The sequence below is a fragment of the Pseudoalteromonas sp. SR44-5 genome (assembly GCF_014163675.1).
In the GTDB taxonomy this organism is placed as follows: domain Bacteria; phylum Pseudomonadota; class Gammaproteobacteria; order Enterobacterales; family Alteromonadaceae; genus Pseudoalteromonas; species Pseudoalteromonas rhizosphaerae.
The window spans coordinates 1-57,671 of the sequence record NZ_JACJDT010000019.1 but is presented as its reverse complement, the minus strand read 5'-3'; the positions used below and the strand labels follow the sequence as shown (position 1 = coordinate 57,671).

The 57,671-nt window shown below is 39.3% G+C and carries 44 protein-coding genes (1 of these 44 running past the window's edge); 25 read left to right on the top strand and 19 right to left on the bottom strand.

The window, feature by feature from the left end; all coding sequences use genetic code 11:
- The 6 genes from H5154_RS12115 to H5154_RS12090 form a co-directional block, all read left to right on the top strand.
- Positions 1-603: the 3' portion of a CatA-like O-acetyltransferase gene (locus H5154_RS12115; RefSeq protein WP_182718435.1), read on the top strand. It extends 33 nt beyond the left edge of the window; the window shows 603 of its 636 coding nt (coding positions 34-636); the start codon falls outside the window, past its left edge; the stop codon is at positions 601-603.
- 174 nt (positions 604-777) lie between these two features.
- Positions 778-3,672, top strand: coding sequence for a ligand-binding sensor domain-containing diguanylate cyclase (locus H5154_RS12110; RefSeq protein ID WP_182718434.1), 2,895 nt, complete (start codon positions 778-780; stop codon positions 3,670-3,672).
- Between the two features lie 318 nt (positions 3,673-3,990).
- Positions 3,991-5,928 (top strand): hypothetical protein, encoded by a 1,938-nt coding sequence (locus H5154_RS12105; protein ID WP_149982837.1) that lies wholly within the window; start codon positions 3,991-3,993, stop codon positions 5,926-5,928.
- A gap of 436 nt (positions 5,929-6,364) precedes the next feature.
- Positions 6,365-7,597: a M23 family metallopeptidase gene (locus H5154_RS12100; protein ID WP_182718433.1), complete on the top strand. Its 1,233-nt coding sequence runs from the start codon at positions 6,365-6,367 to the stop codon at positions 7,595-7,597.
- A gap of 141 nt (positions 7,598-7,738) precedes the next feature.
- Complete coding sequence (locus H5154_RS12095) at positions 7,739-8,563, top strand: M90 family metallopeptidase (protein WP_182718432.1); 825 nt, start codon at positions 7,739-7,741, stop codon at positions 8,561-8,563.
- Positions 8,564-8,669: 106 nt separating this feature from the next.
- Positions 8,670-11,852: an amidohydrolase family protein gene (locus H5154_RS12090; RefSeq protein WP_182718431.1), complete on the top strand. Its 3,183-nt coding sequence runs from the start codon at positions 8,670-8,672 to the stop codon at positions 11,850-11,852.
- Positions 11,853-11,898: 46 nt separating this feature from the next.
- Here H5154_RS12090 and H5154_RS12085 read toward each other — a convergent pair whose 3' ends face one another.
- On the bottom strand, positions 11,899-12,480 hold the full coding sequence (locus H5154_RS12085) for a TetR/AcrR family transcriptional regulator (protein ID WP_182718430.1): 582 nt from the start codon (positions 12,478-12,480) through the stop codon (positions 11,899-11,901).
- Between the two features lie 99 nt (positions 12,481-12,579).
- Here H5154_RS12085 and H5154_RS12080 point away from each other — a divergent pair, with 99 nt between their 5' ends.
- Entirely contained in the window at positions 12,580-13,053 is a 474-nt protein-coding gene (locus H5154_RS12080; RefSeq protein ID WP_182718429.1) for an HPP family protein, read from the top strand.
- 33 nt (positions 13,054-13,086) lie between these two features.
- On the opposite strand, the gene H5154_RS12075 is transcribed toward H5154_RS12080, so the two are convergent.
- Complete coding sequence (locus H5154_RS12075) at positions 13,087-13,452, bottom strand: hypothetical protein (RefSeq protein ID WP_182718428.1); 366 nt, start codon at positions 13,450-13,452, stop codon at positions 13,087-13,089.
- Between the two features lie 150 nt (positions 13,453-13,602).
- Between H5154_RS12075 and H5154_RS12070 the strand changes: the two genes are divergently transcribed.
- A complete protein-coding gene (locus H5154_RS12070) occupies positions 13,603-14,355 on the top strand; it encodes a Nif3-like dinuclear metal center hexameric protein (RefSeq protein ID WP_182718427.1) in 753 nt (250 codons plus the stop codon).
- A gap of 34 nt (positions 14,356-14,389) precedes the next feature.
- Here the strand turns inward: H5154_RS12070 and H5154_RS12065 are convergent, their stop codons facing one another.
- Both H5154_RS12065 and H5154_RS12060 read right to left on the bottom strand, forming a co-directional pair.
- Positions 14,390-15,154 carry an ElyC/SanA/YdcF family protein gene (locus H5154_RS12065; protein WP_182718426.1) on the bottom strand — a complete coding sequence of 255 codons (765 nt, stop codon included), beginning with the start codon at positions 15,152-15,154 and terminating at the stop codon, positions 14,390-14,392.
- Between the two features lie 52 nt (positions 15,155-15,206).
- A complete protein-coding gene (locus H5154_RS12060) occupies positions 15,207-16,094 on the bottom strand; it encodes a LysR family transcriptional regulator (protein WP_182718425.1) in 888 nt (295 codons plus the stop codon).
- A gap of 288 nt (positions 16,095-16,382) precedes the next feature.
- On the opposite strand from H5154_RS12060, the gene metE reads away from it, so the two are divergent.
- The gene (gene metE / locus H5154_RS12055) at positions 16,383-18,656 is read left to right on the top strand and encodes a 5-methyltetrahydropteroyltriglutamate--homocysteine S-methyltransferase (RefSeq protein ID WP_182718424.1); all 2,274 of its coding nucleotides are present in this window, start codon (positions 16,383-16,385) and stop codon (positions 18,654-18,656) included.
- Between the two features lie 39 nt (positions 18,657-18,695).
- On the opposite strand, the gene H5154_RS12050 is transcribed toward metE, so the two are convergent.
- Positions 18,696-18,842, bottom strand: a complete 147-nt coding sequence (locus H5154_RS12050; RefSeq protein WP_145241011.1) for a DUF2897 family protein — start codon at positions 18,840-18,842, stop codon at positions 18,696-18,698.
- 54 nt (positions 18,843-18,896) lie between these two features.
- Positions 18,897-19,439, bottom strand: coding sequence for an acyloxyacyl hydrolase (locus H5154_RS12045; protein WP_182718423.1), 543 nt, complete (start codon positions 19,437-19,439; stop codon positions 18,897-18,899).
- Positions 19,440-19,677: 238 nt separating this feature from the next.
- On the opposite strand from H5154_RS12045, the gene H5154_RS12040 reads away from it, so the two are divergent.
- Together H5154_RS12040 and H5154_RS12035 are read left to right on the top strand one after the other, a co-directional pair.
- Entirely contained in the window at positions 19,678-20,274 is a 597-nt protein-coding gene (locus tag H5154_RS12040) for a phospholipid-binding protein MlaC (protein ID WP_182718422.1), read from the top strand.
- Between the two features lie 260 nt (positions 20,275-20,534).
- Positions 20,535-21,872: an ankyrin repeat domain-containing protein gene (locus H5154_RS12035; protein WP_182718421.1), complete on the top strand. Its 1,338-nt coding sequence runs from the start codon at positions 20,535-20,537 to the stop codon at positions 21,870-21,872.
- Positions 21,873-22,003: 131 nt separating this feature from the next.
- Here H5154_RS12035 and H5154_RS12030 read toward each other — a convergent pair whose 3' ends face one another.
- Genes H5154_RS12030 through H5154_RS12010 form a run of 5 tightly spaced genes read right to left on the bottom strand, consistent with a single transcriptional unit; the run spans position 22,004 to position 25,548 of the window.
- A complete protein-coding gene (locus H5154_RS12030; protein ID WP_145241003.1) occupies positions 22,004-22,468 on the bottom strand; it encodes a DUF2069 domain-containing protein in 465 nt (154 codons plus the stop codon).
- Positions 22,465-23,019, bottom strand: a complete 555-nt coding sequence (wrbA, locus tag H5154_RS12025) for an NAD(P)H:quinone oxidoreductase (RefSeq protein WP_145241001.1) — start codon at positions 23,017-23,019, stop codon at positions 22,465-22,467. The genes H5154_RS12030 and wrbA overlap by 4 nt, the downstream gene beginning before the upstream one ends.
- Positions 23,019-23,366, bottom strand: a complete 348-nt coding sequence (arsC, locus tag H5154_RS12020) for an arsenate reductase (glutaredoxin) (protein ID WP_182718420.1) — start codon at positions 23,364-23,366, stop codon at positions 23,019-23,021. The genes wrbA and arsC overlap by 1 nt, the downstream gene beginning before the upstream one ends.
- A gap of 54 nt (positions 23,367-23,420) precedes the next feature.
- A complete protein-coding gene (locus tag H5154_RS12015; protein ID WP_182718419.1) occupies positions 23,421-24,881 on the bottom strand; it encodes a M48 family metalloprotease in 1,461 nt (486 codons plus the stop codon).
- A gap of 1 nt (position 24,882) precedes the next feature.
- Complete coding sequence (locus tag H5154_RS12010; RefSeq protein ID WP_149982822.1) at positions 24,883-25,548, bottom strand: hypothetical protein; 666 nt, start codon at positions 25,546-25,548, stop codon at positions 24,883-24,885.
- A 133-nt stretch (positions 25,549-25,681) separates the two neighbouring features.
- Between H5154_RS12010 and H5154_RS12005 the strand changes: the two genes are divergently transcribed.
- From H5154_RS12005 to H5154_RS11995, 3 genes are all read left to right on the top strand, one after another.
- Positions 25,682-25,900, top strand: a complete 219-nt coding sequence (locus H5154_RS12005) for a sulfurtransferase TusA family protein (RefSeq protein WP_149982821.1) — start codon at positions 25,682-25,684, stop codon at positions 25,898-25,900.
- Positions 25,893-26,966, top strand: coding sequence for an AI-2E family transporter (locus H5154_RS12000; protein ID WP_182718418.1), 1,074 nt, complete (start codon positions 25,893-25,895; stop codon positions 26,964-26,966). Before H5154_RS12005 ends, H5154_RS12000 begins: the two co-directional genes overlap by 8 nt.
- A 189-nt stretch (positions 26,967-27,155) precedes the next feature.
- Positions 27,156-29,405, top strand: coding sequence for an aminotransferase class V-fold PLP-dependent enzyme (locus H5154_RS11995; RefSeq protein ID WP_182718417.1), 2,250 nt, complete (start codon positions 27,156-27,158; stop codon positions 29,403-29,405).
- Positions 29,406-29,486: 81 nt separating this feature from the next.
- On the opposite strand, the gene H5154_RS11990 is transcribed toward H5154_RS11995, so the two are convergent.
- Positions 29,487-30,515 carry a LacI family DNA-binding transcriptional regulator gene (locus tag H5154_RS11990; RefSeq protein ID WP_182718416.1) on the bottom strand — a complete coding sequence of 343 codons (1,029 nt, stop codon included), beginning with the start codon at positions 30,513-30,515 and terminating at the stop codon, positions 29,487-29,489.
- A gap of 349 nt (positions 30,516-30,864) precedes the next feature.
- On the opposite strand from H5154_RS11990, the gene pgi reads away from it, so the two are divergent.
- The 5 genes from pgi to H5154_RS11965 all read left to right on the top strand — a co-directional run bounded on the left by pgi (position 30,865) and on the right by H5154_RS11965 (position 40,250).
- Positions 30,865-32,511 (top strand): glucose-6-phosphate isomerase, encoded by a 1,647-nt coding sequence (gene pgi / locus H5154_RS11985; protein ID WP_182718415.1) that lies wholly within the window; start codon positions 30,865-30,867, stop codon positions 32,509-32,511.
- 302 nt (positions 32,512-32,813) lie between these two features.
- Positions 32,814-34,286 carry a glucose-6-phosphate dehydrogenase gene (gene zwf, locus H5154_RS11980; protein ID WP_145240983.1) on the top strand — a complete coding sequence of 491 codons (1,473 nt, stop codon included), beginning with the start codon at positions 32,814-32,816 and terminating at the stop codon, positions 34,284-34,286.
- 2 nt (positions 34,287-34,288) lie between these two features.
- Complete coding sequence (gene pgl / locus H5154_RS11975; RefSeq protein WP_149982816.1) at positions 34,289-34,999, top strand: 6-phosphogluconolactonase; 711 nt, start codon at positions 34,289-34,291, stop codon at positions 34,997-34,999.
- 1,015 nt (positions 35,000-36,014) lie between these two features.
- Positions 36,015-38,636 (top strand): TonB-dependent receptor, encoded by a 2,622-nt coding sequence (locus tag H5154_RS11970; protein ID WP_182718414.1) that lies wholly within the window; start codon positions 36,015-36,017, stop codon positions 38,634-38,636.
- 57 nt (positions 38,637-38,693) lie between these two features.
- On the top strand, positions 38,694-40,250 hold the full coding sequence (locus H5154_RS11965) for a tryptophan halogenase family protein (RefSeq protein WP_182718413.1): 1,557 nt from the start codon (positions 38,694-38,696) through the stop codon (positions 40,248-40,250).
- Between the two features lie 2 nt (positions 40,251-40,252).
- On the opposite strand, the gene H5154_RS11960 is transcribed toward H5154_RS11965, so the two are convergent.
- Positions 40,253-40,933: a DUF6445 family protein gene (locus H5154_RS11960; RefSeq protein WP_182718412.1), complete on the bottom strand. Its 681-nt coding sequence runs from the start codon at positions 40,931-40,933 to the stop codon at positions 40,253-40,255.
- A 362-nt stretch (positions 40,934-41,295) separates the two neighbouring features.
- Here H5154_RS11960 and H5154_RS11955 point away from each other — a divergent pair, with 362 nt between their 5' ends.
- Positions 41,296-42,000: a SapC family protein gene (locus H5154_RS11955; protein ID WP_145240973.1), complete on the top strand. Its 705-nt coding sequence runs from the start codon at positions 41,296-41,298 to the stop codon at positions 41,998-42,000.
- A 123-nt stretch (positions 42,001-42,123) separates the two neighbouring features.
- A complete protein-coding gene (locus H5154_RS11950) occupies positions 42,124-43,158 on the top strand; it encodes an isoaspartyl peptidase/L-asparaginase family protein (RefSeq protein WP_182718411.1) in 1,035 nt (344 codons plus the stop codon).
- 32 nt (positions 43,159-43,190) lie between these two features.
- Here the strand turns inward: H5154_RS11950 and H5154_RS11945 are convergent, their stop codons facing one another.
- From H5154_RS11945 to dinG, 6 genes are read right to left on the bottom strand one after another with little or no spacing between them, the layout of a single operon-like run.
- Positions 43,191-43,358, bottom strand: coding sequence for a DUF2496 domain-containing protein (locus H5154_RS11945; protein WP_182718410.1), 168 nt, complete (start codon positions 43,356-43,358; stop codon positions 43,191-43,193).
- Complete coding sequence (locus H5154_RS11940; protein WP_182718409.1) at positions 43,351-43,623, bottom strand: late competence development ComFB family protein; 273 nt, start codon at positions 43,621-43,623, stop codon at positions 43,351-43,353. Before H5154_RS11940 ends, H5154_RS11945 begins: the two co-directional genes overlap by 8 nt.
- A gap of 38 nt (positions 43,624-43,661) precedes the next feature.
- Positions 43,662-44,564, bottom strand: a complete 903-nt coding sequence (locus H5154_RS11935; RefSeq protein WP_182718408.1) for a histone deacetylase — start codon at positions 44,562-44,564, stop codon at positions 43,662-43,664.
- Between the two features lie 2 nt (positions 44,565-44,566).
- Entirely contained in the window at positions 44,567-45,187 is a 621-nt protein-coding gene (locus H5154_RS11930) for a primosomal replication protein (protein WP_182718407.1), read from the bottom strand.
- 1 nt (position 45,188) lies between these two features.
- The gene (locus tag H5154_RS11925) at positions 45,189-45,965 is read right to left on the bottom strand and encodes a TSUP family transporter (RefSeq protein ID WP_182718406.1); all 777 of its coding nucleotides are present in this window, start codon (positions 45,963-45,965) and stop codon (positions 45,189-45,191) included.
- Positions 45,965-48,040, bottom strand: coding sequence for an ATP-dependent DNA helicase DinG (gene dinG / locus H5154_RS11920; protein ID WP_182718405.1), 2,076 nt, complete (start codon positions 48,038-48,040; stop codon positions 45,965-45,967). Before dinG ends, H5154_RS11925 begins: the two co-directional genes overlap by 1 nt.
- Positions 48,041-48,100: 60 nt before the next feature.
- On the opposite strand from dinG, the gene H5154_RS11915 reads away from it, so the two are divergent.
- From H5154_RS11915 to H5154_RS11900, 4 genes are all read left to right on the top strand, one after another.
- Entirely contained in the window at positions 48,101-50,491 is a 2,391-nt protein-coding gene (locus tag H5154_RS11915; RefSeq protein WP_182718404.1) for a DNA polymerase II, read from the top strand.
- Between the two features lie 275 nt (positions 50,492-50,766).
- Positions 50,767-53,640, top strand: a complete 2,874-nt coding sequence (locus tag H5154_RS11910; protein ID WP_182718403.1) for a TonB-dependent receptor domain-containing protein — start codon at positions 50,767-50,769, stop codon at positions 53,638-53,640.
- Positions 53,641-54,139: 499 nt separating this feature from the next.
- The gene (locus H5154_RS11905; RefSeq protein ID WP_182718402.1) at positions 54,140-56,887 is read left to right on the top strand and encodes a TonB-dependent siderophore receptor; all 2,748 of its coding nucleotides are present in this window, start codon (positions 54,140-54,142) and stop codon (positions 56,885-56,887) included.
- Positions 56,888-57,192: 305 nt separating this feature from the next.
- A partial coding sequence (locus H5154_RS11900) for a winged helix-turn-helix domain-containing protein (RefSeq protein WP_182718401.1) occupies positions 57,193-57,671 on the top strand: 479 nt, incomplete at its 3' end.

Sequence of the window (57,671 nt, the reverse complement as noted above, 5' to 3'; positions counted from 1 at the left end):
CAACAACATTTCTCACTGTTTAAAGAGTTTACGCAACCTTATTTTAATGTATGTGTACAATTAGATATGGGGGCGCTGTATCGGTATTGTAAATCACAGCAATGCTCTTTTTTTCATGCCTATATCTATGCGACATTGCAGGCAAGCAATGCTTATCAACCAATGTTACTGAGGATCATTGACGGTGTACCTTGGCAACTAGCTGCTCAACGTGCCAGTGTTGTAGAGCTTGCTGATGATGATACCTTTAGGTTTAGCTATTTTTCACAACAAGCTACGTTTAACGACTTTCAAGTGCATGCAAATAAAGTTAGCTTAGCTGCAAAGCAACAGCCATTATTCTCAACTGCTTTTGCGCAAACCGAAGGTCAGACTGATTTGATCCATATTTCGGTTTTACCGTGGTTGAACTTTACAAGCTTCTCTCACGCACATACACAAGGTAATCATTTCGGCATTCCTAAATTAGTGTTTGGACAGTTTGATGCGCAAAAGGGGACATTGCCTATCTCAATAGATGTGCACCATGCATTGATGGATGGTTTACATGTAGCGAAGTTTATTGACCAGCTGCAGCAAAGCATAGACGCTCTGTGTGCTTAGCGTAGTCGTAAACGAATTGTGTTATTTAGTTAATGAAAATAAAACTCAGACTATGTTAGTATAATTCCTATACAAAAAATATAATGATAATTAACTACTAGTAAATCATTATCTATTTAATTTGCGTTAATGCTAAGTTGTTAGCTCGCCATAATTACGAAGGCGTTTAGTATAATGATTCGTTTAGGTCTTTGCTTTTTCTTTTTTGTTGTTTTTAGCAGCTTTGCTGCTGAGCAAACCCGTTTACCTCTTAATGACTACTTTGCCGAAACTTGGAATACCCGTTCTGGTTTGCCTCACAATAGTATCAATAGTGTGGTGCAAACAAATGATGGCTATATATGGATTGCCACATGGGAAGGATTAGCCCGATTTAATGGCCGTGAGTTTAAACTATTTACACGCACGGAAATAACTGGTTTACCAGATTCTGGTTTACGTAGTTTAGCCCCACAAGCTGATGGCGGTTTATATATCGTGGGTGCCCGAGGTGGGATCAGTCATTTATATCAAGGGCAATGGCACGCTAAGCCTAATGCCACTGCGATGGTAAATCATGTATTAAAAACACCTTCCGATGAAACTTGGTTAGCTCTTGAGGGCCAAGGTGTTGTATATCGAGAGTTTGATAGTGCGCCGGACACGGCGATTTTAGAAAACTTCAGTGCTTATCGCCTAATAGAAGACAAAGCCGGTATGATTTGGGCTGCAACCAGCAAAGGCTTGTATCAAATTAATAATAAAACAGCGCGATTAATTACTCCCGATTCAGGTTTACCACAAAGTCCAATATACACCTTGTATTTGACCCGCCAAGGTGAACTCATTGTAGGCAGTGAACAAGGCGCATGGAAGCAGGTGAACAACCGTTTTGTCAGTATTCATGCTCAGCTTAAAGATGAGGCTATCTCAAGTATTTTACAAGATGATCATGATGATCTTTGGTTTGGTACGATCAATAAAGGGGTGTTTCGATTAAGCCCGTTAGGACTTGAACAACTTGATGCTGACGCTGGTTTACCAGCCAATCGGATTTTATCGCTATTACAAGATCGTGAAAATAGTATTTGGGTTGGCACAAATGGCGGTTTGTACCGATTGCGTGAAGCTGCTTTTTCAACTTGGACCACAAAACGCGGTTTAACAGGGGACTATGTTCGCACCGTGCTGTCCCATTCAGATGGTAGCTTATGGGTAGGCGGCAGCCTAGGTTTAAACCGTATTGAAGATAATAAAGTAAACACATTCCCTGCTGCTTATGGGAATGATTCGTTATCGGTTTTAAGTTTAGCTGAGGATGCGCAAGGACATATTTGGCTAGGGACTTATACCTCAGGTTTGATGAGGATTATCAATGGTAAAGCTTATCCTGTTCTAGATCGTAAAAATGGCTTAGCCAGCAATGAGGTCAGGGCGTTATTATTTGATAGTGCAGGGCGCTTATGGGTAGGAACCGCAGCAGGATTGACACGAATAGATGTGGATGGATCACTGAAGCAGTTTTCAAGTGTAGATGGTTTACCTGGTGATTTTATTATAGCCCTTAGCGAAGACAATTATGGCAATGTATGGATTGGAACCGGCGTTGGGGTCGCATTTTTTAGCCCAAGTTTAGAAAAGTTTACGGCTAAAGTATTTCCAGCCCATTTTGATGCTGCATATGCTTTTGGTTTTTATGCTGAGTCTGAATATATCTGGATGGCGACAGACCGTGGTCTTGTCCGGTGTCATATCCCAACCGGAGAGATGAGTATTCTTGGGCGTGAACAAGGCTTGCCAGTTGATAAGTTGTTTCAAGTTGTGGCACAGGGAGATTCGTTTTGGTTATCTAGTAATCGCGGTGTGATCCAAGTTAATCAACAGCAAGTCAAACAGCGACTCGCCCAGTTAGCACAAAATAATGCGTTGCCAATCCAGTATCAGCTATATGATGAAGGAGACGGCATGCTTAGCGCCCAGGCTAATGGCGGGTCTAATCCTGCTGCGGTGTTGCATAAAGATGGCAGTATTTGGATTGCTACAGCGCAAGGGGCAAGTACTATCGTCCCTGAACGATTAAAGCAAGCTACTAAGAAGACATTACCGACAATTATTGAGGCCATGTATGTAGATGGCAAAATGACCCCCTTAGTGCAGCAAGATGAGGAAATCATTTTACCGCTGGGTGTTTCGCGGCTCTCTTTTCATTATGCGGGCTTAAGTTTTATTATGCCCCATCGATTGAATTATCAGACCCAATTGGCTGGCTATAACAATGTGTGGGTTAACCGTAATCAACTCAGTATTACAGAATATACTAACTTACCACCGGGCAAGTACACGTTCAAAGTACGTTCTGGCTACCCTAATGGGCAATGGCAAGATAATGATAAAACCTTAACGTTTGTGATCCAGTCATATTTCTGGCAAAAAACTACTTTTAAGATCATGGTTTTTATCGGTTTATTAGCATTGGTCTACGGGCTTTATAGATACCGACTTTATCATTATAAAAAAATAGAAATCGAGCTGATCAAGCGGGTTGAGCAACAAACTAATGATCTACAACAACAAACAGATGCCTTTGCTCATCAAGCAACCCATGATCAACTAACTGATTTGCCAAATCGTCGTGCCTTTGATTGTTGGCTCGCGGATAATTTTGCTGACTTTAAGCAACATGATTCACCTCTGGCTATTGCGATTATGGATATTGACCATTTTAAGCGAATTAATGACGGGTGGTCACATATTGTTGGCGACCGAGTAATTTGCGTAGTTGCTCATATACTAGGAGAGCTCAATGAGAGTGATGATAGTCAAGTTGCTCGCTGGGGAGGTGAAGAATTTACATTACTATTCCCTCATAAAACCGCGCAACAAGCCGCTCAATTATGTGAAGAATTACGTGTGCAAATTGCAAACTACGATTTTTCAAACATCGCTAGCGGGTTATCGGTAACGGTTAGTTTTGGAGTCGCAGATTCATTGGCAGTTAATGACTATGACAGGTTACTGGCGCAAGCTGACCAAGCGCTTTATCAAGCAAAAAGTAATGGCCGAAATCGAGTCGAAATAAATAAAATATAAAGATTAAAATGTGAAGTGAAAAGGTTATTAAAAAATTTTTTGACTGTTATCCTTCGTAGTTAAATTACTTACTATGAATACTTTAACTTTACTTATTGCTAATGTTATTTTCTATATTAAATGGACAGTCGATTTTATACATTAATTGCTATAAAAACAAACAATCCAGTTGGTTGTGGGGGATAAATAGACAATTCATCTTATGTTCAGATACTTAAGCCCCTGATTTGGGATTGTATTGTTGCGTTATAAGCAAGTACTTCGGTATACTTCACATGAGCCTAATCTGGGTAAAAATAATAAATACATGGAGTTTAAATGTTAAGAAAATCTGCTATTGCACTTGCTATTTCATCTAGTTTTTTCCTTTCTGGTTGCCTAGAAGTTGAAGATAATAATGACGATATCGTAGCTGCTATTGAAAATAATACTGATGCTCAAGCTGAGCTAAAAAGTGTAACTTTAACTGGATCAGTTAAACACTTATTAACAGGTGAGTCTGTTAATAATGCCCAAGTATCAATTAAAATTGGTAATGACTGGAGCGAGCCTGTCGCTGTTTCAAACGGTTTATTTGAATTAAATGAGCTCCCAAAAAACTCTGACTTTGTTCTGCTTGTCTCCAGTGCTGATGGTTCTTTTCAGGAGCGTGCTTTTTACGGTAAAACGAATTACGGTATAGCTCAATTGGGAAGTTTAGAAGTTTCAAGTGCTGAAACTGTGCAGTTTGAAGTACTGCTTAATGGTGAAAATACACCTGTAGCAGGGCTTGAATTTAGTTACAGTATTTCCACTGCATTTAATATGTACAATGAATTTTCGAATCGTAATGAACATTTTATTCGTTCTACCTATAATGCAGATACTGGTATGTACTCTATTGCTAAAGTAGCCGGTTTTACTGATCTGCTATCAATGGACCTTGATGTTGACAATGATGCTGTTGATGATTTTAGTTATAACAATCAGTCAGACAGTATTAGCCAAATTAATATAAGCGAGTTAACCAACGGAAATACTTTGTATGTTTCTAAAACAGCTGAAAACGCAAAGTTTGAAGTCCGTGTTTCAGTAATTAATGAACTTGGTAATACATTTGATAATTTGAACTTTGTTTCATTAAAAAATCTTACTAAAGGAACGCCAGCAACTTTCGATGCTGATAGTAAAGAGTATATTTTTGAATATAATGGTAGTTCAAAGATGAAGCTACTTTTACCTAGTTTCGTAGATAGTTCAGGTAATCGCTATGATACAGGTGAAGTAAATCTTTATGCTACAAATGGTGGGGTGTCAGTTACTAACTCAAGCTTTAATAATTTAAATCGTTTTTATGAACTAGACGATGGTGTTTTATCACTAGTAATAAAGCCAAGAGTATCGTCGTTTTCCTCTAGGCCGCGAGTTGTTAGTGCCATAGCAGATGAAACATCTCAAAACTTCTATATGTTTATGGAAGCGCCTATTGAGTTAGTTGATAGTGCTGCGTCATTAATTAAGAAACGTCAAATAACGGTTGTTAAAGGTACTGATGATGAAAACGATTTTATTGCACAAGGCGTAACGCAAATTTCGTTTAATGACGTTTCTGTTCCTTTTACCTCATCGCTTAAATATAACGATACATTTGTTACTCTGTCACCAGCCGCTCCTCTTGTCGGCGGCCATTATGAGTATAACATTGAAAAAGTCAGTGTGAAGTCTACAGGTGAAGTCGTGAATATCTCAGCCGCAAGCTCATTTCGTATTGCAGATCAATCTCCTTTTGATATCAATCAATTGCGTTGGGATAATAATAACGGATTAACTGACGGCAAAACTATAGTACTTAAGAATACAGCTAATGAAGATGTTGGTTTTAAGCGTAAATCAAACAATGGTAGTCTTTACTTACCAGCATCAATAGCAACCTTAAGTCATTTTAAAGTTAATTTGCTAGGCTATACAGCCAATGGAAAAGTAAATCCTGCACTAATTGAGAGCACAATTGTATCTGATGGCAACATAAATATTAGCGAGATTAATACAGTTTCAGTTGCTGTTAATGAAACTATTTTAATTGATGACTACTCTGTTGATTTCTACACAAGCCTTCCTGATCGTCAGTGGTATAAGTTATCAAATAATACTTATCAAATAGAAAATCTTGATGACAATCAATTAAGCAGTAAAAATAATGTTACTTTTGGTTATGAGTATGCTGTAAAAGGCAGTTCTGAAATTGTTACAGGCAAAATTACCTTACCTGTGCTTTAAAGGTTAGCTGTTTCTACGGGGGGGAGTTTTGTACTCTCTCCCTTTTTTATCTTCCTTAAAAGGGGGGTCTCACTGAGTTAATAATGTATTCGACAGATATATTTCCTGTTATTAGATATTGACTATTCTGGGGTCAGATAAACTCGTAAGTGTCATTAACAAAGAGTGCTATACGATGGACTTGTGTATTGATAATTAAGATGATCCCAAATTCAATTTTGAGGTTATATATTTAAATCGCCTAGAAGCTTGGTTTGTTGACAATATGGGTGTATGTTTTTTTGGTAGATAAACACGCTACAGGCCATTGCTTTTCGAGTATATAATATATACTAATACATATATTAAAACATTTTATTAACATTTAGTTGAATTTGATGCTATACCTTTTGTTCCCACTTTGGGACCTTTTTGATGTGAACAGAAGGAACAAAAGATGAAAAGTAAGATGATATATGTAGCTTTAGCAGGTGTTTTAGGTGTGTCGCCAGCGTTGTTTGCACAAGGCCATAAGCATAATGATTTTAACTTTACTGCACAGTCCATTGAGTCACTTAAGTTAACCTCCTTGGTGGCTGTGGACGATACTCAGTTTGTGTTCAATAATGACTTGTTGCGTGAAGATTGGGATAATTTCTTTGCTCTGCATGCGCCTGTACTGGAAGATAAAAAAGAGCGTGTTTTGCACTGGGCAGGTTATACAAGTATCAACCCTAAAGTTATCTTAGCGTTGATTGAGCTGCAAAGTGGCTTACTTTCTGATCCTGACGCAGATATTAATAATGCTTTTGCAGGTTTATCTGACGAACACGGTTTTGATGCCCAGCTAGAAGATGTGGTAATGATGTTAAGTCAACGTTTTTATGCATATAAACAGTGGCAAGATAGCCAAGCCACCCCGGAAACATCAAAGTATGCGGGCGAGGAAATCACCAATAGAGTCAATACCAACAGCAGTACTGCAGCGACAGTAGCATTGGTCAGTGTTCTTAAAAAACAAGTATTAAGCAAAGATAATGTTAATTACGCTAAGAGCGATCTGACCGGCTTTTTAGCGACGTTTGAGCGTCTATTCCCTGATAGTCGCGCTCAGTTACAAAGATCCTCTAAAAGTGCACTACAAAGTAGCAATCAGCAGTTTGCTGCGGCTAGTTTTTCAATGAACTTACCATGGTCATCAGGTTATTATTGGTACAGCGGTGGGGCTCACTCTAATACTGGCTCTGGTTATCCATATTCATCGCTTGATTTTAATAATGGCTCTGGTGGTTGGGGCACAAATACACCATATGTTCAAGCGGCGCATGGCGGTACTATCACACGTTTTTCGTCATGTAATATCCGCGTAACGCATTCGAGTGGATATTCAACCAACTATTATCATATGTCTAATCTGCAGTATAGTAGCGGTGATTTTGTGCAGCCAGGTGCATGGCTCGGTCGTTATGCGAACAATTATAACCAAGCACTATGTGAAGGGGGACAATCATCAGGTCCTCACGTGCATTTTACTTTGTTGTATAACGGCCAGCAGGTGTCATTACATAATCAATATATTAGTGGTCATCGTATTGATGTCGGCAATAGCAACTACGATGATAATTGTAATCGTTTCTACTTTGAGCGTAATGGTTACCGTACTTGTGCATGGGACCGTTTATATCGTTAATATAATTGATTTTACGTAATAATATAGTTGACCGCCTTTAACATAGTTATGGGCGGTTTTTTAGCTGTTGCTAGGCTAGATGATTGAATTTTATCCTCACAGGACATATTAATAAGCTACACCTGTTGATAGGACCTCGTAATGGTAAATGGATTATTAATATTTGCGCTGATTGCGTTTGTAGTTGTTTATTGGCGTTGGCCGGTTATTCAAAACCGCTTGTGGCAAAAAAAGTATCAAGATTATCGTTTAGATGAAAAGCAAAAAACATTATTGTTACGGTATATGCCTATCTATCAAAAAATGACGGATGCTGATCGGGAAAAATTAGAGCGTCATATTGTCTGGTTTCTAAATGAAAAACGCTTTATTGGTTGTGATGGTTTAATTCTAAACGAGAGTATGAAGTTAATAATTGCTGCGGATGCATGTGTGTTGGTGCTTAATAAACCATGGCCACTTTATCTAAATGTGAAAGAAATTTTGCTGTACCCAAGTGCCTATTACGCGCCGCAGACATCTCGTGATAGTGCCGGATTAGTAAGCTATCATAATACTGTTCGTCAAGGCGAGTCATGGCCTGGAGGGACTTTAGTTCTAAGCTGGCACGATGTGCTTGAAGGGAATCGCTTACCCAGTGACGGACATAATTTAGTGTTTCATGAATTTGCTCACCAACTTGATCAAGAAACAGGTAAAACCACAGGCACGCCTATATTAGCTAAAGAGGCAGATTATAAACAGTGGGGGCGTGTTTTTAGCCGCGCTTATAATCAGTTAAAAACTCATGTTGCGTATAATATGCCGCATGTTATTCATAGTTATGGTGCAACTAATGAAGCCGAATTTTTTGCCGTGATCACCGAAACTTTTCTCGAAAAGCCCAGTGAGCTGCGCCATTATGATCCTGAAATATACAGTTTATTGGTCGGCTATTATCAGTTTGATCCAATAAAATGGCATTAACCGCCAAATAACGACGCTTTATCAGATATCGCTGGTAACTTGCTGCCGTTTTTGTTGCAATCATGTTTATAAGATGAAAACCGCAATAAAAATAAGCGAGAAGGCGATGAAACAAATGCTTCATACAGCAATGGCTGTAGCTGTGTCACTGGCGCTATATGGTCAGGCTCAGGCACAAGATAATGATGACAAAAAATGGCAAGTGGATGCGCCACAAGGTCAATTTGTTGATGCTAATATTAGTGTCTCTCAAGGCACTTGGATGAATATCGATGTCAGTCCTGATGGCAAAACCATTGCGTTTGATTTGCTGGGCGATATTTACACTATGCCGATGGCTGGTGGCATTGCCACTCAACTGACCTCTGATATCGCATGGCAAATGCAACCGCGTTTTAGTCCTGATGGTAAACATATTGCGTTTACCTCAGATCAAGGTGGCGGTGATAATATCTGGTTGATGGATTTAAACGGTGAGAATCAAACCGCGGTAACCGATGAAACGTTTCGCTTATTGAACAGCCCCGCATGGAGTCCCGACGGCGACTATATTGTTGCTCGTAAGCATTTTACAGCGAGCCGTTCATTAGGCGCAGGTGAAGTATGGCTTTATCATAAAGCGGGTGGCAAAGGTGTACAACTCACTAAACGTGAGAATGATCAAAAAGATTTAGGTGAGCCGATGTTTTCACCTGATGGCCGATATGTTTATTTTTCACATGATGCAACGCCGGGTAAAACCTTTCATTATTCAAAAGATTCGGTTGCTGGCATTTATAAAATCAAGCGTTACGATCGCGAAACGGGTGAGATAGAAACGATTATTGATGGTATGGGCGGCGCGATTAGACCAACCCCGTCGCCAGACGGTAAGAAGCTTGCGTATATTAAACGAGATGATTTTCAAACTAGCCTCTACCTATATGACTTAACCAGCGGTAAGCATACTAAGCTATATGACAAGCTTGAACGTGATATGCAAGAGACTTGGGCTATTCATGGCGTGTATCCAACTATTGCATGGACACCAGATAATAACCAACTGATATTTTGGGCTGGCGGTACTATTCATAAACTTGATGTGCAAGATGGCGATGTAGAAACCGTACCATTTGAAGTTAAAACCAGTAAGAAAATTCAACAAGCAGTGCGTTTTACACAAAATATTGATAGCGATGAATTTGCTGTAAAAATGTTGCGTAATGTACAGATTTCGCCGGATGGTGAAACAGCAATTTTTGAAGCGCTAGGACATATTTATAAACGCGATTTAGAGTCAGGAAAAATAAAGCGTTTAACTGAACAAAATGACCACTTTGAGTTGTTCCCGCAGTTTTCCCGTGATGGTAAAAAAATAGTCTATGTAACCTGGGATGATAACGAACAGGGGGCTGTTCGAGTTGTCTCTGCGCGTAGTGGTCGCGGTGATGATATTACCACAGAGCCAGGTAAATATGTTGAGCCAACATTTAGTCCTGATGGCAAAACGGTAGTGTACCGTAAAGCCTCAGGAGGCAGCATTTTAAACCCTGATTGGTCACTGCATCCGGGTATTTATGCAGTGAGTAGCAAAGGCGGGAAAGCTGAGTTAATTTCTAAAAGTGGTTATCAGCCGCAGTTTGCATCAGCTAATGATCGAGTTTTTGTGATGAGCCCATGGCCTAAGCCAACGCTAAGTGTGGTTGAACTTGATTCGAAAAAAATCACTAAGCTTTATGAGTCAGAGCATGCTACTGAGTTTAGAGTATCGCCTGATGGCAAGTACCTCGCTTTTGCTGAACGTTTTAAAGTGTTTGTTACGCCATTAGTGCAAAGTGGTAAAACCATTAATATTGGTCCTAAAGACAGCCAATTTCCGATTGAGCAGTTATCTGTTCGTGCCGGTGAGAATATCAGCTGGAGCGCCAGCAGCGATAAACTGTATTGGACGCTAGGCCCAGAGCTTTATCATGCAAGTTTGGCAGGTTTATTTGATATCAATAAAGCGGATGATGCTGACTTTAAAGTAAAAAGTGGCGATAACATTGGCTTTAGTAGCAAAATGGCTGAACCAAAAGGCATGATAGCTTTAACGGGCGCACGTATTATTACCATGAAAGGCGAGCAAGTCATTGAAAATGGTATACTATTAACCGATGGTAAACATATTAAAGCCGTTGGTACAGCTGTTGATATTAACATTCCAAAAGGCGCACAGGTAATTGATGTATCTGGCAAAACAATTATGCCAGGAATTGTTGATGCGCATGCGCATGGTTCACAAGGCAGCGATGAGATCATTCCTGAGCAAAATTGGAAAAACTTAGCGGGCCTATCGTTAGGCGTCACGACAATTCACGATCCATCAAACGATACAACAGAGATTTTTACAGCCAGCGAAATGCAAAAAGCGGGGACTATTGTAGGCCCACGTATTTTCTCAACCGGTACTATTTTATATGGTGCCAATATGCCAGGTTATACATCACACATTGATTCGTTAGATGATGCTAAATTTCACTTAGAGCGATTAAAGAAAGTTGGCGCGTTTAGTGTTAAATCATACAACCAACCACGACGTGAACAACGCCAACAAGTAATTGAAGCTGGCCGAGAGCTTGAAATGATGGTGGTGCCAGAAGGTGGTTCATTATTACAGCATAATTTAACGATGGTGGTTGATGGTCATACGGGCATTGAGCACTCAATTCCCGTGGCGAATATTTATGATGATATCAAGCAGCTTTGGTCACAAAGTGATGTAGGCTACACGCCAACACTTGGTGTGGCATATGGCGGCATCTGGGGAGAAAACTATTGGTATGATAAGACTGATGTGTGGAATCACCCGCGCTTAAGTAAATTTGTGCCAAAAAACCAATTATTACCACGTTCAATGCGCCGTGTTAAAGCACCCGATCACCACTATAATCACTTTAACAATGCACGGGTAGCAAAAGAGCTACAAGATTTAGGTGTTTTAGTGAATCTAGGTGCACATGGTCAGCGCGAAGGCCTTGCAGCGCACTGGGAGATTTGGATGTTTGCTCAAGGTGGTATGAGTCCACTGGAAGCTATTCGTGCGGCGACGCTTGATCCGGCCAAGTACATCGGCCTTGATCAGAATATCGGCTCATTGGAAGTCGGTAAACTTGCTGACTTAATGGTGATTGATGGTAATCCACTGACTAATATTCGTGATACAGATAAAGTTGATTATACGATGATCAACGGTCGGTTATTTGATGCCGCGACTATGAATGAAGTTGGCAAAAAAGCACGCGACAAATTGTACTTTGAAGATAAGTAATTATTAGTGTTATAACCAATCAAAAGCGGCTGAACAGCCGCTTTTTTTATATGCTACTTGCTATAAGTTGGCGTAATAATACTGGGTCTTGCATTAGTGTATTACTGGAGTGCGTCACTCTAGCTTGACAGATCATACCTTCTTTTAAGGTCATTAATAATTGTGCTAACTGTATGGTTTTTTCTAACTGACCTTTAAGTTGTTCTGTGTGTGAGAGTTTATCGAACAATAACTGTAAAACTGATTCTTTGTGTGCTTTGCAAAGCATCGCGATAGGGTGCTCGCTGTGTGGAAACTCCGCTGCGGTATTAATAAAAAAACAGCCATTAAAAGGTCCAAGCTCAGAGACTTTATTGTCTATCCAAGCGGAGAGTGCGCTAAAAAGTGCATAAGCCACTTCGAAGGGGGTATTGCAGTTTTCTAATTGTTCATACAACCACTGATTAAAGCGCTGATCTCTGAGCTCTAAACACGCACAGATCAACTCATCTTTACTGACAAAATGATTATAAAGCGTTTTTTTTGCAACACCTGCTTCTTTAAGTATTTCATTAATGCCTACCGCATGGATCCCTCTTTGATAGAACGCACTGAGTGCGGTATTAATTATCTGGGTACGTTTATCCATGGTTGCTCCTAGTCAAAAAGTAAGCTTGACATAAGTAGACCGACTTGTCTATCATCTAAGTGTAGACAAGTCGGTCTACCTCTGAAGGAAGTAATATTAATGAATGATGTATTTTACAAAGCCGTTATCGCGGGTATCTTTTCTGCACTGACACTTTCGGTATTAGCATATTTAGAAAGTTTAGGGAATTATGGTGTATGGCTTATGGCACCATTTGGCGCAACTGCGGTACTGGTGTTTGGTGTACCAAACAGCCCTTTAGCAAAAGCAAAAAATGTTATTGTAGGGCATTTCATCACTGCCGTGATAGGTTTGGCTTTTATTAGTTTTATAGGCGTGGATCCGATCAGTATTGCTATTGCGACTGGATTAGCTGTGACCGTAATGATGTTGACTAACACCATACATCCTGCAGCAGGGGCCAACCCTATTTTGATTATGGTCAGTGGTCAAAGTTGGGACTTTTTGATTATGCCAGTTCTTGTTGGTACCGTGTTTATTGTTATCTGTGGGTATATATCAGGGTGGTTGAATACAAAACTCAACGTTGTTGGCCATAAAAAAACCGCTTAAAAGCGGTTTTTTTATGCTACGAGTCTAAAGTTATTACACAACACCGCGAGGTAAGCGGCAATCGTGATCTTTTTTAGCTAGGTACACAATCCAAAACTCTTCGGCAGTGTAACCTTCCTCATTAGCTGTTGTTATAGTAAATGGTGGTTTTTTAACAGCTGCTTTAGCTGGCACTGCTGATTTAGTTTTAGTTTTCTTAGCAGGTGCTGCAGGTTGTGCAGACGTATCGCCTGAAGTTAGCTGCTCTGTTAATTCAGCAACTTCTGCAAGGCGCAAGTTTTTGCCGCCGTCGATGCTGTACCAACCAGGTTTGCTGGTAATTTCAGGTTTCTTACCATTGGCTGCTTGATATGCTGCTTCAAAGGCATTTAATACTTCTGTTTTGTCTAGTTTGCTCATCAGAGGCCCTATACGTTGTAAACACAGATTGAGAATATTTATTTATACCTATTTTTGACTTACTTTTCAATTTTTTGCGATTTTCCTTCCATTTTAGCCCTATAAACGCCAAAATTTGCACAAAATTTAACGCTAATCTGGAATAAAAAAATGCAGCGCAGAGAATTTAACCAATTACTAAATACCATTTTAAGACCTGATTCTATTCAAGACTTTTGCCCAAATGGGCTACAAGTCGAAGGACGTGAACAGATAAAAAAAATTGTTACAGGTGTCACTGCCAGTCAAGCATTAATCGATGCTGCAATTGCGCATGGCGCAGACACAATATTAGTTCATCATGGTTATTTCTGGAAAGGTGAAGCGCAACCTATTACCGGTATGAAAAAGCGTCGCATAGCTGCGTTACTTAATCATGATATCAATTTATTTGCCTATCATTTACCTCTTGATGTGCATCCATCAATCGGTAATAACGCGCAATTAGCACAGCTACTTGATTTAGAAATACTCGATGGTTTGGAGCCTGTAGCAAATAGTGTCGCAGTCAAAGGGCGTTTAAAAATCCCAATGAGTGGTGAGCAATTTGCACAAAAAATATTAACAGTGCTTGCTCGTGAACCTTTAGTGAGTCTAGTACGTGATGAGCTAATTGAGACCATCGCTTGGTGTACTGGAGGTGGTCAAGGTTATATTGATTTGGCTGCTAGCCAGGGGATTGATGCCTATTTAACAGGCGAGGCTTCAGAGCAGACCATTCACAGTTCGCGTGAGCAAAAGATCGATTTTTTTGCCGCAGGCCATCACGCCACCGAACGCTATGGCATAAAAGCGCTCGGTGAGTTATTGGCTGAGCAACATGGTTTTGATGTAACCTTCATTGATATAGACAACCCAGTTTGAGTTGCCAGCTAATTCACTTTAAGTGAGTTAGACCTTAAAGCGCTTCTGGATCAATCCAGCGGCGCACACTTATCAAAAACATGCCTATTCTTTCATGCCAATCACGGGTCACCGCTAATAGCACATCAGCACTTGGAATATACTGTTTATGGGTAGGCCATTCGCTAAAGTCATGAAAGTCAGTGGCGGCTGGAATAACATCAACGCCTTGGCTATTAAATAGATCTTTTGCTCGTGCCATGTGACTTGCCGAAGTTACCAGTGCAACTTTAAAATCAACTAGAGCAGGTGCTAAAAGCCGTGCTTCATCGGCGGTATCCATAGCCGTAGGATTTTGTTTAATACGCTGCGCATCAATACCTAAACTTATCGCGGTTTGTTGCATCAAACTACTGTTGGTCACTTTATTGTAACCGCCACCTGAAACAATAAGTTGAGCTTGTGGGTACACATATGCTAAGCGCATACCTTCGATTAGGCGGCTTTTAGCACAATTACCAAGTTGGCTATTGGCGTTAAGTTTTGGGTTAGGATTTATATCACAACCAAGTACCACTATTTTATCGAGTATCGGCTGTTTATTTGTATCAAAAACATACTTTAACTGTGAATTTGGAGCAATTATTTTTTGACCAATAAAAGGGGTACTGATCAGCAATAAACTGGTAATTGCGATTAAACCAATAAATATGCTGACTTTCTTGGTACGCAGTGCGATTAATAAGCAAACAAAGCACAGTAGAGCAAACAGAGGCAATGGCATTAGCATTGCACCGAGGATTTTTTTCAGTTCAAACATCACAGTAGCACACATAAAGGGGTTTTCTGTATGCTACTGGGTTAAACCTATTTTATCGACCGTTATTTAACTTACAGGTATTTAAAAAGTGGCGATACACTGGGTTATCTTTCATATTCTTTTTCATGGCTAAATACATTGGACGGGTTAATCCCAGCGCGCCTAATGGAATCGACTTAATGAGTCCTTGGCTTTCATATGGTGTTACTAACCAATCCGGTAATGCTGCAACCCCCATTCCGGCACTGACAAGCTGAAAAATGAGCAAGCCCTGATCTACGGTTTTCAAGGTGCCATCAAAACGTGCATTTTGAATAAAATGTTTGAAGATATCCTGACGCTCTCGTGGAATAGGGTATGAAATAATCGTCTCGTTTTTCAAATCAAGCGCCGTTACATAGGCTTTTTTCGCTAGTTCATGATCTGGGGCAACAATTAATTTAAGCTTAAAATCAAATAAATGTGCGTATTCAAGTTTATCTGGTTCACGAATGTCTGAAGTGAGTACTAAATCTAATTCATCACTGAGCAGCTCAGGAATAGCGTCATAACTAAAGCCGCGCTCATAATCAACTTTGATATCAGGCCAAAAGTTATTGAATTCTTTAATTGTTGGTAATAACCAATGAAAACAAGCATGGCATTCAACACTGAGTCGTAATTGTGAAATTGGTTGATTAAGACTTTCTTTTAAACGGCATTTGGTTGCTTCAACACGCGGGAGTACTTCGCTGGCAAGTTCAAGTAATAGCATACCTTGTGGGGTAAAGCGCACCGGTTGAGTTTTACGTTCAAATAGTTGGCAATCAAGCTTGTTTTCTAAATCTTTGATTTGATGAGATAAAGCGGATTGAGTCAAAAATAATTCGCGCGCAGTATTTACCAAAGAACCGGTTTCTTTCAAGGTTGCGATGGTCTTTAAGTGTTTTACATCAATCATCTTTAATAATTCTCATGGTAAAGGTGAGTTTAACTCAGATTACATCCATAATACGCCTTAAATTAAGATGCTTCAACGTCTAGATGGCTATAAATCACGTTTTTTTACGTGAAATTTACAAATCTACTATAGCACCATATTTGACAGCGATGTCATTGTGTTTTTTGAGTTTGCAAAAAATCATTTCCATGAATTTACCTCAAGTTGAAACTGAGGAAGCATCAATTGTTTGATGTCAGGTATAGGTTTATGGTTTAGCTATCTAAACAGCTGGAAGGGAATTTCAACATGGCACAATTACATAACTTAGGTTTTCCTCGCATAGGTAGAAAGCGTGAACTAAAATTTGCAGTAGAATCATACTGGGCTGGTAAAATCAGCCAAGAGCAGTTGCTTGATCAAGGTAAGACGATCCGGGCAGAAAATTGGGCTCTTCAAGCAGATGCTGGGATTGATTTATTACCGGTAGGTGACTTTGCTTGGTATGACCATGTGTTATCTACCTCTTTATTGATTGGCGCAGTGCCCAAGCGTCATCAAAAAGCGGATGGTAGCATTGATCTTGATACATTATTTCGTATTGGGCGTGGTCGTGCACCAAGCGGTTGTTCATGTGCAGCAAGCGAAATGACAAAGTGGTTTAATACTAATTATCATTACATAGTTCCAGAGCTAACTCATGATCAGCAGTTTCAACTAACTTGCACTGAGTTATTCGAGCAAGTTACTCAAGCACAAGCATTGGGGCACAATGCAAAAGTAGTATTGGTCGGCCCAGTCACTTATCTTTACTTAGCAAAATGTGCAGGTGAGGAGTTTGATAAACTTAGCTTACTTGAAAAACTATTAGCTGTTTATCAACACGTGTTCGCTAAATTAGCGCAGCAAGGGATTGAATGGGTACAGGTTGATGAGCCTATATTAGGTTTAGAGCTGACTGAAGATTATCAAGAGGCATTAAAAACAAGCTTTCGTGCACTTGCAGGTCAAGGCGTGAAGTTGTTACTTGCTAGTTATTTTGACTCAGTCACTGCCTACTTTGATGATATTGCAGGTTACCCTGTTGATGGCGTACATTTTGATTGTGTTGCAACAAATGTTGATGTTGCAAAACTAGATATATTATTAAGTACAGATCAAGTTTTATCATTAGGCGTAGTAAATGGCCGTAATATTTGGCGTACTGATTTAGAGGCTGTATTTAATAGCATAAAAGACATTGCGCTAAAGCGCGGTGATAATCTATGGCTTGCCCCATCTTGTTCTTTACTGCATACACCGGTTGATTTAGAGCAAGAAGAAAAGCTCGATGATGAACTTTGTTCATGGCTTGCATTTGCAAAACAAAAAGGCCAAGAGCTGTCATTATTAAAAGCCGCGCTTGAAAGCAATGATATCAGTGAGCTCGTTGCTTATTCAGCACCTATTAAAGCACGCTTAACCTCTACTCGTGTAAATAATACAGCTGTACAACAGCGTGTAACTGCACTCACCGCAAAAGACGGTAAGCGTAATCATGCATTTGCTCAACGTATTGAAAAACAACATGCAGCACTTAATTTACCGCTACTGCCGACCACCACGATAGGATCATTTCCACAAACTCAAGTAATTCGTCAAGCACGCCGTGATTATAAAGCCGGTGAATTATCTGCGGATGATTATCAAAGGCAAATTAAAGCAGAAATTCGCTACGCTGTTGAAGAGCAAGAGGCGCTTGATTTAGATGTGTTAGTGCACGGCGAAGCGGAGCGTAATGACATGGTTGAATACTTTGCTGAACTATTAGAAGGCTTTGCTTTTACCCAGTTTGGTTGGGTGCAAAGCTACGGCTCGCGATGCGTGAAACCACCTGTAATTTGGGGGGATATATCACGTGAAAAAGCGATGACGGTTCAGTGGACAAAATACGCACAGTCGCTGACGAGTAAGAAAATGAAAGGCATGCTAACAGGTCCTGTAACTATTCTGTTTTGGTCATTCATTCGTGATGATTTAGACAAACCCACCATCGCTAATCAAATTGCACTTGCGTTACGTGATGAAGTGGTCGATTTACAAAATGCCGGTATTGATATTATTCAAATTGATGAACCTGCATTTCGTGAAGGTATGCCGCTTAAATGTAGCCAATGGCAAGCATATTTAGAATGGGCAGCGTATGCATTTAGGGTCTCAGCAAGCGGTGTGAAAGATGAAACACAAATTCATACTCACATGTGTTACGCCGAATTTAACGGTATTATTGCCGCGATTGCAGATATGGATGCCGATGTGATCACCATTGAAACCTCACGTTCTAACATGGAACTACTTGAAGCATTTGAGAATTTTGATTATCCAAATGATATTGGTCCAGGTGTATATGATATTCACACTCCGAATGTACCGGATATTGCATGGATGAAAACGTTGATCCATAAAGCCGCACGAAAAATACCGGTTGCGCGTTTATGGGTAAACCCGGACTGTGGTTTGAAAACCCGTGGTTGGCAAGAAACGCGACAAGCTCTTGATAATATGGTTAAAGCAACCAAAGAGCTGCGTGAGGAGCTGCAGTAAAGAACATCTCCTACGATGTAAAGCCCTAACAAAACTTAGTTAGGGCTTTTTTTGTTGCTCTGATTTGAGTTCATCTTCATCGGTTGGTTTTTTAAAATCCATTTTTGCTGAGTGTTTGATCAGCAAAATATTACCGATAATGATTGCCAACACTAAGATGATGATGAGTATATGCCAAATTTGCATGGTGATCTCTAACGAGTCATTTATAAGTACTTAGTGTAGCAAAGATTTCTAGGGTTAAAAACGTCTAGAAAACGACAGCGAAATAAAATCAAGACCTGGGTTTGGTCTTTTAAACCCTGCATTTGAATAGTGTAAATAACGCACCGCAGCTTTGGTTTTTCCAAAATCAGCAACAAAGCCTAGTCGGTCTTCAAACTGGTAGTGGGTACTCACATTTTTGCCGGCGAAGTGAGTGTCATTGACTAATGAAACCCCTATGCCGGCTTCGAAATACAAAGGAATACCGCGCACTGAGCTGATCAGATGTTGAAATACCGGGGATATTGCAAGGACAACATTTGTCTGATGGCTATTATCTGCGCCGTATTCCCAAATATTAATACTTGATTCTAAGTAAATATGGGTATTTTCAATTAATGATTGTAGTGCCGGAGCATGGTATTGGTATGCCAGTTTTAAACCTTTAACATCACCTTCCCCCTGAATGTAATCAATGGCATAGCCATGAGGGGAAAGTGTATAGGGCGCGCCATAAGATAGTCTGCTGAACATGGAAATAGATAATAAAATCAATACAGTTAATGTTTTAAATAACATGGTAAAGCTCTTTAGATGAAAACGTTATTTACAAAATAAGGGCGTGGGGGAGGCTAATTCAAGTGGCATAAATTCACAGACTCTGTGTGTTATTACATGAGCTTAGCTAACAATATGAAATAAAAAGATTAAATCAATTGATGCCGTGTTGGCACTAATAAGGTGCTATTTTGAGGCTTTTTAATCTCTTATGAACAGCGTAAATTACGCTACAAGATTTACTTAGGACTTATCAACAATGACTTCACTTGGTCGTTATTTATTATTAATCGCGCTAGTTTTTAGTGCTTCCTTGTTTGCGCAAACACAACAGTCACCTAATCAGTTATTAACTCAGGTAGGCGATCAGCTGTTTAGTGAAATTGGCAAAATAAACAGCCAAGGCACAGCGAGCAAAAGTGACATGGCACACATTGTTGATCAGTATTTAATGCCTAATATAGATGTTAAATTTGTTTCCTATAAATTATTAGGTAAGCACATTAAAGGTATCGATCGCCAACAAGCGACTGCATTTATAAGTGCAGTGGAGCATTACTTAACCACTACCTATGCTAGTGCATTAATGAAATATACCGGGCAAGAAATAAAATTCGAAGAAAGTAACGATGCTGCAGAGAGCGAGTTTGCCACGGTTAAGACGCAAATTATTGCAGATAATGCGCCAACGATTGACTTACACTTTAAGCTTCGCCAAGGCAAAGATGGTAGCTGGAAAGTATATGATATTGTCGCTGAAGGTATTTCGTTACTCAGTGCAAAGCAAAAAGAAGTTATTCAACGAATTTCAGAAGTTGGCCTTGACCAAGTGACAGCTGAGCTTAACAGTAAGTAATCATTTCCAAGTAAGTCTCCAACCTAAAGCACCGTGCAGTGTTAACTGCATGGTGCTTTGTTATTTTCTTTTAAAATCACACGGTTTGGCTATAGCGTGTGGTTTTGGGTATGCTAGAATAAGCGCTTACATACCCACTGGTATCACTAATTTACTGGGGTACTTAAAATTATATTAAGCGCAGTGTCAGTTTGTAGTTGTTAAACTCTTTTACTGACCTTTGTACCGAGCAAGATAGACACTGGAGTTGTGTTTTTTTAATGGAAAATGTACTTATTTGGCCTAAAGAATACCCGTTATTAGTCAAAGGACTTATTGAGCAAAACGGTGCATTTATTTTAGACGCTTTAGAAGCATGGCCGGCTTGTCGCTCGACTGAAGAAGACAATGGCGTGTGTACCACTGTGCTACCGCCTATCTATTATTTAACCTGGTTAACTCCCCTTGAGCCATTTGAAGAGTGTTTTTTCCAACATATCTGTGAATATGATGAAGCCGCTCAACAGTATATTTCGGCAGCTAAAGATTACTATTTTGATAACGAGTATAGCCCAGAGAGTTTAGTGCTATTACTTTGCCAACGCCTTGAAAAATATGCAGCTGTAGCGTCACAAACAACGATAGAAACACCCGTTACGTTATTATCTCAGTTATTCTCAAAACGCTATTTTACAATCATCGAGTATGCGCTCAATGCGGGCAGTAAAATGAGTGCCGAAGATGCCTTGGCACTGTGGAAAGAAGTTGATTTTCGTGAACGTTTTAGCACCTTTATACCTGACTCAATCGATGACGTTAATGCGTTAAGTGAATTAGCGGCGAAAAAAGTTGCTGGCGGAAAGGATTATTTCACCTTATTAACCCAAGTATCACCAGATGTTGACTCAGTGGTGCTATTAGAACAAGCACTGTTGGCGCATTTGCGTTTTGACACAGCTAAACAAACGATGGCGATGCGTTTTATAGAGCAAGGTGCAACAGGCACGTTGGCGGATGAAAATGGTAAAACGGCCTTTATGTGGGCAGTTGAAAAAGGGTTTGTTAATTTAGTACAAACCTTATTAGATAAACAAGATAAAAAACAACGTGATGCCCTTGGTAACAGTGCTTTACATTATGCGGTACTAGCAAAAAATGAACCTTTGATGGTGCTATTATTGAAGTCTGGCTATGACTTTCGTGTTCGTAACTGTGATGGCTTAAGTTGTTATCGTTTAGCAGTGAGTGTTAAAGCCAGTCAGTTAGTGAAATGCTTAGAGCGTGATTTTGGTATTAAAGAATTATCGCCGGATGGACAATTTTCGCGGATCAAAAAAGTCCACGCCTTACATGCCATCGTGACTTTATTGTTGCCGCTACAGTTGTTTTTCTTTTTTGATGATTCGATTGCAATTAAAAGTGAACTGACGCTTTGCTTAACCATGTTGGCAATTGTCTGCTTCTTTTTTGCAATTAGTTTGAAGCGCTGCGCTTTATACCCTCATATTAAACACCCATGGGGGTTATTTGTACTGCGTTGTTGCTCATTGATCAGTTTAGTTGGGCAGCTAGGCTTAGCAAGTATTGTTGCATTGGCAACGTTAAGTGAAGTTGTTTAAGCTTCTTGCATGTACCGTAGACAAAAACGCGCTAATTAAGCGCGTTTTTTAGTTGTTATACCAATCGTGTTAAGTTACTGACCATTTAGCTCGCTAGAATGGTTAAATATTTAAGTCGTTTGGTATTAACTTTAGTCTTTTTTATTAAATTCATGAGCCGCTTTTTCTGTTGCTAACTCATCTTTTAGTTTTTGAATTTTTAGCCCCAGCTCTTGACCTCGGTGACGTGCATAATAAGTACAACCAATAAACATCATACTGGCGAACAGCAGCTCTAAAACGACCCATATTAGTTGTTCTTGTGCGACCCACAGTAGGGTAAAACCGTGAATAAAATAGAACATAACAATAAAGTTTGCCCACGCATACGTATAAGGTTTATCTTGAATGATGCCTTTTAGCGGCAGTAAAAGCGGCAGAATATACACAACAAAAATAAATCCATTGCTATGACCTTCTCTAGGCTCTAATAAAAACAACCAAAGTGGCATCAGCAGTAACAAGCCAATATAGCCAATTATTGCAATACGTTGAAAACGGATAGTGATAGCCTTTTTCGGTGTGAGTTGTGGGTTTAAATCGCTGTGCGATGTCATTGTAATTTTCTCGTGATTTTAACTAAGCGTTGGCCAACGCTTTGGCAAATTTTAATTTCGTCTTTACTTAATTGCGCGCTATTTTGTGCACCAGCAACATGGCTTGCACCATAGGGAGTGCCACCGGTTTGTGTGGCAAGTAATTCCGGTACTTCATAGGGCACACCCATTAACAGCATACCGTGGTGTAATAATGGCAGTGACAAATTAAGCAACGTTGCTTCATTGCCGCCATGCATGCTACTTGATGATGAGAATACACAGGCTGGTTTATCTATTAATTGCCCTTTTAACCATAAGTCGCTGGTGGTTTCCCAAAAAGCTTTGGCTTGTGAGGCCATCATACCAAAGCGAGTAGGGGTGCCAAATGCTAACCCATCACACTGGATTAAGTCATCTTTGCTGATCACAATATCGTGAGGTTCTCTAGCTACAAAGGTTCTTAGCAGTGCAGTACCGCCTTGGCATTCAATCGACTCTGCAATTTCATGTGCCATGGCTGCAACAGAGCCGTGACTTGAATGATACAACACAACAATAGTGACGCTCATTAAAGTACGCTTAGTACGTTTTCTGGTGAGCGACCCAGTGCGGCTTTATTGTTATTTACCACAATAGGGCGCTCAATTAATTTTGGATTGCTAACCATGGCTGCAATGAGTACGTTTTCATCATGCTCATTTTTAAGGTCTAACTCTTTGTAAATATCTTCTTTAGTACGCATTAGTTCACGTACTGAAGAAAACCCTAGCTGTTTAACTAAGATGCTGATTTGCTCATGATTCAATGGTGTTTTTAAGTATTCGATTATCTCTGGCTGAATCGATTTTTGCTCAAGTAGGGCTAATGTTTCACGCGATTTTGAACAACGTGGATTATGAAAAATAGTAACAGACATAGTAACAATCCAATTAGATAAAGTAAGGCTATTTTAGGCCAAGCAGCACCAGACTTAAAGCCTTGCGAGCTCTTTTTGCATTTGGCGGTATTGCGTTAACAATGCTTTGAGACGTTGTTGTTTAATTAGCTCTTGTGGTTCTACAAAATTGAGTGCTTTTTGTACTTCGTCAGCGGCTTTTAAGTAGGCGCCGTATTGTGCAAGAACGTCGGCATTTGCTTCATGATAAGCGGCTAAGTTATCTTGCTTTTTATAGGCATCTGCAAGAAGTTGCATGCCTAAATTATGTTCAGGCTTTTCGAGTAAAAATGATTTTAATATTTGCACTGCAACATCGTATTGCTCAGCTTCAAGTGCAGCATTGGCATAGTTTAAGGTAATAACTTGATTGTTAGGACGGTTTTCATGCAACGCGGCTAAAAACTTTACTGCTTCGGCGGCTTTATTCTGAGCTATCAATAGATCAGTATGCGTATCAATATAGAATAAATTTTTAGGATCAGACTTTAAAAGTTCGTCTAAAATAGGCGCCGCTTCATCGAGCTTTTTTTGATCCAATAAACTAATACCCAAGCCATAATTAAGCGCTGTTTTATTATAAAAACTGTTTTCACGTATGAGCTTTCTAAAGAAGTTTTCAGCCGCTTCTGGTGTTTGGTGGTAGCGAGCAATCACGCGGCTTTTGGCAAGGTTAAATTCTAAGCTATCCGGAAGTTGACGTTTTTCAAATTGCTGTGCACGTAAGCGCACATCAGACACGCGGCTCTCAGGTAATGGGTGAGTCAGCAAAAAGGCTGGTGGTTTGTATTTATAACGAATTTGCGCAGCAAGTTTAGTTAAGAATTCACTGGATGCGTAAGGATCAAATCCTGCATTATTGAGTGTTTGCATACCAATGCGGTCGGCTTCTTGCTCAGCTGAGCGGCTATGAGTGAGTTGACTAAATGCGCTTTGTGTTTGACTGGCTGAGATAATCGCGATACCGGCATCAGGAGACACAACGGTTGCTAAAATACCGGCAATCATACCGGCGATAGTGAGTGCGCTGTTATCTTGTTGTTGTTGCATGCGACGTGCAAGGTGGCGCTGGGTAACGTGGGCAATTTCGTGACCAAGTACTGAGGCAAACTGACTTTCGTTATCGGATTGCGCAATTAAACCGGTGTGCACCCCAACATGGCCACCATAAAAAGCAAATGCGTTGATTTCCGGATTGTTGATCCAAAAAAATGAAAACGGAAAGCGTACATCATTGGCATTGGCAACTAGCTTACGGCCAATTGTGGTTAAATATTCATCAAGCACAGGATCATTAACAACCGGTGATGAGCCACGAATTTGCATCATCATCACCTTTCCGATAGCTTGTTCTTTTTCAAGCGGCAAAGCTTGTAATGCTGAAGTACCAAGATCTGGCAATGTAAAATTGGTTTGTGCCTTTAATGGCTCACTTACCAGCACACTAAATGTTAAAAGTGTACTGAATAATGTAATAAAGGCTGATTTAAGCTGCATTTTATTCCTTGTTATGGTTTTCACCTAGCATGAGTTTAGCAATGTCGATTTCGTCACTGCATGCTCTGCTATCTCGTTCGCACAATTGATACAATTCTTTGATTGTGACCCCATCTAGCTTTACAACGTTCAATTCTCGCTGTAAAAAACTAATGATTTTATGTACTACCTTGTGTGCATGGAGAATAAGCGCCTTATCTGCTTTGTCACCACGTTCAAAGTAAAAACCAATAAACTTATGTAATTGGTTAATCCGGATCAAACTTTTCATTGACACTGGATCCCACTCGTTAAACTCCATAAAGCGGTTATCTTTAACGTATTTATCTATTGTAACGTCTTTTGCGTAGGGTTGTGCCCATAATTCAAAGCCTCGGTCGGTGAACACTTGATGCAACGCAATTCTTGGCTTATTTTCACAGTGGATCTCCCCAAGAGTGTCTTCATGACCTCCTAGTAAATCGAGATTCCAATTGCGCCTATCAATTATTTTTTTCACGGCATTATCAAAACCGTGTTCTAATATCCCCTCCGACTCGCTCACTGAAGAGGCGACAAGGTGATAGAAGGGTGGGAGTTCACCCCAATTTATTTGTTTTTTATACCAGTTAATTTCTTTAAGAGTTGGATTACTGGGTAGTTGCGCTTTATTATGCGTGCCAGACATTAACTTATCCTTACTACAAACTATGCTACAAGGATAAACTATTGCGATGCGTGTTTTAAGAAAAAGTTACATTTGTTATTAATAGTACTGATAAAGACCGTATTATTCATTTTTATAGGGTAGATAATTGGTTATGCTAGAGCAAGACTTGCGCGGATTTAAATGCCCGCAGCAATTTATCCAGTTTAAGTTGGCTTTGCGCCAAGCTTTAGCTGCGGCGCAATCGATAAGATTTACACTTTTGGCAGACCAATCTACCAAAGATATGGAGCGCTTTTTGCAAAAAAATCATTATCAGTACAAATTAGAGCAACAACGTGGATTGTTAATCGTGGAGCTAAATCGTGTTTGAATATGTAAAAATGTGGTACGAAAGGAAGTTTTCAGATCCGCATTCAGTGACCTTATTGTTTTTATTACTCGCTTTAATGGCGATGTTTTATTTCTTTGGTGCACTTATTGTACCTGTGCTGATTGCTTTAGTGATTGCTTATCTGCTTGATTGGCCGGTTGCGCATTTAGAGGGTTTTGGCTTACATCGCTTTACTGCCACTATTATAGTGATGTTGATTTTTTCAGGGTTGATGCTGACCTTAGTGATCGGCATGGGCCCAATACTGTGGCAGCAAGCTAGTAATTTAGTGCAAGAAAGCCCGCACATGATAGAGCAGGGAAAATCTTTTTTACTGCACTTGCCTGAGCAATACCCCAGTTTAATTAATGCAGAGCAAGTACAATCAGTGGTCAGCAGTGTTGAAGCCAAAGCAATTGAGTTTGGCCAAGTATTATTATCGGTCTCGTTGACATCATTAAAAGATGTAGTGGCGTGGTTGATCTATCTTATTTTAGTACCATTACTGGTATTCTTTATGCTCAAAGATAAGCTGGAGTTGATCAGAAGTGCAGAAAAACTCGTTCCAAAACAAAGACGCTTAATCTTGCAGGTATGGCACGAAATGAACCAACAGATCATGAATTATATTCGTGGTAAGGTGTTTGAAATTTTGATTGTAGGCTCAGTATCGTTTATCGCGTTCACTATTTTTGATTTACGTTATGCAGCGCTATTGGGCGTATTAGTGGGTTTATCAGTATTGATCCCTTTTGTGGGTGCGGCACTTGTTACCATACCGGTTGCGGCCGTGGCATTATTTCAATTTGGTTTAGAAACCCAGTTTTGGACCATACTGATCATCTACGGCATTATTCAAGCATTAGATGGTAATGTGCTGGTGCCGTTACTATTTTCTGAAGCGGTTGATCTGAACCCGGTATTTATTATTGTTGCGGTACTGTTTTTTGGTGGCTTATGGGGTTTTTGGGGCGTGTTTTTTGCAATTCCACTAGCGTCATTGGTAAAAGCCTTACTCAATGCTTGGTCAACGAAACAAGAAGAACAACTGATTGAGCATAGCTAACACGAACTTTGTTTAATTAGCTTTATACCTAAATCACCTGAAGATCACCTGAAGATTTAGGTATTTTGGGTATAGTATCAAATGGTATAGAAAACGCACTTGAGAGACTAATTGATTCTTACGCGACCCATTAATTTTATGTAGAATGGGTTATAAGATATATCTTTTAGTAATATGGTGCGTTTTTTAATGTCTGATTTAATATTACCTACTGACTCATCGTCACAAATTTACCTTGATGCAAACGCAACAACACCGGTGCTACCTTGTATTGCAGAGGTTGTTTCGCATACTATGCAAATCTGCTTTGGTAACCCTTCTTCTTCACACATTACCGGTATTCAAGCTAAACACTTATTAGAGCAAACACGTCAAAAAGCCCGTGATGTGATAGGTGCACAACAGGGGGATATTTTATTCACTTCTGGGGCTACCGAAGGAATTCAAACAGCTGTCGTGTCTACGCTCATAGCAGCTAAAGAGCATGCTAAACCAAACCCAGTATTACTGTATGGCGCGACTGAACATAAAGCAGTACCTAATACATTAATACATTGGAATGCCGTATTGGGTATAAACGCAACCGTGCTTGCGATCCCGGTATCGAGTGATGGCCTTTTAGATTTAGATTTTATTGCTCAACACGCTGGTGATGCACTGATGATTTGTACCATGGCAGTTAACAATGAAACCGGTGTTTATCAAGATTTAAAAGCGATTGAAAAGGTAATACGAGCACATAACACGGAAGTTGCGTGGATGGTGGATTGCGTACAAGCGCTAGGGAAAACCGCATTAGCCCTTAGTGATACAACGATTGACTACGCGCCATTTTCAGGCCATAAACTTTACGCACCGAAAGGTATAGGCGTGTTGTATATTCGTCAAGGCAGTGCCTATACGCCATTTATTGCCGGTGGTGGTCAAGAAAGTGGCATGCGCTCCGGTACTGAAAACCTGCCAGGCATCGCAGGTCTTAACAAACTGTTTTGTTTATTGCTGGATAAAACAAACGATACGTTTAAATCAATCGATGTGTTAAACGGCTATCGTGAACAATTACATCAGGCTTTAGTGGATACCTTTGGTAATATAACCTTTAATCATACTTTTGCATTGTCAGTACCAACAACGTTAAATTTTGCTGTTGATGAACTCAGTAGTAAAGAAGTGATGGATTTGTTCGATGCGGCAGGTATTCGTATCAGTGGTGGCTCAGCCTGTAGCTCTGGCGCAAATCGTAGTTTTGTGTTAGATGCCATGGGCGTGAGTGATTGGCGTAGTGAAAATGCAATACGTTTATCATTTGGACCGGCGACAACACAGGCTGAAATAACCACTGCCTGTGCGCGTATTCGTTCACTTAAACCAATATTACAAGCTAATTGTTTGGTGGTTTCAGATTCGTCATCACCACAGCAAGAAGCGTGTGCATTAGGGTTAACACAATTTAGACATCAAGGTGCGTGTTGTTGGTTGTATGTCAGTCAAGATAAACAAGCAGTGATCATTGACCCAATTATTGAGCTTATCCCGCGGCTTGAAAAAATAGTACACACACAAAATTTAGCGGTAGCAGCCATTTTAGACACACATGCCCATCAAGAGCGATGCTGTGCGACTACATTGTTGGCTCAGGCCTTAAAATTCAGTTTGCATGACGAGCATGAATTAGGGTGGCCAGTGCAGCAAACGAGTATTGCATTACCTGAATGCACCATTGAGCGTTTAGCAACACCCGGGCACAGCCAAGATAGTGTTAGTTATTTATTGCGGTGTAACAACTCTCAACAAGTGCTATTTTGCTTTTGCGGTGATTTGCTGCTGCCTGCTGGGCTTGGTAATACTGCAATTGACGGTGGGGATGCGTTAGCTATGGCACACTCATTACGTCAACTATCAACATGCTTAGCAGAGTCGACAGTTATTTGTTCTGGTCATGACTACCAGCAATGTTTTGCTATTAATTGGCAAGTTCAACAGCAGCAAACGCCGTTATTGCATGCATTATTGAACAATGAACTAAGTGATACTGAATTTGCTAACAACAAGCAGCGCAGCGATGAAGACAATTTATGTAAATTTGCAACTTTGTGTGGTTATGCTGACAGTTTAAAATACAGTAGAGCTTACGAACTGAACGCCGTGCAAGCAAAAGATATGTTAACTGCAAGCGATGTCTATTTAATTGATACCCGTGAACCATATGAACATGGGGCAAACAATATTCCTCAGTTATTTGCAGTTAGCCCTGCGCGAGTGATGAATATTCCGCTAAGTAGAATGGCAAATGCATTAGTGGACAGGCAATTGAACCCACAGGGTAAATATATTTTACTTTGTCGCAGTGGTAATCGTTCAAAACAAGCGGCAACTAACTTATCTCAGCTTGGCTTTACTGACGTGTATAATCTCAGCGGTGGAATGGCACTGTTATAATAACAGGGCAGAAGACTGGCAATTGACTGATAATAAATAAGGCGCTTTTAGCGCCTTATTTATTATCAGTCAAGGCTGTAGCTACTGTTTAGGCCCTGAACTTTCACGGATCACAATTGATGGTGTAAATGATGTGATGATGTCTTTATCTTGGTTACGAGCACCGCGAGTTTTGGTAAATAATAACCGTGCTGCATGTTGAGAGATAACATCGTTTGCTTGATGAGCGGTAGTTAACTTTGGCCATGTCTGACGAGAGAAAGGAGAATCCTCAAAGCCAGTAATAGATAACTGTTCAGGAATAGCAATACCCATTAAGCGTGATGCAAATAGGGCGCCAGCGGCCATTTCATCGTTGCCACCTAATATAGCGGTTATAGCCAAGGTGTTATTCTCGGCTAACAAGTGCTTTGCACCTTCAACACCCGACTCAAACGAATATTTACCATCGTAAATAAAGCGTTTATCAAATTCTTTATGATTATCTGCCAGCGCTGCTTTATAACCTTCAAGGCGTTCAGACGTCGATTTATGTTCTTTATCGCCACAGATAAAGCCAATATTTTCATGTCCATGAGTTAAAAGGTGAGTGGTGATCTCATACGCGGCTTTATAATCGTTAACATAAATACAGGTGTCTTGATCATCATCTGATGGTCGCCCAGATAACACCCTAACGTAATGAATATTTAACTCATCGAGTAAATTGGTGATGCTACTTTGCTCTGATAATGGCGGTGTAAGCACAAGCCCAGCTAAGCGAGAGCGCTTTATCATGGTGATAAATTCATCTTTCATGTTTGCATCTGTATAAGTGCATGGATGGATCACCAATTCATAGCCTTCGTCTTTACAGCGAGAAAGCACACCATTTTGCATATCAATCACATAATACGCATTAGGATTGTCATAAACTAAGCCTACCGTAAATGATGACGTGCCAGCTAGGTTTCGTGCTGCAAGATTTGGCTGATAGTTCAGCTCTTTTACAGCATCCATGACTGTATCGTAAGTTTTTTTACGAACAGATGGTTCTTTATTTATTACCCGTGAAACCGTTTTCATCGAAACCCCGGCGAGCCTCGCTACATCATTTATAGTTACTTTCATAGAGTTACTTTTAGGTTATTGTTTTAGTGTTGATATGTTCCTGATAAGAATACACCTAAGTAGACTTAACAAACGTGTTATTCATTATTTCTTCATCAAGACCAGTTAGTGTATCTAATGTTCAGTAAAATTAGCAGTAAAATAATTGAGATAATTTTTATGATACCGGTGTCAAATGAGTAAAAGTACGTTATTATCTCGATTGTAAAATATAAAATTAGCTTGTTGATAGCGTTGTCATTCTAACTTATCGTTAAATTTATTTGTAAGTTAATACGCTATTAGTACACTTTTTTAATCTAAAGATAGTTATAAATCAGTTTGTTGCGAGTTTAAGGGGATGTTAAAAATGAGTTGTCGTTCACAGTTAGCTAGTTGGCAAGCATTACAAGTAAGTGCAAATAAGATGAAGGAAGTTCATCTTAAAGATTTATTTGCCAATAACAGCACGCGATTCGAGCAATTTTCGACTCAGATCCCAGGTGTTTTATTTGATTATTCAAAACAATTGATTGATAACAGTGTGATGACACAGTTACTGTCTTTAGCACAAGAGTGCGATATCGCTAACTGGCGAGATAAAATGTTCAGCGGTGAAAAAATTAATATCACCGAAGATAGAGCCGTGCTTCATACTGCACTTCGTAACCGTAGTGCATCATCATTAGTTGTAGATGGCGAGAATGTAAGTTCGGTGGTTAACGCTGAGTTACAAAAAATTAAGTTGTTCGTTGAAAAAGTACGTAGCGGGCAATGGTTAGGTTATACCGGTAAAGCCGTGAAAGATGTTGTGAGCATTGGTGTTGGTGGTTCAAACTTAGGCCCACAAATGGCCACGGAAGCACTGAAAAGCTATGCAGATGACTCATTAAAAGTACATTACGTTTCAAATGTTGATGGCGTACAAATTGCGTCAGTATTGAAAGACATCGATCCTGAAACAACTTTGTTTGTGATTTCGTCAAAAACCTTTACTACATCTGAAACCATGACCAATGCAAAAACCGCCGTTGCATGGTTTTTAGAGTCAGCCGATGACAAGCAAGCCATTGCTAAGCACTTTGTAGCAGTGAGCACTAATTTAGAAAAAACGGCAGCGTTTGGTATTGCTGATGAAAACGTATTCACAATGTGGGATTGGGTAGGTGGTCGCTTTTCATTATGGAGTGCGATAGGCTTACCAATTGCATTGTATTTAGGTTTTGATGCATTTGAAGCGATTCTTGAAGGCGCTTTTGAAGTTGATGAACACTTTAAAACGGCCGAATTTGCAGAAAATGTACCATTGTTAATGGCTTTGTTGAGCTTATGGAATACCAGCTTTTTAGGTTTCGACTCACAGGTTATTTTACCTTACGATCAAGCATTACACATGTTGCCAGCTTATTTGCAGCAAGGTGAAATGGAAAGTAATGGTAAGCACGTTAATTTTGCGGGTAATACCGTACCGTATACTACAGTGCCAATTATTTGGGGTATGACCGGCATTAATGGTCAACATGCTTTTTATCAGTGTTTGCACCAAGGCAATGTGATTGTACCGGCTGATTTTATTGCCTCTATTAAACCTCAGGTTAATATTGGTCAGCATCACGACATTTTATTATCGAACTTTTTTGCACAAACAGAAGCGATGATGATGGGGGTTGATGCCGAGCAAGTTCGCGCTGATTTAACCGCAAAAGGCAAATCAGAGGCTGAAATAGCCGCGCTAATTGATCATAAAATCCACCGTGGTAACCGTCCTACAACATCAATGCTGTTAGATACGGTTGATGCAAAAACGGTGGGGCGATTAATTGCCTTATATGAGCATAAAATTTTCTGCCAAGGCATCATTTTAGAGATCTGTTCTTTCGATCAATGGGGTGTTGAACTTGGTAAAGGCTTAGCCTCAAAAATTGAAGCTGAGTTACTGGATGATAATATAAACCATCCACATGATAGTTCGACAAATGGCTTAATGAGCTATTATAAACAACGTCGAGCGCAGTAAAAAATTCGCACAGCACAATCAATTGTACTGTGTAACCAAATACCTTTGAACGGGTAGCGCTGGAGTTCTTAGGGCCTGTATATTTGTGAGAGGATATACAGAGCCCCTAAGACTCATTTAATTACCAGTTTGAAATGAATACAGCTGAATCAATATTCAGCGATAAAAACAAGCGAATTCAACAGGCTTTTTCTCGAGTACGATGCCAAAAAGCTGACATCAACTAAACAACAAGAATGTATGCCCGCACTATCAATAGTGGATAGTTGACAACTGGGCATAGCAAACGTAGAGAGTAAATTATGTTAAATCCTTTTGATATTGTAATTTTTGGGGGCGGTGGTGATCTTGCATTACGCAAATTATTACCTGCAATGTATCGCGCATATCAAGAAGGCAACCTTCCACAAGGTTCGCGTATTTTACCGACGGTTCGTGAAGAAAGTAAACGTGCGGAATACATAGAAACAGCTCATCAAGCGCTAAAAGAATTTTTAGGTAAAGGTGAGTTTAATGCCAAAGATTGGAAAGCTTTTTCAGCGTGTTTGGTGCCAGTAGTCACGAATGTAACCGAAGCAGACGATGATTGGGATAAACTAAAAACAATACTAGATGAGCACGATGCAGACAAATCTCGGGTGTTCTATTTATCACTTCCACCTGCGGTATATGGTAGCTGCTGTGAAATACTGTCTAGCAAAGGTCTGATCACTGCTACATCACGTGTCGTTGTTGAAAAACCAATTGGTTATTGCGGTAATTCAGCAGAAGAGATCAATGCAAAAATTGCTGAATACTTTAGCGAAGAGCAAATCTTCCGTATTGATCATTACTTAGGTAAAGAAACGGTACAAAACTTAATGGCACTGCGTTTTTCAAATTCATTATTTGAAAATATGTGGGATGCTAAATCAATCGATAATATTCAAATCAGCTTATCTGAAACTGTTGGCCTTGAAAGCCGTGCTGGTTTTTATGATAAAGCCGGTGCTTTACGTGACATGGTGCAAAACCATTTATTACAATTGTTATGTTTAGTCGCGATGGAATCACCAAATAAACTTAATGCAAACAGCATCCGCACCGAAAAGCTGAAAGTATTAGAATCATTGCGCCCACTTGTTGCAACGGATGTAGATGACAACATCATTCGTGGTCAATATGTACCCGGTGATTTGGATGGCAAAATTGTCCCTGGTTACTTAGAAGAGTTAAATGAAGGTTCAAGTAAAACAGAAACATTTGTTGCTATTCGTGCTCATATTGATAACTGGCGTTGGGCGGGCGTGCCATTTTACCTTCGTACAGGTAAACGTATGGCAAAACGTTGTGCCGAAATTGTCGTTGAATACAAAAAAGTATCACACAATGTTTACGGTGATAATGTTGGCAATATTGAACCAAACCGTTTGGTTATACGCCTTCAGCCTGAAGAGACAATTCAATTAACCTTGATGTCAAAGCGTCTTGATAATTTAGAGATGCAATTAGAGCCGGTAACCATGAACATTGAGCTATCGCAAGCTTATAGCAATGGTTTCCATTCAGATGCGTACAAGCGCTTGATGTTAGATGCAGCTGCAAATAATCCATCCCTGTTTATTCATCGTGATGAAGTACGTCAAGCTTGGAAATGGATTGACCCAATTATCGAGCGCTGGCAAGAAAAAGGTAAGCCTGCTTTATACCGTGCTGGTAGCTGGGGGCCTGATGATGCTGATGAACTATTAGCTGAAAATAACCATGTTTGGTTTAACACTGGCGATAAGGCATAACAATGGCAACCATCGTAGAGAAATTTTTTGATTCAAAAGATGCATTAACCGCTGAGTTATCTACAACACTTGAACAAAGTTTAGTCAACGGTATTGAAGCTGATGGCCGTGCCGTACTGATGGTATCAGGTGGTTCATCACCTGCACCCGCTTATAAGCACTTATCTAATCTAGCATTAGATTGGGCAAAGATAGATGTTGCTATGGTTGATGAACGTTGGGTTGATGCAGCACATGAAAAAAGTAATGAAGCGTTTATTAAGAGCACGTTATTACAAAATCATGGGGCGGCAGCTAACTTCATTACTATGAAAAACAATGCCGAGACTGCCCAACAGGGTAGTGCAGAATGTGAAGCTGCGTACCAACAACTGAAACGTCCATTTGATGTAACTATATTAGGCATGGGACCGGATGGTCATACCGCTTCATTATTTCCACATGCGGGCGGTTTACAGCAAGGGCTTGAAACATCACAATTGGTATGTGCAATTAATGCTATAGAAAGTGAAGTAACAGGGAATATTACCGAACGTATGACGTTAACTTTAGCAGCGATTGCGCAGTCTAAAGTGGTTAAGTTACTGATCAGTGGAGAAGAAAAGCTTGCTGTATATAAAGCAGCAAAAGCCGGTGGAGATGAAAACGACATGCCACTACGTGCAGTTTTAAATCACCCAACAATAAATATTGAAGTTTATTGGGCTCCGTAACGACCCCAATCGACCCAAACTTTAAAATGCAGGCTATAAAGCCTGCATTTTTGTTTCTCTTCTAAATTTATCTGTATCGCACTTGCAAGATCTTTATTATTTTCGCTTATTTATTTTTATCGAAAACAACAGTTATACAATCGTGTTAAGTTACTGACCATTTATAGCTTCGCTAGAATGGTTAAATATTTAAGTTGATTGGTATTATATAACGCCCGGCAATTATTAAGTTTGGAGCGTAATGTGATCTATCTGCCAGTGACTTATCTTCACTAAATAACAAGCCTCACAAATAGTGTGAGTTAACTAGTTGTTTGTTGAAATGTGGCTACTTATGCCTACTTTATTAAAAACATGAGTATCTTAGTGGTTTAAAAAACTTCACTAACTACATTAAAAATTATCCATATAGAACAATTATATGAGTAATTTTCACGGTTCCTATAGCTCTCTAAAATTTTCAATGAAAAGGGTAGGCTATTGGGGGGAAATAAAGGTAGACATTAATAGCGTAACTCTTTAAAATACAAAAATGACAACGCTGTCATTGGTGTTGATAACTATTAATAAATTCCCCTAGATAAATTATTTGCCCTAATTTATCTACAATATTAATGTGAAAAGGTGTGTTTTTTTCATCCAGCTAAAGTTATATTCTTATCAGCAAATAAGCGAAATATCATTTCTTTATAGTTAAAGTGGAACGTTTTTTTTACACAAAGACTTATCTAAAATCATAAAATTACCTAAAACAGTGCATTTGGTTTTCTGTTTTTGAACTTAACCATGCTATATTCCCGCCGTAAAACTGTAACAATTTATAAACTCTATTTTTTTAATCTATTAATATTCAATTGGTTAGTATTTTTATAGCTATTTTTTTGCACAAAACGGCTAAAAAGATGTAGCACAAATGTAATTTAGAGTGTATGGTTTGTTACTGGATGACAACGCTGTCATCATCACTGGGCAGAAGTGATAAATAAAACCAACAAAATGATTCAAGGGGAATCCTGTGTTAGCTAAAAATTTTAAAAAAAGCTTATTAGCAGTAAATATCGGTCTTGTAATGAGTGCCGGATTCACTGGTGCTGTTTATGCAGCTGACGAAGTAAAAGTTCAAGAAGACGTAGAAGTCATTGAAGTACGTGGTATTCGTCGCTCTTTAGAGGCATCAATCAATACTAAACGGTTTGCTGATGGCGTTGTAGATGCTGTATCAGCAGAGGATATTGGCAAGTTTCCAGATAGTGATGTAGGTGAAGCTTTAGGTCGTATTCCTGGTGTTGCAGTTAATCGCCAGTTTGGTCAAGGGCAGCAAGTTTCTATCCGTGGCGCATCTAATCAACTAACGTTGACTACATTAAATGGTCAAAATGTTGCTTCTACAGGTTGGTATGACCAACAAGCAATTGACCGTAGCTTTAATTACACACTTTTACCACCACAGATGATTTCTGAAATTAAAGTATATAAATCTTCTCAAGCAGATTTACTTGAAGGTGGTGTTGGTGGTTCGGTTGATGTTATTACTCGTAAACCACTGGATCTAGATTCTGGCACTGCATTTATTTCAGCTGAGGGCACATATTCAACGGCTTCTAGCGAAACAGATCCTGCAATTTCAGGCCTTTACAGCTGGAAGAATGATGAAGAAACATTTGGTGTTCTTGCCGCTGTTGCATGGGAAGATACAACATATGTGCGCCGTGGTAATGAAGCATCTTACGCATGGGCAGGTGCAGAGTCTGCTAACTATTTTGAGCAAAATCGTGAGCGTACTGCAGTAGATTTTACAGCTCAATATTCACCTACAGATAATATGAGCTTCGCTCTACATTATATGAATTTAGACTTAAGTGCAGATAATAATAACAACAGTCTTTTTGTCTTCTCTAATACTGATAGTTGCTCACAATTTAACGATGCCGGTGCATGTTTAGTCCGTGAAACAAATGCAGCTAATCCAGCTGGACAAACGTTCTTGCAAACATTCGCTCGTTTTGCATCAATGAATTCAGAAACAATCGATTTATCGTTTGATTACGTTAGCGATAATTTTAAACTTGAAACACAAATAGGCACAACTAAAGCTGAAGGTGGTACTGATTTAACTCTTAATCATGCTGCTTTTATCGGCTCTCCAGAAGATGTTTACGGTACAATTGATGCAACTGGTGAATATACAGATATTGATATTGCTGTGAATGGTTGGAATGAAAATGACATTGATACAGTATGGGCGGATAGAGGTCTTCAAGAGTGGGCAACACAAATTGCGCCAAATGAGGATAAAGAGACATACTTTCAAACTGATTTAACTTTGATGCTGGATAGTGATTTCATTACCAGCGTTAAAACAGGTGTTCGTTGGTCTAACCATGAAGTAACAAGAGAATCTTTGCGAGCAGCACAAGGTGCACACGTTAGCGTTGATCCTTTGCAATACTGGAGTGGTACAGATATTGCTGGTATGCAAGATTTAACAATTCCACTACCAAATATTAACGCGATGAAAGCGAATGGCTTAGCGGCTGTTCAAAACTGGTATGAAGACCGTTCTGGCTTTGGTACTGTTGAAGAGGAAAACCTTTCAGTATATGTAATGGCAAATTTTTCCGGTGAAGCCTATCGCGGTAACTTTGGTGTGCGCTATGTATCAACATATGCGGAGTCAGATTTTTATGCACCAGATCCAACTTTTGTTGACCCAAATGGGATTGCGCAAAATAACGGCCTAAGCTCAACAATCGACACAGACCAAGGTCATTATAGTGAACTTTTACCAAGTTTTAACTTAGCATATGATATAAATCAAGATACTATTTTACGTTTCTCTATTGCGCAAGTTATCTCTCGTCCAAACTATTCAGATATGTTTGCATCGCAATCGTTAGCAGGTTATGGCGATACACAGTTAGGTAATCAGTCGGTTACAAAAGGAAGCCCTTCACTTAGCCCGTTTAAGGCAACTCAGGCTGATATTGGTTTTGAATATTACTATGGTGACTCTAACTTAGTTGCAGTTACTGCTTTTTATAAAGATGTTAGTAACTTCACTACGTCTGAGACATTACGTAACCAAAAAATTGGCATTACAGACCCCGTTTGTAAATGTGATGATTGGACCGTGAACACACAAGTAGACGGTGATGGTGGCGAAATTGCAGGGGTTGAGTTCCAAATTCAACATGCGTTAGCAGGTGGCTTCGGAACCATGTTTAACTATACCTTCGCTGACAGTTCTGCCGATCCGGATAATTTCTCTGATGGCATTGATGTTTTCACTGATAGTTCAGAGCATACAGTTAACGCAGTCGGCTATTATGAGAATGATGACGTTTCTGTACGTCTAGCTTACAATTGGCGTTCAGAGTATATGATCCGTGAAACAGGCTTTTATGGAAACCGCTGGCACGATGATTTTGGTACACTTGATTTAACAGCAAGTTATAATTTAACTGAAAACTTCACATTGCGTTTTGCTGCTACAAACTTACTTGAAGAAGATAGCATTCAATACGCTGCAGCAGATGCAGATAACGAAGCAACTAAAATTTCACTTAAAGATGGCTATCCAGCTTGGTCTTACCAAGGTGAAGCTACTTATGCAATTGGTGTAGATTTCCGCTTCTAAATTAAGATTAAGATATATAATTAAGCCCCGTTTTCGGGGCTTTTTTGTGAGAATACTATGAATAAAAAAAACATAAGGGATATCGTCATTTTAGGTGGGGGGACAGCAGGTTGGCTTACTGCAAACCATATTGCATCTCACTATAAAGAAAGCATAGCAGCAGGTAACCTTTCAGTAAAATTAATTGACTCACCGGATGTAGCGACAATTGGTGTGGGTGAAGGTACAGTGCCAGTAATAAGAGAAACACTCAAAAGTTTTGGGATTTCAGAAACTCAACTATTAGTGCAATGCGATGCAACATTTAAACAAAGTATCAAGTTTGTCGATTGGACTTATAATCCCTCAGAAAAACCCAATAATTTCTACCATCATCTATTTGAATACCCACATTTAGGGAATGATTCAATAAATGCATTTTGGCTGCAGAATAAAGATATATGTCCTGATCATTATGCTTCCTGCGTATCAATACAGCATGACATATGTGAAGCAAATTTAGCCCCTAAAAATATTCAAATTCCAGAATATGGTGGTATTGTTAATTATGCATATCACTTAGATGCAAGTAAATTTACAGAGCTACTAAAAGAAAATGCGATTAATAATTTAGCTGTTAAACATACTCATGCCCATGTGTCTAACGTAAAGCTCTCATCTGATGGTTATATTTGTGAGTTAGAGCTGTTAAATGAGGGCGTGGTTAGTGGTGACTTATTTGTTGATTGTAGTGGCTTTGAAGGAAAGTTAATAAAGAAAACACTTAATGGCTCATTTGTAGATAAATCAGATGTTTTATTATGCGATACCGCACTTGCAATACAAGTTCCTTATGGAGAACACGAAAAAATTATTAAACCTTATACTGTCGCACATGCGAAAAAGGCTGGGTGGATTTGGGATATAGGTTTAACTACAAGAAGAGGGGTTGGTTTAGTTTATTCTAGTAATCATATAAATGAAGAAAGCGCTTATAAAGAACTAGCAAAGTACCTAGGTAAAGAGCCTGTTAATGCGCGCAAAATACCTATGCAAACTGGGTATCAAAAAGAGCCGTGGTTGAAGAATTGTGTTTCAATTGGCTTATCTCAAGGGTTTGTTGAACCGCTTGAGGCAACCGGGCTACTTGTTTTTGATATGACAGCAAAAATATTAGCAACGAAGCTACCAATTAATTTTAATGAGATGCAAAATATTGCCAAAGATTATAACCAGCAAGTAGGTGCAATTTGGGAAAATATTATTGATTTTATAAAACTACATTATTGCATTTCAAAACGTGATGATACGCAATTTTGGCTTGATAATCGTGATGAAGCAAATATTCCTGATGGCCTTTTACAAAAACTAAAGTATTGGCATACCCATATTCCTAGTCAGTTTGATTTTGAACGTACGACAGACCTTTTTAAGCTCGAGAATTACTTATACGTAATGTATGGTATGGATTTTGAGATTGATAGAAATGCAATCTCGCAGAGGTATCCAAGTTTAAGCTCAGCGACAGCTCATATCAGTAAAATACAACAGGCAAGTATATTAGCAATGAAGAGCTTACAGGGGCAAAGAGATTTACTCATTAAGATTAAACTGCATGGTTTAGGGAAAATATAAATCTAAGTAATATTATTATCAAACGAGATAAAGGAAGTAATTGTTAGGCGGCCTTTTGCTATTTCATTATTTAGTTTACATTGCGATGGAATAATCGCTGAGTGTAGTACATTACCTGGGTATATGAATAGTCTAGAAGGCTTAGCTTTACAATATGCTATTAGCTCATAATACTCATTATCTTTATCAATATAGCCATTTAACTTAGCTTGAAGAGCTTCTTCTTTTGCTGTTTGATTAAAGCTTTCCTCTGTTTCAAGATTAATTCTTTCAAGGTTTGTTTTTCTGTGTGAAAACAAACCTGTGCCACCAAACTCTTCACCACATAAGTAGTGCACTATAGCTAGTTGGTTGTTCTTGGTTCCATCATAATGAGGGATTTTTTGTAATTGCGATAATTCTTCACTGGGTGTTTGAGCAATCGCATAATTTGAATTTAAAGATTCAATTTTAGAACCTTCTAAATTAAAGTGATTGACTATTTTTGGTAATATACTTTCAATGAAGGTGAAATATTGAGGTGTTACTCTTGACCAAATTCCTGGATAATAATTTAGTGCTTTGATCCAGTCACCTTTATAAAAGCTTGCATTCTTTTTCCAGAGTTCACAGTCTTCATCAGGTAGGTCAATAATAGCATATGGATTGTTTCCTACTTTAGTCTTTTCAAGCCGGATATTCAAAAAGTAAAGCCTCGATTAATTGATGGAAACACACCATATTTAAGTTAAATATGATTCAGTTTGATTAGGCCACTAAAAGGCACTTTTCTTCGATTACAAATTACTACCCATAAGTTAAGAAAAACTTAATTCGGTATATGCATTAGTATTTGGATGCCGTCTAATTCTATATTTTTTTTCTTGTAGTTTAAAGTAACTTGTCTGACAGCTTCCTAAAGATAGCTACATTAAGCTTCTTATGTTTAAAATCATATGATAACTGCAAATTGCAACAAACATTTCACTTCCATTTTTGTAGCAAAACCTTTAGCCTTAGGGTACTAACAGCAAAAATATAAACTTATTAATAACGGAGCAGTAACATGGCGGAGCAACAAGTACAGCCTTTACACAATGAAAAGCATGCCAACACTAAAATTCAAAACGGCATCAATGTAGAATTTTTAAAAACTCAACACTTAGTGCCTGTCGTTGCACATGAGTTCGCGCGTGTAGCAAATGAGTTTCCAATGTCTTTCGTAAAAAATAACGAGACTGGTCAATTTCAAGCTGTAGCTATGTTTGGTTTAGAGCCTGGCGAAAACCTTTTTGTAAAAGACGGTAAGTGGACTGCAGCGTTTGCTCCTATGGCAACAACACGCTACCCACTGGGTCTAGTTAAACACCCACAAGAAGATCAATACGGTATTGTGATTGACGAAGCAAGCCCATTAGTGGGTGAAACTGAAGGAAATGCATTATTTGAAAACGGTGAAGAGACAGATTACTTAAAACGTCGTAAAGAAGCACTTGTATCATTTATTGAGTTTTCTCATGTAACTGAAGCATTCACAAAATATCTTGCTGATAAAGAGCTTTTAGTAGCGCAAACACTAACAGTTGATATTAAAGGCGAGAAAAAAGACATCAATGGTATTTACCTTATTGATGAGAAAAAGCTTAACGAGTTAAGTGACGAAGACTTTTTAGAGCTTCGTAAGCGTGGTTATTTAGCGCCTATTTTCTCTTTCTTAACGTCTACGCATCAAGTAGCACGTTTAGCTCGTTTGAAAGCGCAACAAGCGTAATTTAAACGAAATATTAAAAAGCGCCTTTGGGCGCTTTTTTTATGTTTTTTATCTGGTTAGGGTTGTAATTTAACGCCAATTTATTCACATTGGTTATACTTATTTCCAACACAAGCTACCTGTATGAACAAGTCACTTTTTAGCGCTTTAGTTAGTGCGTGCTGTATAACGTTTAGCCCATTAGCCATAAGCGCTAGTGCACCTTTGGCTATCGCTATTCACGGTGGGGCAGGCACGATTGAAAAAAGTCGTTTTACTCCAGAGCAAGAACAAGCTTATCGCTCTAAACTCAAAGAGGCGGTAGAAACTGGCTATAAAGTACTTGAGCAAGGTGGCGAAAGCCTAGATGCAGTAACCGCTGCAATCAATGTATTAGAAAACTCGCCATACTTTAATGCTGGTCGAGGTGCGGTATATACCTATGACGGCAGTCATGAATTAGATGCGTCAATTATGGATGGTCGTGACCGTCAAGCGGGCGCTGTTGCGGGTGTTAAACATATTGAAAATCCGATTAATTTAGCGCGTCTGGTGATGGAAGAATCGGTTCATGTGATGCTCAGTGGTCAAGGTGCTGAAGAGTTTGCCAAAGAGCAGGGCGTTCCATTGGTCGAAAATAACCTATTCGATACGGATAACCGTTATAAAGCGTTATTAAAAGCAAAAGAAAAACTAGATAAAGCCAAAGCTACCAGTAAAGATTATCAAGCTGCGCATCAGGCGTTACCCGTCAATTATAAAATGGGCACTGTGGGTGCTGTTGCACTTGATAAAAATGGTAACTTGGCGGCAGGTACTTCAACGGGCGGGATGACTGCAAAGCGTTTTGGTCGCATTGGTGATGCCCCTGTAATTGGTGCTGGTACATTTGCTGAAAATGCGTCATGTGCGGTATCTGCCACTGGCCACGGCGAGTATTTCATTCGTTATAATGTCGCGGCTGATATTTGCGCACGAGTTAAATATCAAAGTAAGACTATTACACAAGCGGGTGATGAAGTGATTAATAGTGTGCTAAAGCCGATTGGCGGTACTGGAGGAGTGATCATCGTTGATAGCAAAGGTAATATCAGCTTACCGTTTAATACCATTGGTATGTATCGGGCCAGCAAATCAAATACGCAAGCGACCTATGTGGCAATTTTTAAAGACGAATAATACGATTATGTAAATGTACTACAGCCAGTAAACTATGCTGGCTGTATGTTAGTATTGAGGCGTTTTTTTTCATAATCGCTTTTGATTATTTCAAGTGCTTTGAGCACATCATCAGCGGCAACGTCATGTTGTTCAAGCAGCATTATTAAGTCTACGGCTAATTTTACGTGTGTAGGTGCTTGGGTTAACTCTTTACTCATGTCCGCCCTTTTTTTTCGCTATTTGGCTGATTGCAACATCAATGGCAATATTTACTCGTTCCTCCATATGAGAGCGTTCAACGTGTGGTAAGTAAAACTCCATATCTACATCATAGCGAATGTATCGGGCAGGTAGTTGGTTTAGTACAGTACAGCAAAAATCAGCCATTACGTCTTCACTATATTGCTTTTCAAGTTGTCGTTTAATGATTTCTTCAATCATAATTTTTTCATAGTAATTGTGTATGTCGTCATGTAATCGCACTGTGTTATCTACCTTAGTAGTATTAAGCTGTTTTTAGTTTATACCAAGTGCGGGTATAAATCGACAATCGCTTGAAAAAGCAGCTTATGAACTTCAACTAACTTTTGTGTATCTCGCTGATAACCGCCACCGAGCGCGCACATTAAAGGAATTGAGTGCTGTTTGCAGGTTGCTAGAACCAGCGAATCGCGTTGATATACACCCTCTAAACTAACATCAAAATAGCCTAATTCGTCTTGGCTACAAATATCAGCTCCGGCGTTATATAAAATAATATCAGGCTGATGAAGACGGATACAAAAAGCCAAGGCATTAGCGACTGTTTTTAAATATTCATTATCGCTGCAGCCAGTGTTGAGTGAGAAATCATAATCAGAATGCTGCTTTAAACGTGGAAAGTTTTGCTGACAATGAATCGAACAGCTAATCACTCCATCAAGAGAGCCACAAATTTCGGCTGTGCCATCACCTTGGTGTACATCACAATCAAAAATCAGCACCGTTGATGCTTGCTCAGTGTTAATGAGGTGAGCGGCGGCAACCACGAGGTCGTTGAAAATACAAAAACCACTGCCGTAAGCATTATAAGCATGATGATATCCGCCGCTGAGATTTACCGCCAGCTGCGTTTTTAAAGCGTATTCAGCGGCTTGAATACTTGCACCAACAGAAAATAAAGTGCGCTCTACCAGTTGATTTGACCATGGGAAACCCATTTTCTTTATTTCTTTGTCAGTTAACTGCCCGCTAATAAAGCGTTCAACATACTCATGGCTGTGGCAAAGCTGGAGCTGTTCATTAGTCGCTTTATTTGGGCTAATAAAGTCAGTAAAACCAAGCTCTGCAATTTCTTGTTTTAGCAATTTATATTTAGCGATTGGAAAACGATGGCGTACAGGCAGTTCAAGCGCAGAGTATAGTGGATGATAAAAAACAGTCATAGCTAGCGTAATTGTTGTTTTTCAACTATTTGAATTTTTTCTTCGGTGGCAGATATTGCCTTACGGCAGCGACCAAGGCGGCCATGAAGAGCAAGGATCTCTAAATTAATGGCTTTTGCTTTTACAGGACCCACATTTTGCATTCTTAGCTTACATTCTTCAACCATTAGCACTAAGCGACGCTCGAACTCATGATTTTGTTTGAGTTCGTCATATAGCTCATGGGCGGGTTGCATAATTTGTTTTACAGCTTGTTGGTAAGGTGCCGATTTATTATAGGTTTTACTACGGGGTTTGTAAGTGCTTTTGTTTTCTTTTTCCCAAATAGGGGTTGATTTAATGACGTTAAATACGGCTTGCACCTGATTACCGATACGCTCTAAAGCATAATTATGAGCATGGCGACGCTCCAGTGGTGGAAGGCTATTAACTTCATCTTCAATTTCTAACACATAATCAACTAATTTCATGCTTTTAGTAGTAAACACACCTCGGTCAAATAAACTGGGTTGTGCCTGCATATAGCGGTTTTTAGCAAATAACTTGGCTTTATCAAATTGCTCAGCATGCTGCTTTAAGGTTGCAACTTGTTGGCAAAGCTTATCAAAAGAAGCTGTTCGCATTTTATAAATAAGCCTCGTAAATTAGTTTTAACGCTAAAATTATCACCACAGTATTAAAAACAGGACGAATAAACTTACTGCCAAACCGAATTGCTGAATGAGCTCCAAGCCAGGCTCCAAACATCAAAAAGAAGCCCATTGTGATGCCGAGTAAAAAGTTAACATGACCAAGCGCTACAAAAGTGATCAGTGATACAAAATTTGACACAAAATTCATTGAACGGGCTAAACCACAGTTTAGCAGTAAACTCATTTTATACAGTAAGCTATTTGATGCAGTCCAAAAAGTCCCGGTCCCAGGGCCTGCCAAGCCATCAAAAAAGCCTAAGCTTAAGCCTTGTAGCCATTGTTTTATTTTAGTTGTTTTGTTCAATGGTGGTAATTGATCATGTTCTACCGTGCTTAAACTGCCAAATAAGCTGTAGCAGGCTACCATAATGATAACAATAGGCAGTAGTTTGTTTAAAAATTCAATACTCAGGTAGTCAACAATAAGGGTACCAAGTAAAGCGCCAATGGCGGTTGCTATAATTGACGCTGCCCAGAATTGAGGATTAAATAATTGCTTACGGAAGTAAGTAACACTTGCTGTGAGTGAGCCAAAGCTCGCGGCTAATTTGTTAGTGCCAAGTGTTAAATGGGGCGGCAATCCTGCTGTTAAAAGTGCTGGCACGGTTAACATGCCACCACCACCGGCTATTGCGTCTATAAAGCCTGCGGCAAGTGCCACTGCGCAAAGAAGTGCCCAGGTTGTTGGGTCTAGTGCAAGTTCAAACATTAATAATCTATTTGTCTTTTAAAGGGTGGTAATGTGTCAAGCATGGCTTTGCCATATCGCTTGGTCACTAAACGGCGATCTAGGATTGTAATGCGCCCTTGATCGTTCTCTTTACGCAGCAGTCTACCACAGCTTTGCACTAATTTCTTAGCCGCATCAGGCACCGTGATAGATAAAAACGGATTACCCCCTTTACTTTGTAAAAACTCTGCTTGTGCCTCTTCAATGGGGGAGGTGGGTACCGCGAATGGAATTTTAGTGATCACTAAGTTCTCAAGGTATTTACCCGGTAAGTCGAGTCCTTCGGATAAGCTTTGTGTGCCAAATAAAATACTGCCTTTACCCGCATCTATATTCTTTGTATGTTGCTTTAACAGTGCTTCACGCGACATTTCACCTTGTACTAAAATGTCGAGGTTTTTAGCGCGCAAAGCTTTTACTACATGATCCATTTGCCAGTAAGACGCAAACAACACTAAATTAGCATGTTGCGTATTTAAGTGATCCGGCAATACTTTGGCCAGATGATCACTAAATTCTTTATCGGTCGGCTCGATGTGTGATGTTGGTATGTGCAAAGTGGCTTGATTAGGATAATCAAACGGAGAAGGTACTTTTAAGTATTTTACACCTTCTTCTTTAGTAAGACCGCTTTCGTAAGCAAAATGATCGAATGAACCAAGTGCAGTCAGGGTCGCTGAGCATAAAACCGCACCGGCACATTGTCGCCACAGTTTATCTTTTAAATAGTAGCCAACTTCAATAGGGCAATCGCTGAGTAGATGGTCGTGATGGTTTTTGTATTCTAAACGCTTTATCCAACGTGCATGTGGTGTGCCTTCACCCTTGGTGGCGTAGCTATACCAAAGTTTGTTTAGTTGCTCTAAACGATTAATGTAATGACCGCTTTCGCCTAAAATAGGATCGGCAACATAGGGTTTGATATCACCATCACTGACATCTTGTACTAAGGTATCGTGCATTTTATTTAAGCAGCGCAGAGCATCGAGGGTCGCCTCGCTGATATCTTTGGCTTTAGCGTGTAACGATTCAGGTATTTCACCATGTTCAAATCGGTATGTATCGTCTTTTGAATAGTTAAAATCGGCATTATCCAAAATATCGCGAACAACTTTTAAGTCTTTATTAGCATCATTAATACTGTCACAGAGCTTAAAATTTTGCCCAATGGCTTTTTGACCTACTAATACTTTGGCCATTTTGCCACTAAATTTAGTGAGTTTATCAAGCCAATCAATGGTGCCTTTAATCGTCGCTGCGGCAGATGAAAAGTCACGCGTAATATGAGCAAGATGATGAGCTTCATCAATAACGTAAATACTATTATCTGGCTCGGGCAGAATTTTCCCGCCACCTAAATCAAGATCAGCTAATAATAATGAATGGTTAATCACTAATACATCCATTTGCATCAAGCGTTGACGAGCAAGTTGAAAAGGGCAGGTTTGATGTGCTTTCATTTGTCGTTGACAAGCATGTTTATCGCAAGCAATTAATCCCCAAACGCGATCAGGGATAGTATCTGCCCAGCTGTCTCGATCGCCTTGCCACTTTTTATTGGTGTAAGCATCATAGAGTTGCTGCAAACATTTAGTTTCCATCGCACTCAGTGGCGAAGTAAGGGTGGGCATAAAGTCCATTTGTGTTTGATTGTCACCATTAACCGCATTATGTAGCTTGTGTGCACATAGGTAGCGCTGGCGGCCTTTGACTAAATCAAACTTGAAATCAAGGCCTGAATGTTTTTTAAAAAAGGGGAGTTCTTTACTTATTAATTGCTCTTGAAGGGCTACCGTTGCAGTAGAAATAATTAACTTCTTTTTTTGTGCAAGCGCCAGCGGTAATGCACCTAAACAATAAGCCAGCGATTTACCCGTACCAGTACCAGCTTCAATAACGCAGATCCGCTGTTTTTTGTGGTACTCGCCCGCCAGTGTTTTTGCAATTTCGGCTACTAAGTAATTTTGGCTACTGCGAGGGCGATAATCACTGAGGTTATCGGCCACATGCTTGTGAATTTTTCTTATCGTCGTTTTTAATGCATCAGAAAGCATGGGTCAATAACCTAAAGTATGTATATAATCACAGTGCTGTATATTAATTGGGATCGAACATTGACACAAGCAATCTATCAAGGCTTTATACTTTCTAGGCAACAATATTCTGCTGATAAGTATAGCCGCCATAGTGGGATCACACTGTGCTATTGGCTAAGCTCTGATCATGGTCCGATAAAAGTGTTAGTGCCAAATCAACAAGCGGTATTTTTTATTTTAATAAAACAACGTGCTTTAGCTGCTCAGTTGTTATCAAAGCACAATATCAATGTCGAATTTAAAGACGTTGCGATTAAACACTTTAGTGGCGAACAATGCATCGCTTGCTATTTTTCAAGCTCACAAGCGTTATATCAAGCAAGGCAGCTTTTAGAAAACCAACCCCTAGAAAACCAGATCACAGTATATGAAGGTGATGTACGCCACAGCGATCGCTTTTTAATGGAGCGTTTTATTCGAGGTGGGGTGTGGGTGACAGGCGACGTTACTCAACAAGCTGGCTTTATCCAAATCGACAATGCTCAGCTAAAAGCAGCTGATTCGTATAAACCACGTTTTAAAACGCTGTCAATGGATATTGAGTGCAGTGGTGAAGGCGTGTTGTTTTCAGTTGGTTTAGTAGGAGAGGGCATTGATTGCGTTATTATGGTTGGCGAGCCACAACAGAGTGAACAGACTATTCATTGGTGCCATGATGAAATTGATTTGCTGACTCAATTACAGCAGCTGGTACAACAAGCAGATCCTGACATTATTATTGGTTGGAACGTCATTGAATTTGATTTTAATGTACTTAATCGACGCGCGGATGCCCTTGGCGTTAAATTATTATTGGGTCGAGGTAATGGTCAATTACAGATCAGAGAAGGACACTTTACCCGTTTAACTCTGCCTGGGCGCTGTGTTATCGATGGCATAGATACGCTAAAAAATGCTACTTATCATTTTGATAGTTTCTCACTGGCTAATGTGAGCCATAAAATACTAGGCGAGAAAAAGTTAATCCAAAGCGATAACCGCTTGAGTGAAATTATTCGTCAATATAATGAAGATAAGCTCTCGCTAGCGGCCTATAATCGTCAAGATTGTGTGTTAGTTAATCGTATCTTTGCAAAGTTAAAACTCATTGAATTTGCTATTGTTCGCACGCAGTTAACAGGATTAGAGTTAGAACGAATGGGTGGCTCAGTGGCTGCTTTTACTAACTTATATTTACCGTTATTGCATCGAAGCGGTTATGTTGCACCGAATCTAGGCGATCATGGCTTATCGTTTGAAAGCCCAGGCGGTTTTGTGATGGAGTCAATTCCTGGGCTTTATAAAAATGTTATCGTGTTGGATTTTAAAAGCTTGTATCCATCGATTATGCAAACGTTTTGTATTGATCCGCTTGGGTTAATTCGCGGCTTAGAGGAGCCTGATAACGCGATTGCAGGTTTTAAAGACGCTTTTTTTTCTCGCACTGAGCATCACCTTCCTAATTTAATAAAAAAGTTAGCCTCATCAAGGCAACACGCAAAAAATACTGCTCAGCCCATGCTGTCGCAAGCTATAAAAATCATCATGAACAGTTTATACGGCGTGTTAGGCTCAAAGGGGTGTCGTTTTTACGATCCACGCTTATCAAGCTCTATTACTTTGCGTGGTCATGAAATAATGCAAACCAGCAGATTGTGGATCGAAGAGCTTGGTTATACTGTTATTTATGGTGATACCGATTCAACATTTGTGAGCCTACCAGATCAACTTGATTCAGATAACTGCAAAGAAATTGGCAAGCAATTAGCTAATACTATTAATGAAAAATGGCAGCAAACAATAAAACAGCGCTTTGCGACACAAAGTTATTTAGAAATAGAATTCGAAACACTTTATAGCCCATTCTTTATGCCGACTATCCGTGGCAAAACCACCGGTTCAAAAAAACGTTATGTTGGCCAGGTACAAGGAGATGATAAAAAAGAATTAATTTTTAAAGGTATGGAAACCGTGCGAAGTGACTGGACAGAATTAGCGCATGAATTTCAAACCGAACTATTTGAAACTTTATTCAGCGACAGTTTTACTGTTGAAATGTTAACCCCTATTATTGAAAGTTACATTACCCGTTTGTATGCTGGGGAATTTGACGACAAACTCGTATACAGAAAAAAACTCGGCCAACACTTGGCTGATTATCAAAAAAATATCCCACCTCAAGTCCAAGCTGTCAAAAAACACCAAGCAACTCACCCTGAATTTGTTATTAATAAAGGCCAAATTGTTGAATATGTATACACTCATGTTGGTGCAGAGCTCTATGCAAACGTGCAGCAAACCCAGACAAGTCAAAAATATGACTATGCAATTTATGTCGAAAAACAACTCAAACCAATCGCACAAATGATCCTTCTTCCCTTGAATAAAGATTTCAATTCGCCCAATAAAGCACAATTACAACTTATTTAAATAGTTCCAAATATCGGTATTGTTAATTTTTTGTTGCTAAAAAGTGTACTTTTGAAAGTGTTATTAAAATATATTGTTGCTATTTTAATCGTTTTTGTACCGTTTTATTGCATTGTCTGGGTTTTTATGCCGGTTAAATTAAATTAATGTGAACAAATGTTGGCATATTGGTTTTTTTTGTTTAGTATCGTGATGCGTTTGCAACATAATTGTTGCGATAGTTTACAAAAGCTAAATAAAAATAATCCACAATATAGTGGTCCAGGGAGAATCAAATGTTAAATAATAAAGTTTCAAAGGCAGTTCGCTTAGCGATCGCTTTTGGTGCAGTGTCAACAGCTGCGTTTTCTGCCAGCTCATTTGCTGCAGAAGAAAAAGATGGCGTTGAAAAAGTTGAACGTATTCAAGTAACAGGTTCTCGCATTAAGCGGACAGATTTAGAGACATCTAGCCCAGTTACTGTAATGACTGCAGAAGAGATTAAACTAAGCGGTTTCACTCGTGTTGAAGATATCTTGAATCAGTTGCCACAAATTGAAGCTGCAGAAAGTTCATTTTTAGCGAATGGCGCAACAGGTACTGCAACAGTAGATTTACGTGGTCTAGGTTCAAATAGAACTTTAGTTTTGATTAACGGCCGAAGAATGCAAGCTGGTAGTATCACATCTCAAGTTGCTGATATAAATCAAATTCCTTCATCACTGATTAAGCGAGTAGATGTTTTAACTGGTGGTGCAGCTGCTGTTTACGGTGCTGATGCTGTTGCTGGTGTTGTTAACTTTGTAATGGATGATCAGTTCGAAGGTATTTCTCTTAACGTAGGTACTTCTGGTTATCAACACAATAATGATAACAAATACATTCAAGGTTTGATGGATGAGAAAGGCTTTGAATACGATACAGGTAGTACAGGTATCGATGGTAAGTCTTACAGCATAGATTTTACTGTTGGTGGTGGATTCGATGGCAGCAAAGGTCACGCTGTAGGTTATGTAACTTACAACCGTCAAACTGAACTGTTACAGGGCTCTCGAGATTATTCATCTTGTGCACTAAATGGCGCGGGTCAATCTTGTGGTGGTTCTGGTACAACTCCAAACCCATTTTTTGATATCTACCCCGTGGTTGATGGTGAAGTTGATTACAAACAAAATTTTTACGGTTACCTAGATCCAAATGGTACAGGTTTTAGAGAGGACGATGGTTATCGTTACAACTATGCTCCAGTTAATCACTTTTTAAGACCAAATGAGCGTTTTACTCTAGGTACTTTCATTGATTATGAAATCAATGAAACTTTCCGTCCATATTTAGAGTTCTCTTTCATGCATAATAGAACAGCAGGTCAGATTGCTGAATCTGGTACGTTCTATAATGAAGAGATTTTATTTGATTACAATAACCCTTTATTATCTGATGCTCAAAAGCAGCAGCTTCAAGGCTTATTCAGTCAAGATGGAACTGATCAATTTGTTGCATACATTGGTAAACGTAATGTAGAAGGTGGCCCTCGTTCAGATAACTTAGAGCATTCGTCATACAGAATACTAACGGGTATGGAAGGTGAACTGAGCGATAACTGGTCATACGATGTTAGCTACAACTACTCTGCAACGACTTCAAGCTCTGTTTACAAAAATGACTTGCTTTCACCGAAAATAGCTCCTCGCGTTGGTGCTGTAGGGACAGAATGTGATGAGGCAGATGGTTGTTTATACTACAACGTATTTGAACTTGGTGGTGTAACACCAGAGCAAGCAGCTCAACTTGCAGGTGTAGGTACTCAAACGGGTCTAGTAACTCAAGTTATTTACAGTGGTTATATTAGTGGTGAGTTTGATTGGACTCTTCCTACGGCATCTCTTCCTATAGGCGCTGTATTTGGTGTTGAGCGTCGTGAACAAGATTACGAACGTGTATCAGACACAGTTTACGAAGAAGGTCAGTTATTAGGTCAAGGTGGACCTTCACCAAGCCTATACGGTGCAATTGACGTGAACGAAGTTTACGGTGAGTTACAAATCCCAGTCTTAGATGAATTAAATGTTTCAGCAGCAGCTCGTTGGTCTGATTATTCAACAACTGGTTCAGATACTACTTACTCAATTGGTGTTGACTATACTCTTGCAGACACATACAAATTTAGAACTAGCTTTGCGAAAGTTGTACGTGCTCCTAACGTAGGTGAGTTATTTGCTGCTCAAAGTATTGGCCTTTGGAGTGGTGCAGACGGTTGTGCTGGTGATCCTACAGCAGCCGATGCAGCTGACAGACCAGCGTACTCAGCAAGCCAATGTGCTAATGCTGGCGTGAATGATTCACAATACGGAAGTATTGGTGAGTCACCTGCAGGACAATATAACCAGCTATCTGGTGGTAACCCAGCACTTCAACCAGAAGAAGGTGAAACGCTTACAATTGGTTTAGTTGCTTCTCCTTTTGAAAACTTTAACTTCTCTGTTGATTACTTCAAAATTGAAATCGAAAAGGTTATTGGTACAGTAGGCGCAGAGCGTATATTAAACAACTGTGCTGAAACTGGTGATGAATTTTTCTGTAATAACATTACTCGTAGTCCATCTGGTAGCCTTTGGTTAGGTCAAGCAGGTTTTGTAACAAACCTAAGTGATAATATTGGTGGTAGAACGTGGGAAGGGATTGATGCTACAGCTGCCTACTCAATGGATCTAGAAAATGCAAGCTTGAAGTTTGACATTAACGGTTACTACAGCATGAAGAAAGAAGTTGAACCTATCTTAGGTGATTCAACCTTAGCTTATGACTGTGCCGGTAATATTAATACAGACTGTTTTGCTTCGCCTAAATGGCGTCATACTGCTAACGTTAATTACATCCGTGATGACTGGCGTGTAGGAGCTAAATGGCGTTACTATGGTGGTATTGACTACGATGGAACAGCAGATGCCTCATTAATTGAAAACGGTGGTATAGGTTCTTATAGTTTTATCGACTTATCTGGTAGTTACTCTATTAACGAACATGTAACGTTTACTGGTGGTATGAATAATATCTTCGATAAAGAACCTCCAATGGTGGGTAATACTATTGCTTCAAATGCAAACACAGTTGCTGGATTTTACGATACATTGGGTCGCTTTATCCACATGAGTGTAAATTTGAAGTTTTAATGGGTTTATAAATCATTAAATTAAAGTTAACAAAAGCCCGATCTATTAGGGCTTTTTTTACGTAATGTAGAGGATAGATTTAATTTTTCGCGATACAAAACACTAACTCAGAAAGTATTAGAGGCACCATAAACGCTTTTGATATCATTACTAAGCAACCTATTGCATAACTTTTTATTGATTTTGTTATAAATTATTGAGTTAGAACTGGTTTTTTACATGGTTATTTTTTTAAAGGAAATCACCTTATAAGCATAAATAAAAGCTTTATTTCTAGATAAAACAATTGGTTATAATGTAACTTTCTTGAATTTATTTGTTCTTTATCTGTAAAACTATTGATTTTCAGGTTAAATAACTGTTGACCTTTGGTCATCTCTAATATTAGTATCGCATTGCTCAATTAGGTACTTAGTGTCATATATTGGCACTTAAGTACTCAATTTCTAGCAATTAAAACTAATAAAATCATATATAAATATGACCCAGGGAGAATCAAATGTTAAATAATAAAGTTTCAAAGGCTGTTCGCTTAGCGATCGCTTTTGGTGCGGCTTCAACCGCTGCGTTTTCAGCAAGCTCGATTGCTGCTGAAGAGGGCGCTGATAAAGTTGAAAGAATTCAAGTGACAGGGTCACGTATTAGTCGCACAGATATGGAAACGTCAGTACCTGTTACTACTTATTCATTAGATGACATTAAAGCTACGGGTGCTCCTACCCTTGAGCAATTTGTACAACAATTACCAATTATTAGTGGTGGTTCATACGGTAGTAACGTTAATAACGGTGGTAATGGTAGCGTAACAATGAACCTAAGGGGTTTAGGTGCGAGTCGTACGCTTGTTCTTTTAAATGGTCGTCGTTTCAGTGGTGACATTTCTATTATTCCAATGGCGGCAGTAGCGAGAGTTGATGTTTTACGCGATGGAGCATCAACAATTTATGGCTCTGATGCAATTGCTGGTGTAGTTAACTTTGTTACAAACAATGATTACTCTGGTGCTGAAATAGAATTCCGCCATCAACAGACGAGTGAAAATGACGGCAAAACGTCTAATATCTCGTTCATTACCGGTGTTGAAACTGATAAAGGGAATATTGTATTCTCAGCAGGTTATGAACAACGTGATGCAATTTATGGTGAAGACCGTGATTGGGCAAGTTGTGTGCGCGCAGAAGATATAACAAAAGAAAATGCAGATGGTAGCGTTGAGGGCAAAGTGGTATGTGCTGGTGGCTCTGCAACAACCTCACCAGCTTCATTCTCTATTCCAGGTATTGTCGGTAAAACCTTTGTTAAAGGCGCGGATGGTAAACCTCGAGCAATAGAAAGTGCTGATCGTTATAACTATGCTGATACTAGTATCATTTATCAACCACTTGAAAAATATAATCTTTTCGGTTCCGCTAATTACGAACTTATCGATAGTGGTTTTTCTACTGTAACATTTGTATCTGAAGCATCATTTACACATCGTGTGAATAAAACCCGTTTGGCACCTGTCGGCACTTTCTGGAGTATGCCTGTTCCTGAAACAAATCCAGGGAATACATTTGGTGAAAAGGTATTTGCTCAACGACGTTTAACAGAATCTGAAGGACGTACTTCTGAATTTTCTATTACTGAATATTTAATTACTACTGGTTTTGAAGGTGAATTTAGCAATGGTTGGTATTGGGACACAAGCTATTCGTTCAATAGCCGCCGTAGAACTGAAGAAATCGGTGGGCGTATTCACCAAGAACGTGCTAATACATTGGTAGATCCAGAATTATGTTCTGCTAATGCAGCTTGTCCGGGAGTATGGGACCCGTTCCAAAAAGACTCTCTAACAAATGATATGAGAGATTGGATTATTGTTCCAATGAGCTCAACAAGTAAAGCAGAAGATACACAATTACAGTTCAATATTGCTGGTGAAACAAGCTTTGAATTACCAGCCGGTACTATTGCTTGGGCAACGGGGTATGAACATTTAACGACTCATTATACATCGTTACCGGACGGTGCGGCTGGTCTTGGGGCAATTTATGGTGTAGCACCAGACGGAACTGATGGCGGTTATACAACTGAATCATTTTATGCTGAGATTAATGTGCCTATTTTAGCTGACTTACCGTTTGCTGAGCGTTTAGATTTTACAGCAGCTGCACGTCGCACTGATGTAAGCTTAATTGATGACGCTGAAGTTACTACTAAGTTTGCTATTGAATGGCGCCCATATTCAGATTTATTAGTTCGCGCTAATTTATCAGAGGGCTTCAGAACACCTGGCGTGAGTACTTTATTTGCACCTCGTGCTAATTCAGCTGAAACTTATACTGATCCATGTATTAAATATGGTTCTAATCCTGATGCAAGCGCTGAACTTAAGGCTAACTGTGCTGCAGATGGTCTACCAGGTGATTGGGCACAACCTAACCAACAGTCTGGCTCTTGGGTAGGTGGTAATCCTGATATTGGTCCTGAGCAATCGGAAAGTAAAAATTTAGGCGTTGTATGGGCTCCAGAGTTTATCGAAGGTTTCAGTGTAGCGCTAGATTATTATGATATTGAAATTACAGATATTATAGGTGAGCTTTCAATCGGTACTATTAGTAATGAATGTTATAATAGTAAAGACTTTTCTTCACCATTATGTGCTCAAATTAAAGGCCCAGTTGCTTATGGTACAGTAGGTGGTCCTCGTCGTGATTCGCAAGGTAGTTTAAGTGGTGTTGAATTATCGACTCAGAACTTAGGTATTTTTAATTCAAGTGGTATAGACTTTGACTTAAAATACGGCCTAGATGTATTAGGTGGTGAGTTGAAGTTTAACTTAAATGGTACTTATGTTCTTGAATTAGATCACAATGAAGCTGAAGGTTTGGAAACAACAGAACTTCTTGGTGGATACGGTGCTGATGTTGCAAACGGTGGACGTGGTGCGTTTAATAAACTTCGTGCTAACTTTAGAACAAACTACTCACAAGGTGATTGGGGTCTTACTCATACCATCCAATATCAAAGTGCTGTAGATGACTATGCTGAGCCAAATGGTGTTTTATCTGACCGTGTAGGTACGGTAGCGTATAATGACATCAATGGTTACTATAATTTTGAGCATTTAACTCTTAGTTTAGGTATCAATAATATCTCTGATAAAGAGCCGCCATATGTAAGTAACGGCGATAACGGTGCACTTATTCGTGTTCATCGTTTGACCGGTCGTGAATACTACTTAAAAGCAACATTCAAGTTTTAACAACTAAATATTGCTAACAAGTAACTAGCCATATGAAATACCTGCTAATTTTAATCTGCAGGTATTTTTTTATCAAAAATTGACGTTTTATTTTCAAGCATTATCTTAATATCGGTTAATAAAAAGAACTAATTGCCACTTCTAATCTTCGATAATTTAACTAAACAAGCAACAGATATGACTAGGTTAGTAGTTTGTTACGATACTAATGGTATATCAACGTGCTTTCCCTTTAATGGCATAATACCAATCTGCCAAATTATGTGATCTAATTAGCACACTGATACTTATCTACTTTTACTAAATTGAACTTAGAAAAATCCAAGCAACTTTTAGCTTTATCACGTAAAGAGCCGAATGCAAGAAAGCGAATACGCCTGCTTGCTGTTTCATTATTCTTTGAGGGTGAAAACAGAACGAATATTGCTAAGCGCCTAAATACAGCGCGCGGCAGTGCCAATAAATGGGTTTCAAACGACCTTAATAATGGCGTTACTGGCTTGAACAACAAACCGATTAAAGGTCGTCCAGTTAAATTAACCTTACAACAACTAAACACACTGTCAGATTATGTAAAACAGTCAGCAAGTTCTTCAGAAGGAGGCAGACTAATGGGGGAAGATATTGCTCAGTATATTTATGACCAGTTCAATGTAAGGTATCACACCGATCATATTTACAAACTGCTCAAGAAGCGTGGGTTTAGCTGGATCACAAGCCGTTCTAAGCACCCAAAGCAGTCAAAAGAAAGCCAAGAGGCTTTTAAAAAAGTTCCAAGTGGAAA

Bases quoted from the DNA above. Each gene is read 5' to 3' on its own strand.
- H5154_RS11990 (WP_182718416.1), bottom strand. From the start codon at position 30,515: ATGAAAGTAACTATAAATGATGTAGCGAGGCTCGCCGGGGTTTCGATG.
- H5154_RS12110 (WP_182718434.1), top strand. From the start codon at position 778: ATGATTCGTTTAGGTCTTTGCTTTTTCTTTTTTGTTGTTTTTAGCAGC.
- H5154_RS12075 (WP_182718428.1), bottom strand. From the start codon at position 13,452: ATGAGCAAACTAGACAAAACAGAAGTATTAAATGCCTTTGAAGCAGCA.
- zwf (WP_145240983.1), top strand. From the start codon at position 32,814: ATGTTAAATCCTTTTGATATTGTAATTTTTGGGGGCGGTGGTGATCTT.
- pgl (WP_149982816.1), top strand. From the start codon at position 34,289: ATGGCAACCATCGTAGAGAAATTTTTTGATTCAAAAGATGCATTAACC.
- H5154_RS12015 (WP_182718419.1), bottom strand. From the start codon at position 24,881: ATGCAGCTTAAATCAGCCTTTATTACATTATTCAGTACACTTTTAACA.
- H5154_RS12040 (WP_182718422.1), top strand. From the start codon at position 19,678: ATGACTTCACTTGGTCGTTATTTATTATTAATCGCGCTAGTTTTTAGT.
- H5154_RS12005 (WP_149982821.1), top strand. From the start codon at position 25,682: ATGCTAGAGCAAGACTTGCGCGGATTTAAATGCCCGCAGCAATTTATC.
- H5154_RS12065 (WP_182718426.1), bottom strand. From the start codon at position 15,154: ATGTTTGAACTGAAAAAAATCCTCGGTGCAATGCTAATGCCATTGCCT.
- dinG (WP_182718405.1), bottom strand. From the start codon at position 48,040: ATGCTTTCTGATGCATTAAAAACGACGATAAGAAAAATTCACAAGCAT.
- H5154_RS11950 (WP_182718411.1), top strand. From the start codon at position 42,124: ATGAACAAGTCACTTTTTAGCGCTTTAGTTAGTGCGTGCTGTATAACG.
- H5154_RS12100 (WP_182718433.1), top strand. From the start codon at position 6,365: ATGAAAAGTAAGATGATATATGTAGCTTTAGCAGGTGTTTTAGGTGTG.
- H5154_RS12035 (WP_182718421.1), top strand. From the start codon at position 20,535: ATGGAAAATGTACTTATTTGGCCTAAAGAATACCCGTTATTAGTCAAA.
- metE (WP_182718424.1), top strand. From the start codon at position 16,383: ATGGCACAATTACATAACTTAGGTTTTCCTCGCATAGGTAGAAAGCGT.
- H5154_RS12095 (WP_182718432.1), top strand. From the start codon at position 7,739: ATGGTAAATGGATTATTAATATTTGCGCTGATTGCGTTTGTAGTTGTT.
- H5154_RS12105 (WP_149982837.1), top strand. From the start codon at position 3,991: ATGTTAAGAAAATCTGCTATTGCACTTGCTATTTCATCTAGTTTTTTC.
- H5154_RS12045 (WP_182718423.1), bottom strand. From the start codon at position 19,439: ATGTTATTTAAAACATTAACTGTATTGATTTTATTATCTATTTCCATG.
- H5154_RS12070 (WP_182718427.1), top strand. From the start codon at position 13,603: ATGCAGCGCAGAGAATTTAACCAATTACTAAATACCATTTTAAGACCT.
- H5154_RS11910 (WP_182718403.1), top strand. From the start codon at position 50,767: ATGTTAAATAATAAAGTTTCAAAGGCAGTTCGCTTAGCGATCGCTTTT.
- H5154_RS11965 (WP_182718413.1), top strand. From the start codon at position 38,694: ATGAATAAAAAAAACATAAGGGATATCGTCATTTTAGGTGGGGGGACA.
- H5154_RS11925 (WP_182718406.1), bottom strand. From the start codon at position 45,965: ATGTTTGAACTTGCACTAGACCCAACAACCTGGGCACTTCTTTGCGCA.
- H5154_RS12080 (WP_182718429.1), top strand. From the start codon at position 12,580: ATGAATGATGTATTTTACAAAGCCGTTATCGCGGGTATCTTTTCTGCA.
- H5154_RS11945 (WP_182718410.1), bottom strand. From the start codon at position 43,358: ATGAGTAAAGAGTTAACCCAAGCACCTACACACGTAAAATTAGCCGTA.
- H5154_RS11905 (WP_182718402.1), top strand. From the start codon at position 54,140: ATGTTAAATAATAAAGTTTCAAAGGCTGTTCGCTTAGCGATCGCTTTT.
- H5154_RS12090 (WP_182718431.1), top strand. From the start codon at position 8,670: ATGAAACAAATGCTTCATACAGCAATGGCTGTAGCTGTGTCACTGGCG.
- H5154_RS11955 (WP_145240973.1), top strand. From the start codon at position 41,296: ATGGCGGAGCAACAAGTACAGCCTTTACACAATGAAAAGCATGCCAAC.
- H5154_RS11930 (WP_182718407.1), bottom strand. From the start codon at position 45,187: ATGCGAACAGCTTCTTTTGATAAGCTTTGCCAACAAGTTGCAACCTTA.
- H5154_RS12010 (WP_149982822.1), bottom strand. From the start codon at position 25,548: ATGTCTGGCACGCATAATAAAGCGCAACTACCCAGTAATCCAACTCTT.
- H5154_RS12085 (WP_182718430.1), bottom strand. From the start codon at position 12,480: ATGGATAAACGTACCCAGATAATTAATACCGCACTCAGTGCGTTCTAT.
- H5154_RS12060 (WP_182718425.1), bottom strand. From the start codon at position 16,094: ATGATTGATGTAAAACACTTAAAGACCATCGCAACCTTGAAAGAAACC.
- H5154_RS12050 (WP_145241011.1), bottom strand. From the start codon at position 18,842: ATGCAAATTTGGCATATACTCATCATCATCTTAGTGTTGGCAATCATT.
- H5154_RS11995 (WP_182718417.1), top strand. From the start codon at position 27,156: ATGTCTGATTTAATATTACCTACTGACTCATCGTCACAAATTTACCTT.
- arsC (WP_182718420.1), bottom strand. From the start codon at position 23,366: ATGTCTGTTACTATTTTTCATAATCCACGTTGTTCAAAATCGCGTGAA.
- pgi (WP_182718415.1), top strand. From the start codon at position 30,865: ATGAGTTGTCGTTCACAGTTAGCTAGTTGGCAAGCATTACAAGTAAGT.
- wrbA (WP_145241001.1), bottom strand. From the start codon at position 23,019: ATGAGCGTCACTATTGTTGTGTTGTATCATTCAAGTCACGGCTCTGTT.
- H5154_RS11935 (WP_182718408.1), bottom strand. From the start codon at position 44,564: ATGACTGTTTTTTATCATCCACTATACTCTGCGCTTGAACTGCCTGTA.
- H5154_RS12030 (WP_145241003.1), bottom strand. From the start codon at position 22,468: ATGACATCGCACAGCGATTTAAACCCACAACTCACACCGAAAAAGGCT.